Origin of the sequence: Pseudoalteromonas atlantica (assembly GCF_043641955.1) — a bacterium.
GTDB lineage: Bacteria > Pseudomonadota > Gammaproteobacteria > Enterobacterales > Alteromonadaceae > Pseudoalteromonas > Pseudoalteromonas atlantica_A.
This window is the reverse complement of the sequence record NZ_JBHZRV010000002.1, coordinates 438,961-496,631: the sequence shown is the minus strand read 5'-3', so window position 1 is coordinate 496,631 and position 57,671 is coordinate 438,961. Positions and strand designations below refer to the sequence as shown.

Below are 57,671 nucleotides of genomic sequence, written 5' to 3'. Positions count from 1 at the left end.
CCATCGCACTGCCAAAAATATCCTGTAGCATTTGCTCTTGAGGAGATAAGCTTTGCTTAATTGTTTTTACTTCATAAAAATCAAGCTTAGCTAATGCGGCAGCGGCATCAATTGCATCTTGCTTGTTACCCAGTTTATCTACTAAACCAAGTTCAAGCGCTTGTGAGGCTATCCAGACACGACCTTGTGCTATTTTGTCTACTTGCTCTGGTGTCATATCACGCGCATCAGCTACAACATCTAAAAAGCGTCTGTACGCATCTTCAACACTCAGTTGAATCACTTGCGCCATTTTTTCATTTAGAGGGCGAGTGATCGATAAACCAGCCATTTCAGTGGTTGCAATTCCGTCAGAGTAAACACCCAGTTTTGCCATGGTGTTTTCGAAAGTCATAAAACTACCAAATACCCCAATGGAACCTGTGATTGTGCTCGGGGCTGCCCATATTTCATTAGCAGCAGATGCAATCCAATAACCACCAGATGCTGCAACAGAACTCATAGAAGCAATTACAGGTTTACCTGCAGCTTTTATAGCTAGGACTTCGGCACGAATTACTTCTGAGGCAAACATACTACCGCCTCCTGAATCAATACGTAATACAACCGCTTTTACTTTGTCATCCAAACGAGCTTTGCGTAACAATGCTGCAGTTGAATCACCACCAATTTCTCCAGCACGTCGCTCACCATCAACAATAGTACCTCTTGCCACGACCACTGCAACTTTCTCAGTAATTGGGTTATCAAATTGCACAGGTGGCTTCACAAGAGATAGGTAATCGTAAAAAGAGACTTGGTTAAAAGTTTTACCTGTTTCTTCCGTTCCAACCAAATCAATCAGCTGCTGTCTTATTTGTTGGTTAGACTTAAGTGAATCGACCCATTGATTTTCTAACGAGTATTTACCAGAATCACCATTAACGGCTTGCATTTTAACTAACAATTCATCCATTGTTTCATCAAAGTTTGATTCGTCAAATGGGCGAACAGCAGCTACATCTTGTTTATATTCTTGCCATAGTGCACCTAACCATACTCTGTTTGCTTCTTTCGCTGCATCAGACATGTCATTACGAATGAAAGGTTCAACTGCTGACTTGAATGTACCTACTCTAAAAATATGTTGCGTGACGGCAAGTTTTTCAAGCGCATCTTTAAAGTACAACGGAAACATTCCATAACCTTCAATAGAAACACCGCCATATGGGTGCATTGTTACTTCGTCAGCATGGGCTGCAAGGTAGTATTGCGCTTGTGTATAATAATAGCCAGTCGATATTACTTTTTTGCCTGTGGCTTTAAAACGCTCTATTGCTTGTGTAATTTGTTTGAGCTTATTTAAATGCGCATTGGGCATTTTTTGAAGATCGAGCAAGATTATGCTGATACGATCATCATTGGCAGCTTCATCAATAACAGTGATAATATCGTCAAGCAATATTTCAGCTGGGACTTCATTGCCCATCGTTGCATCATTGATGGCCGCTTCAACAGGATCTACGTAGGTTTTTTCCTCAACAATTGGTCCGTTAAGATTAAGCCTAAGCACAGATTTGTCAGCCACAGTTATTTCATCTTCGTCACTTGTTATAGAAACAAAAAATAAAATTACTAGCAGCACGAATAAAAAGTTTAGAACTAAGCGGCGAGAGAAATTTAACCCTGCCCAAAGACCTTTAAATATCTTTGCTATCAAAATAAATCCTTAATTTGGTACACCTTATTACTCATCCTATAGTAGCTTAGAACGAAAATAAACTTAACTGTTAAATCGTAACTAAGTGTTTATATTTAAATAAATCCTCACCTTAACTGGCTTATTTTAGGTTTTTGTTATTCACTTATTGCTTAATGCTTGTCAATCCAGCAGAATTAGCTAATGTTAGAGGTTAGACCAGTTGGATGGGGCATAAAATGTTAGAACAACAATTACAATTAAAACACACACATTTACGTAACCGCTTAGTAATGGGATCAATGCACACCGGGCTTGAGGAGGGCTGGCATAATAGAAAGCGCTTAAAAGCATTTTATCAAGCGCGCGCTAAAGGCGGCACCGGTATGATTATTACAGGAGGTTACAGCCCAAATATACGTGGTAAGCTAACGCCTATCTCGTCATCGTTTAATAATTTTTATGATGTGATAAAACACCGAGCATACACAGATGTTGTGCATGAAAATGGCGGCAAAATTTGTTTACAATTGTTGCATGCTGGTCGTTATGCCTATCATCCTTTTAATCAAGCTCCGAGCGCTATTCAAGCACCTATAAATCCTTACAAACCCAAGTCAATGTCAATTGGCTCGATTAAAAAGACAATTAAGGATTTTGCCCATTCAGCAAAACTTGCGCAAAAAGCCGGTTATGATGGCGTTGAAATCATGGGCTCTGAAGGTTACCTTATCAATGAATTTATGGCTGATCACACCAATAAACGTAATGATCAGTACGGTGGTAGCTTAGAGAATCGAATGCGTTTGGCGATTGAAATTGTTGAAGCTGTTCGTGCTAATGTAAGTGACAGCTTTATCATTATCTTTAGATTGTCTGTGATGGACTTAATTCCAAACGGCTCTACGCCCGATGAAGTAACAATTCAAGCCAAAGCCCTTGAAAAAGCGGGGGTAGATATATTCAATACGGGGATAGGTTGGCACGAAGCGAGAGTACCAACGATTGCAAGCATGGTTCCACCCGGTGCGTTTAAAGAAGCGTCAAAACGATTAAAAGACGTGGTATCAGTTCCTGTAATCGCTGTAAACCGAATCAATACACCGCAAATTGCCAACGATATTTTAAAGGCTGGTGAAGCGGATCTCATTTCAATGGCTCGTCCTTTACTCGCTGACCCTGAATTATTTAATAAATATCAAGCAGAGCAAAGTAAACATATCAATGTTTGTATTGGCTGTAACCAAGGATGTTTAGACCATGTGTTTAAAGGTAAACGTGCTACTTGCTTGGTAAATCCACAAGCCGGTTTTGAATTAGACTATCCTTTAGAACAAGCAGAAAAAGCTAAAACTGTATTAGTTGTTGGTGCGGGCCCTGCAGGGCTTTCTGCCAGTTGTTACTTAGCACAAAAAGGCCACAACGTTACCCTAATTGATAAAAAGCAAGATATGGGTGGGCAATTTAATCTGGCAATGCGCATACCCGGCAAAGAAGACTTTAACTACACACTCACTTACTTTATCAACGAACTTGCTAGGTTAAATGTAAAAATAGAACTCGGAAAAGACTACGCTGATTCAATGCTTGATAGTTACGATGATGTTGTATTTGCTACGGGTGTTAGACCAAGAGAGGCGTCCTTCAAGTGTGAAGATGGAAAACGTGTATTTGCTTATGATGAAGTTATAAGAGGTGAAGTTGAGCTTGGCAACTCAATTGCAATTTTAGGTGCAGGTGGTATTGGTTTTGATATGGTGGCATTTTTAAGTGAAAGCCCCAAGCAAAGCATCAATGACTTTAAATCACAGTGGGGAATTGAGTGTGATGCTGCGCCCCATAAAGATAGCCGTCAGCTTTATATGCTTAAGCGAAGTGCTGGGCGTTTTGGCAGTGATTTAGGCAAAACGACGGGCTGGATCCACCGTCAAGTGGCAAAACAACATGGTGTAAAGCAAATTGCAGGTTGTGAATATGTTAAGTTTGATAATCAAGGCCTAACAATCAATGTGGCTGGAGAGGAGCAAGTTTTACCTGTTGATACGGTAATTGCGTGTATTGGCCAAGTTTCAAACAATGAAGCAGTCAATGCTTTAGAGGAAAACCCTAAAGTACATGTCATAGGGGGCGCAAAATTAGCCGCAGCTATAGATGCTAAACGTGCTATTTTTGAGGCCCTGCAAGTAGCCCGTAAAATTTAAGTGAAATAAGTTCCTAGCATAAGCGGTCTTGTAATTTAGAACAGCAAAATTACAGGACTGCTATGATTTCATCCCTTTGTAATACCTATTCTCTCGTTATAAAACGTCTATCAATCGCTGATGGCATTCCTGCGCTTATCTTTAGATTAATACTTGCCCCAGTTATGATCATTGCAGGGTATAGCAAGCTTAATATCAGCCAAGATATGACGAATTTTTCTGAATTTTTCTTAGCATCTAGCGATGTTGTAAATTGGTTTGGTAATGAAGAGTGGGGTTTAGGATTGCCTTTTCCTGATGTACTTGCCTTTTTAGCGGGCTGGACAGAGTTTATAGGTGGTTGGTTATTACTTATTGGGTTATTAACAAGACTTGTGACAATTCCGCTTATGTTTACCATGGTAGTGGCCGCTACCACGGTGCATTGGAGTAATGGGTGGTTTGCAATTGCACCTATAGACCCCAGTACCAGTTCAGCCAAAGTACTCGATTGGTTAGCCATACCTGGTGCAAATGCAAGCCTAGAAAATTCAGTTGAGGCCAAAGTACGTATTGATAAAATACATGAATTGGTAGAAAACCATGGATACCCAGATTACTTATACGAAAGAGGCAAACCGGTCATTTTAAACAATGGCATTGAATTTTCAGTGATATATTTTGCGATGCTACTCAGTTTACTTTTCAGTGGAGGCGGGCGTTTAGTGAGTACAGATTACTGGTTAAAAAAGAGCATAAAGGTAAAATAAATCTTGTTATTAAAAGAACGGGCGGGATTAAATCATTTCACATGCTCTTATAACAGAGCTGCAATTTTAAGAGCATGTGAGTTTAATAAAAATATTATGTGTTAAGTATTACTCAACACCGATAAAACCACCCGTCTGATGCGCCCAAAGTGCAGCATAAATACCGTTTTGAGATAATAATTCTTGATGGCTACCTTGCTCAACAATTCCGCCTTCATCTAAAACAATTAGTCTGTCCATTTGTGCAATCGTTGAGAGTCTATGAGCAATGGCGATAACTGTTTTCCCCGTCATTAAATCATCTAAACTTGCCTGTATTGCCGCTTCAACTTCTGAGTCAAGTGCGCTCGTGGCTTCATCTAAAATTAGTATAGGGGCATTTTTTAATAATACACGCGCAATTGCAATGCGTTGACGTTGTCCACCCGAGAGTTTTACACCTCGCTCGCCAACTTGTGCGGCAAAGCCTTTGTTACCTTTACTGTCTTCTAAATCTTCAATAAACTCGAGCGCTTTGGCTTGCTTTGTTACGTTGAGCATTTCTTCATCGGTTGCATCTGGCCGACCATAAAGAATGTTTTCTTTAACAGAGCGATGTAATAACGAGGTGTCTTGCGTAACCATAGCTATATGTTGGCGTAAGCTCTCTTGCGTCACATTGGAGATATCTTGTCCATCGATATGAATAGTACCTTTATCAACATCATAAAACCGTAGTAAAAGATTAACCAGAGTTGATTTACCCGCACCAGAACGACCAACCAAACCTATTTTTTCACCCGGTTTAATCGTCAAATTTAGACCATTGATTACAGGGCCTCGGTTAGTTTCATTCGCGGCTTTACCATAATTAAAATGGACATCCGTAAAACTAATTTGTCCTTCATTGATTGAAAGCGTTTCTGCACTGGGCTTGTCATCAACATCAATAGGCGTTGAGAGTGTTTTCATGCCGTCACTGACAGTGCCAATATTTTCAAAAAGGCTACTAATTTCCCACATGATCCACTGTGCCATACCGTTTAAACGTAAAGATAAACTGACTGCGATTGCAATTGCGCCAGCGCTAATTGCACTTAAAGACCACAAGTACAATGAAAGCGCAGCTACACTAAATACTAATAGGTAATTAAGGCTATTGATGCATAGGTTTAAACTGGTGACTAATCGCATCTGCTTATATACAGGCTGTAAGAATACATCCATGCTTTCTTTCGCGTAGTGCTCTTCGCGCTGGGTATATGAGAAGAGCTTAATAGTTGAAATGTTTGTGTAACTGTCGACTATTCTGCCTGTCATATCTGAGCGAGCATCAGCTTGAGAGCTGGCAATGCGTTTTAACTTAGGAACAAAGTACATCTGAATAGCGCTATAAAGTGCAAGCCAGGTAAGTAGTGGGATCATCAAACGCCAGTCAGCTTCAGCTACTAAAAATACCATTGCACCAAAATAAACCACTATGTACATTAACACATCTAGTAGTTTCATTACTGACTCTCGAACAGCAAGAGAAGTTTGCATTACTTTGGTTGCTATGCGTCCAGCGAACTCATTTTGATAAAAACTAACACTTTGGCGAAGTAGGTATCGATGAGCAAGCCAGCGTATCGACATCGGATAATTCCCCAAAAGCGCTTGGTGTAATATAGCTGAATGAAAAAACACCACTAAAGGTAGAACTACTAATAGCACCAAAGCCATTTTTATGAGTTCAGACTTTTGTTCAGTAAACAATGTTTGCGGGGTATAGATAGCTAGCCAATCAACAAGTTGGCCCATATAGCTAAATAATGAAACTTCTAAAATAGCGAGCATTGCAGCACTTATGGACATGAAGAAAAGGGATATCTCCATACCTTTAGTGTAATGTCTGCAAAATGCAAATAAGCTGGCAGGAGGTTGAGTCGGTTTATGATCTGGAAACGGCTTGGTCATCCGCTCAAATAATCGATACATTTTAATATCTTAAATAGCAAAAATTACCGCTACTATAGCACTGTGGCTAATTAATTAAAGGGACTCTACCATGGGATTTTTCCGACAAGTATATCTTTAAACATAACCCAGTCACCCAATAAACTATACAAGGGGTGTTTAAATGTAGCAGGTCGGTTTTTTTCAAAGAAAAGGTGGCCAATCCACGCAAAGCCATAACCAATGACAGGGATGAACCAGAGTAAATAAAACTGCTCGCTTAAAATTGAATAACCAAGTAAACACACAACAAGCACACTGCCAATAAAATGGAGTCGCCTACATAATTTATTTGTATGTTCAGATAAGTAATAAGGATAAAACTCTTTGAATGAAGTAAAGGAAGTGAGTCTATTTTTGTTATTCATGTTTATTCCTTAATTTACTAAAACAACAGTGTAACGTTTTATTTGTAAAGGTTTACATATTTTTACAGTATAGAGGTGTATTAGTCGCATTAGACTAGACAACGCCTCTGTTACTAAATAACGTAATTGGTTAAGTTAATAATCATAAAAGAAGATACCATGTTAAAAAAAGTCTTAGCTTGCGCGGTCATTGTAGCGCTTGGTGGGTGTACTGATGCACCTACTACTTCAACTGAAAATAATGCCAAAACTGAAACACCTGCTGAACAGTCATTAATGTACCCTAACACTAAAAAAGGGAGCGTTGTTGACGTTTATTTTGATGAGAAAGTGGCTGATCCATATCGTTGGTTAGAAGATGATATGAGTGAAGAAACCGCTCAATGGGTTAAAACTCAAAACGAGCTGACTTTTTCATATCTTGAAAACATCCCTTATCGTGACAAATTGAAAGCAAGCCTTGAAAAATTAATGAATTATGAAAAGGTCACTGCACCTTTCGTTGAAGGTAAATACACGTACTTTTACAAAAACGATGGTTTGCAAAATCAATATGTGCTTTATCGTAAGTTAGGCGACGCTGAAGCTGAGGTTTTCTTAGACCCAAATACGTTTAGTGAAGATGGCACAACTTCAATGTCAGGCCTTACATTTTCTGAAGATGGCTCGTTAGCTGCGTATCAAATTTCAGAAGGTGGCAGTGATTGGCGAAAAATCATTATTATTGATACTGAAACCAAACAACCAATCGAAGAAAATCTAGTGGATGTTAAATTCAGTGGCATTTCATGGCTTGCAAATGAAGGGTTTTACTACTCTAGTTATGACAAACCTAAGGGCAGCGAGCTATCAGCTAAAACAGATCAACACAAGGTTTACTTCCATAAACTGGGCACAGCTCAGAGTGAGGATGAGTTAGTCTTTGGTGGCTCTGACGCTGAGAAACACCGCTACATTGGTGCATCTGTAACCTCTGACAATCGTTATTTAATTATTTCAGCTAGTGTGTCTACTTCAGGCAATAAACTGTTTATAAAAGACCTTACTAAAACTGATAGTGAGCTTAAAACAATTGTAGGACACACTGAGTCAGATACCTACTTGCTTGATAATGATGGAAGTAAATTATTCCTTGTTACCAATTTAAACGCACCAAACAAAAAAGTGGTCACTGTTGATGCAGCAAATCCTACACCTGATCAATGGCAAGATTTAATTGCACAAACTGATAATGTGTTAAGCATGTCAAAAGGTGGCAACTATTTCTTTGCTAAATATATGGTTGATGCAATTTCTAAAGTTCAGCAATTTGATAAGTCTGGTAAGTTAGTGCGTGAAATTAGCCTGCCAGGCGTAGGCACTGCACGTGGTTTTAGTGGTAAAAAAGAAAGTGAAACGCTTTATTATTCGTTTGCAAATTATATCACTCCTGGCACCACCTTTGCTTTTGATGTAAACACAGGTGAGTCTGACGTTTACCGTAAATCAGGTGCTAAATTTGATTCTGATGCTTATACATCTGAGCAAGTATTTTATACATCAAAAGACGGTACAAAGGTACCGATGATTATCTCGTATAAAAAAGATACTAAACTCAACGGTAAAAATCCGACAATCTTATATGGCTACGGTGGTTTTAACGCAAGCATGACACCTGGATTTAGCTCTGCGATTGCCGCATGGCTTGAACAAGGTGGTGTCTATGCAGTGGCAAATATACGTGGTGGTGGTGAATACGGTAAAGCGTGGCATGATGCTGGTACACAGCTGAAAAAACAAAACGTGTTTGATGACTTCATCGCTGCAGCTGAATACTTAAATGAGAAAAAGTATACATCTAGTGACTACTTAGCACTGCGTGGTGGCTCAAACGGTGGTTTATTGGTTGGCGCTGTTATGACACAACGCCCAGAACTATTCAAAGTCGCACTTCCTGCGGTAGGTGTACTTGATATGCTACGTTATCATACGTTTACTGCTGGTGCAGGCTGGGCGTATGATTATGGTACTAGTGAACAAAGCCAAGAAATGTTCAACTATCTTAAGGGCTATTCGCCAGTACACAACGTAAAAAAAGGTGTGTCATATCCTGCAACATTAGTAACAACGGGTGATCACGATGACCGAGTTGTTCCTGCGCATTCTTATAAGTTTGCTGCAGAGCTACAAGCGAAAGGAGCGGGGAGTAACCCATACCTTATTCGCATTGAAACAAATGCGGGTCATGGCGCTGGAACACCAACCAGCAAGATCATTGAGCAGTATGCTGATATTTATGGCTTTACCTTATATAACATGGGTATAAAGTCACTGTAATATTATAAAAAACGCCGAAGTAATACTTCGGCGTTCATTAAGCTATTTTAAGCTCGCTTTATATTCGATAATTCCGAAATAACATCACTTACATGTCACTTTATTAGTTACTGCTTGAAAAAAGACGCTGGTGTGTTTTAAACGCATATTCATCTGTCATCCCACTTAAATAATCACAAATAACGCGATGTGTATTCAATCCATTATCAAGGGCTTGCTGATAAGCATTCGCTGTTGTTTCTGGTAATAACCGAAGAGGATCACATGAGAAAGCTTCAAATAACTCTATAATCAATTTTTGACCTTTAAACTCTATTTGCTGCATGTGAGAAGCGCGTATTAAACGCTGATAAATAAAAGATTTTAATGTGTTTAGCAAGCTTTGATATTCACTTGATAGTTCAACAGTAAAATTTAGAATGGGGCAGTCGAATGTAACCTCTGTTGGGGTAATACATGATTGTGTAATAAATAAATTTACTAACTCACCTATTACATCTTTTCGTTGTGCTTCAGAGTTTAAAAATAAACGCTCAGTCAATTCACTGGTTTCTAGCCATGAGCAATTTACTTTATCTAGAGCAGGGACTGCATAGTTTTCCCATTCTTTTAACGTAATTTGTTCTGTTGCAATCGCATCTTCTAAGTCATGAACGGCGTAAGCAATATCATCAGCTAATTCCATAATGGCAGCATCAAGTGACTTAAAGCGTGTTTTTGACCTAAACGGATCGAGCTTACTAAATTGGCTTAAATTGCTTTTATCTTTTGCAGATAGCGGGTCGACTATCCAATCAAATGTTTCTCTATCATCTTGATATAGTCCTTTTGCTGGACGCCAATCATCCGCTTTTATAAATGCTCGTTTAGGATCATGCTGTGGTATGGTATGCCATAAATCGTCTATAAACGCAGGGTATTTAATAAAGCCTAATAGGGTGCGCCTCGTTAAATTCATGCCATGCCCGTCACTATAAGGCTCTAGACGCGATACAATGCGTAGTGTTTGTGCATTACCCTCAAACCCACCATACTCTCTCATCATGTAATTAAGTGCTATTTCACCGCCATGACCATAAGCCGGGTGGCCAATATCATGCGCTAAACATAATGTTTCGAGTAAGCTTTGATCAGGAAAGTATTTAAAATCAGGGTGCTGTTTTTCTAGGTGGCGTAACAAACCACTGCCTATTTGCGATACTTCTAAAGAGTGGGTTAAACGTGTGCGGTGAAAATCATTAAGGCCAATTCCCATTATTTGAGTTTTAGCTTGCAGGCGGCGAAATGCTGCGGCATGAATTATTCTGGAACGGTCTACTTGCCAAGGAGAGCGGTTGTCGTTTGGCCTTGATTTATTCTGATTAATAATTCTACTTTGCCACTTTAATTCCATTATAACATTCCACTTAATCTACTGGTGTTTATGATTCGATTGTAGCGGATTTATGAAGATCAAAAATACCCCAGTTGATAATCTTTTTTTGTTCATGAATAGTCTTAATCAGCAAATTCGCCTTTATTTAGCGCCTTAGGTATAATGTAATATCAGTGCATGTGATTTTACCATGCATAATTGTCAGTATCTTGGAGAATACATGCTTAAGCACTCAATTCGTTTATTATTAAGTCTGTTTTTTATTTGGGCATTACTTTACCCATTTATACAGAGTATCACGCCTAGTATTAAATCTGGATCAGAAGAAAAAACGAAACCACTTGTAAAGAAAAAAGAAGAGCCTCTTCATAATGTTAAATTACCAAAGTTTAGCGCATTTACTGATGTGAAAGAAAAGAAGCAAGCTTTTTTTGATTTTATAAGGCCTCATGTAGAAGCTGAAAATAAGAAAATATTACAACAAAGGGCAACGCTGGAAATTGCTTTAATGATGCTACAGTTTGATGAGCCGCTTAATAATAAGCAGACTAAGCAAATCAAAACAATTCTAAATCAATACAAGTTATCTGATGTAATTAATACGATTTCATTAACACAGGCATTAAGGCGGGTTGATATTATTCCCAAAGAAATGGCGCTGATGCAAGCTGCTAATGAATCTGCGTGGGGCACATCGCGTTTTGCGCGAATAGGTTTAAACTTTTTTGGTCAGTGGTGCTATAAAAAAGGCTGTGGCATGGTACCGGGTAGGCGCAACACCGGCGCTGCTCATGAAGTTGCTGCTTTTCAGTCTGTACGTCAAGGAGTCGCATCATATTTTAAAAACTTAAATACTCATGCTGCATACAAAGATCTTCGTACAATACGCGCTGATTTACGTCGTCAGCAAAAACCACTCGCTGCTAATAAGCTAACCTATGGTTTGATGTCTTATTCAGAGCGAGGCGAAGAATACATAAAAGAATTAAATCAAATGATTAAACACAATAAGGCATATTTTAATGAGTAACTTTAAGGCATTATTTTTTGCCTTCGTTGTAGTAAGCTCGCTTTTAAGTGCAAGAGTACAAGCAAAAGAGTTTGTTGTTTCGTATGACGGTTTTTATGATCGTTTAAAAGTGGTTAATAAGGGCGATTTCCAATTTGCTCAAGTAAATTTTTATATCACTGATATTGCAACGGGCGATGAATGTTTAATTAAAACTGGGCGCATTATTACGGAGCGTCAGGAGTTTGCGCTTAATTATACAGCTCAAGCACAGTTGTTATTACCCTATGATCAACAATTAGATAAAGATAAAGCTGTTATAGTTATTGAACCAATTAATGAACAACATGATTGCCAATTAAAACTGCAAATAGAGGCGCGAGAGTTTGCTAATATCAACCTGAATAAGCACCAAATGTTTCAATTAAATGCCGAGTTTGATGACTTACTATCAGATTTGTCAGGTTTTTTTATTAGTAAATTAATGAGTTTTTTACTGCCAGAGCAAAAGGGACTTGTTCTTACTTTTGCACAGACAGTAGAAATCGATGATAAAGCATTTAATTGTAAAGATGCTGTTTGCCATGTTGCGATTCCAGACGAGTGGGAGAATGACAACACAGTATTTACGATTACATCTCCTTTGCTCAAAGTCACTCCTTGGATTACGAAGTAAAATTAAATTATCCAGAGTTCAGGTTAAATTACTAGATAATGCATTGAGTATCAATGCATTACCTATGAGAAATTGTTGTAACTCTGTCTAATTTATTTCCACACTAAATCGAAAAAAAATTACTTAAATTAATGAATAAATCACATATTATTGAGCATTTGCGTTTTGCTCTTCAAGCACAGCTTACAACTGCACAAGTTGCAGCTAAAACGGCCCATGATGCAGCTACTCATGAAGAGAATATTGCTGAGAACAAGTACGATACTTTAGGACTTGAAGCCGCTTATTTAGCACAAGGGCAAGCTCAGCGAGTGAATGATTGTCATTTAAGCCTTGTTGAGTTTGAAAAAGTATTCAAGGAGTCTATTAAAGATAAAGTGTCTCTGGGCTCGCTTGTGGCTGTGTGCGATGAAAATGAAGATAGAAAATGGTATTTTTTAGGCCCCATGTCTGGTGGTTTATCGGTTACTGTTAAAGGGGAATTGGTTTACGTATTAACACCGCAATCTCCTTTAGGTAATGGCCTGATGAATAGACAAATAAATGATGAGGTTACTTTCACTATAGCCGGTGAGTCCCAGCTATTAGTGATTGATGAAATACTGTAATTATCGATAAAGTTTACTTATCCTTAAGTTAAAAATATCTCGCTGGTCAGCTGATTTAAAACCGTTTATAAATAGTCAATAGCAATTGCTAAAGCACCCATCTTGTTAAGTAATAGTGTGATCTAACCTAAACTTAACATGATGGGTGTTTCTATTTATTTTTGACTTACTTGTAGGAAAAGTCGTGTTTAAAACCTTAATTGTGGTTGATAACAATGAGCAATTTTTGGCTCAATCATTCGAAAATGTCATATCTTTTAATACTTATTTACGTGAATACCCAAAACATAACGAACCAAAAACACGCATCATCAATTTGTGTGATTCAAGCCAGTATTTAAGTAAAGGCTATTATTGCTCATTGCTAGCTGAAGCACGTAAACATCAAGTGCTGCCAAGTGTAAAAACAATAAATGCGTTGCGAAATGGGCACATTGTACCTGTTGAACATAGAGATGTAACAGACGTTATATATTTCGGTGAAACGGATAATGAATCGCAAGTAAAACCGGTAAAAGCACTCTTTAATTTGTTTCCTGCGCCTATTTTATTTGTAAACGATTTAGATGAGCTTAAACAGGGATCGTTATCATCATTAACGAGTGAGCAACAAACTGCATTTGTAAATAAGCTAACTCAATTTACCCAAACTCAATGGCGGATTAGTGGCTCTAAACGTCGTTATAGATGGGATATGGCTATCTTAGTTGATCATAATGAAAAGGTGCCACCAAGTGATAAAGATGCGATTGCCCGCTTTATTAAAGCAGCCGCTAAACATGGTATTTATGCACAGGCATTAAGCATTGAAGAAATTAGCAACATCGCTCAATTTGACGCGCTATTTATCCGTCAAACAACAGCGATAGATCACCCTACCTATCGACTAGCCACCAAAGCACAAAATTTAGGTTTAGTGGTAATTGATGACGCGGATTCAATTTTACGCTGTTGTAACAAAGTATATTTGCATGATGCCTTTAACTATCAAAAAGTACCGAGTTTGAAGACTCATGTCGTGGCAGAATTAACCAATGAGACGATTGAAGAGCTTGAGCAAAACTTTACCTACCCCTTAGTGTTAAAAATGCCTGAAGGATCATTTTCAAAGGGTGTTTATAAAGTAAGTAATAGAGAAGAGCTTGAGACTAAATTGTCTGAACTATTTGCATTTAGTGCATTAGTTTTGGCGCAGGAATATATGTACACCGAATATGATTGGCGCGTAGGCATATTAAATGGGCGTGCAATTTATGCATGTCGTTATTTAATGGCTCGTAATCATTGGCAGATTTATAACCATGACGCTAAGCGATTTTTCTCTGGTGGTTTTGAAACATTACCGACATTTGAATTACCTAAAGTGGTGTTAGATGCTGCGTTGAAAGCCTGTAAAGTCGTCGGTAAAGGTCTATACGGTGTTGATGTTAAAGAACAACAAGGACGTGCTTATGTTCTTGAGGTAAACGACAACCCAAGCATTGATCATAAAGTAGAAGATGCTTACCTTGGTGATGAGTTATATATGATCATTATGGATGAGTTTAAACAACGCCTAGAGTCTCGAGGTCGCGGTTAATGGCCGATACCTTAGTGTCTGCGCGAGTTGCTATTGAAAGTGATTTGGCTGAATTAGTAAATATAGAACAGCAGTGTTTTAATTTAGATAGGTTGAGTGCGCGAAGCTTAAAACGTTGGATATTGGCAAAGCATGGAATAATGCTGGTGGTTGAGCACAACGAAGAATTACTAGGCTATGGTTTAGTTTGGTGCCATAAAGGCACTCGCTTAGCCCGTTTGTATTCACTGGCGATTAAACCAAGAGCTCGCGGTAAAGGCGTTGCTAAGTATCTTTTAACTGAGCTTGAGAAAAGCACAGCTATGCGTGGACGAATATATATGCGCCTAGAAGTTGCTGTAAACAACAAAGCAGCAATTGCTCTGTATGAAAGTGAAGGTTACCGAGTATTTGGTCAATACAGTGATTACTATGATGATCATAGCGATGCATTGCGAATGCAAAAAAATATTAGAGGTACTCAGCCGCAGGTATTGTTAGCGCCTACACCCTGGTACCAGCAAACAACTGAATTTACGTGTGGTCCTGCGGCATTATTAATGGCTATGGCACGCGTTAATCAGGCACAACAGCAATCTCAGCAGTTAGAGTTAGATTTATGGCGAGAGGCGACTACTATTTTTATGACCTCTGGGCATGGAGGATGCCATCCCTTAGGGTTGGCATTAGCTGCTAATAAGCGCGGATATAATGTGTCTGTAATGTTAAACACACACAACCCTTTGTTCGTTGATGGAGTACGAAGTGAAAGTAAAAAAGCTATTTTGCACACTGTCCACTATCAATTTTCACAGCAAATAGCACAGCAAAATATTGATGTTAGCTATCAAGATGTTGAGCTTACTGATATTGAGTTTTGGCTTAGTCAGGGCAGGGCGGTGTTACTTTTGATCAGTACATATCGCTTTGATGGCAAAAAGTCACCGCATTGGGTATGTGTAACGCACCTAGATGAACATTGTTTATATGTTCATGACCCATTTTGTGAAACGCAGAAACAACTAGCGATAGATTGTCAGCATGTACCAGTTTCAAGAGCCGACTTCAGTAAAATGGCAGCATTTGGTGCAAGTAGATTAAAAACAGCACTGGCAATTAGCTTTAAAGGGTAGAACATTGACATTTTATGAACTTGTAGATGTAACTCCTTACTCATGGACTGCAATTGGGACTGCTGCGTTTTGTGGTGCTATTATTGGTGCAGAGCGTCAACTGCGGGGAAAGCCTGTTGGTATACGTACCTCAGTACTGATTATTTTAGGCACCTATTTGTTTCTTGCATCTGCGTTTATGTTACATGGTGATGTAATTGATCATTCACGCGTGGTAGGACAAATAATTACAGGAATTGGCTTTTTAGGTGCTGGCGTTATGTTAGCGAAGGACGGCGCTGTTGTTGGCGTAACCTCGGCTGCAACCATTTGGGTGTTGGCATCAATTGGAGTAATGATTGCGACAAATAATCAGGGAGCCGCTATTAAGCTCTCAGTTTTAGTGGTCGGTATTTTATATGGTGTGGATGTACTTGAAGCTCAATTTAAAAGTTTAAGCAAAGGCGTACACACTCAAGTTAAAAATTACCACAAGCGGTATTATAGAAAAGAGAACAATGTGAAAGATCGTCACTGATAGTGACGATTTTCATGCTTTTTAATGCAAGTTTACCCCTGTTTTAAAGAGGTTCAAAGCGTCATCTAACGGACTTGGCTTGCCTATAAAATACCCTTGTACGTTATTTATACCTAATTCTTTGAGGCTCATAAGTTCTTGATTATTTTCAATACCTTCGGCTATCACGGTGCAGTTAATTGCCTTTGCAAAACCCAATAGCGCCTTTGCTAATAAAAACTTACTGCGATCTTTATTAATATTTTGAGTAAGGCTTATATCCAATTTTATGATATCCGCTTCAAGCTCTAGAATATGTTGAAATGAAGAATAACCTGCACCAACATCATCAATTGCCAGTCTTACACCTTTGTCTTTTAGTGGCTTCAAACTTTGACGCATCACGTTGTAGTCATAAATAGGTGAATGCTCAGTTATTTCAATCACTACATTAGTGCAATCAAAATCAGCTAACATTTTTAATAAACTACCACTGATGACATGCTTCGGAGAAACATTAATAGAAACATAGCTACCTTCATGAAAATCCCCAAGGCTTTGCATTACATTTTGGACTGCTAACATTTCCAACTCTTCGCCCAAACCAATATTCTCTGCATTTTGAAACCATACATCAGGCGTTTTATAAGGGGTTGTTAAAAAGCGGGCTAAAGATTCATACCCTTTAATTTTATTACTGTGCAAACAATAAATGGGCTGAAAATACATACAAATATTATTGTTTTCTATTATTTGTTCAATCTCATATTTATGCTGAGAATTTGTTTCGCGTTCAAGCTCTCTTTCTTCGATTAATTCACCAGCAATCTCTGCTATTAATCCTAAGTAAGAAAGATCTCGTTTATTTAATGAGTCGTCATGCTCGTTGCTGTAACAACAAAATGTACCGTAAACTTTTCCTGAATTTAAAATAATGGGTAAACCAATGTATGAGCCAATGGTTAGCTTTTCAGTTACAGCCATTTGCGCTGTTACTTTATTTTTCGTTGTATCATTGATTATTGGATCTAATTCTTTGTCTGCAATTTTTCTACAATAGGTGTCTTCTTCCAAGTCGTATTGCTCAGGAGCTATCGGACAGTGTTGTAATGAGCTGTCAACAGATTGAAAAATCCGACGTCCATTTTCAAATTTAGCTATAAAAGCAACCTGCATATCTAAATGCTTTCTCACAAGATGTACTAACTTTAACAGTTTACTTTCTAATGTTATGGCTTCTACATTTTGTTTTAAGTGGGTTGCTAGGATATTTTGCATAAATGGCCTATCGTGATTAATGAATTGCTCAGTCCGTTATCAAAATATTAATAATAAACATAGATTAATTCTACTAAACCTAGCCAAATAATTTCCTTCTGACAACTTTTCTATATTCACTCGGTGTTTGGCTTAATACTTTTTTAAACACTCTTGTTAAATGACCCTGGTCGTTGTAACCAACTTCTAATGCCACCTCTTGAATTGAGAGGTTAGATGAAGCCAGAAGTTCTTTAGCTGATTGCACTCTCAATGCTTGCCAGTATTCAACAGGGCTTTGATTTGTTGCATTTTTAAAACGACGTGTAAAAGTACGATAGCTCAAACTAAATAAAGCAGCTACTTCAGTTAAAGTATGTTCCTCTGCTAAATTGTTTTTTAGCCAAAATTGTATTTGCGCAATCAATTCATCAGGGTGTTTATCAACAGCCCCTTCAAGGTAACGTTGATCTTCATAAGGCTTCCTAATTTCATGAGAAAAGTTACGCTCCACATGTTGTGCAGCCTGTTGTCCGTAATATTGACTAATAATATGGACAATAACATCTGCAAGCGCATTTAAGCTGGCAACACTGTATAAGCGTTCAGACTGTGTGATGAAAAAATCGGGCTTTAGTAACACATTAGGGTAGTCTCGTTTGAATTGCTCAGCATAGTGCCAGTGCGTTGTTGCAGGATGACCATCAAGTAATCCTGCCTGCGCTAGCAAGCAGTTACCGGTACCAACCCCGACAACTTGACTGCTGTCTTGCCAGCTTTGAGCAAGCCAATTTACTAAACCATTATTTTTTTTGACAACAGGGCGTGGGTTTCGCCAAATTCCCGGAACAAGAATGAGATCACTGCTAGGGGCTTTGTCATATGAACAATCAGGTACGATTGATAAACCCGTGCGGTTGTTAATAGGCTGGGGGTCTTCTGCCACCAAGTAAATTTCCAAAGGGCGAAATTCACCTTTATTTAAATGGCTCTTTGCAAATGCTTCTCCCGCTCTAAGCATTTCAATTGGCAGAGTTAAACTAGTGATTAATAAGTGCTGATAAACCAATAAACTAATTTTTAATGGGGTAGTTGCTATTTTTTTGTCCACTGAATTGCTCCGACCAGTTTATTTTGGCATTTTAAGCCTGATATTTGGCTATTAAAGCACAATATTGATATTGGTATCCAACTAAACTGAAGATATATTCAGTAACACGTTTTCTTCAAGGTAAAATATGACAGCATTACCCGTTATTGTCGGTATGGGCGGAATCAATGCCGCAGGCCGCACCTCTTTTCACCAAGGTTATCGCCGTATCGTGTTAGACAGTTTAGATGCAAAAGCACGCCAAGAAACATTTCTAGGCCTTGCCACTTTAATGAACCTTGTTAAATTAGAACAAGGGAAATTAGTTGATCAACAGGGGCAGATAATTGAACAAACTCAGATTGAGTCAACGTTTGGTGAGCAAATAATCGCAGGTACATTGATCAGAAAAATTGAGAAAAATCACTTCGATGTAGATGCGACACCATGGCAACAAAAAATGACTCTCAGTGTGTCCAACGATGAAAAAATTATATTTGAAACTCGCGCACGTGATTTACCACAGCCTGTTCCTGCATCTTGGCAGGTAGAGCAGCTTGAAGGTAAGAAAGTAAAAGTCACTATTGCCGCCGATCTAGAAGTTAAACATAACAGCACGCGTGACAATCCGATAAAAGCTGCGGGTCAATTACCAACAGGTTTTGAACCTGGGGCAATGTACAATAGCCGTTATCAGCCACGAGGTTTACAAGCAACAATCTTTGCCGCTACTGATGCCATTCGTTCAACAGGGCTTGATTGGCAACATATTATGAATAGTGTGCAACCAGATCAAATTGGCACCTATTCAGCTTCTGTTGCAGGACAAGTTAATGACGAAGGTTTTGGTGGTTTGATTCGTTCTCGTCAGCAGGGTGAGCGTGTTAGCACAAAACAGTTGGCACTGGGTTTAAATACCATGTCGACAGATTTCATAAATGCCTATGTAACAGGAAATGTTGGAACGACTTTTACCACGTCTGGTGCGTGTGCCACATTTTTATATAACCTACGTGCTGCCGTTAACGATATTCAAGCAGGGCGCACGCGTGTTGCTGTTGTAGCGTCATCTGAGTGTGCTCTAACCCCAGAGATAATCGAAGGGTTTGGTAATATGAGTGCATTAGCGAATGAAGAAGGTTTAAAAAGATTAGATAATACCGACGTTGTTGATCATCGCCGCACAAGCCGCCCATTTGGTGAAAACTGTGGTTTTACAATTGGAGAGGGAGCTCAAGTTGCCATTTTAATGGATGACGAATTAGCATTATCTCTTGGCGCAGATATTATGGGTGCAGTTCCAGACGTTTTTGTTAATGCTGACGGTGTTAAAAAGTCGATTACAGCGCCTGGCCCAGGTAATTATATTACGATGGCAAAATCTGTCGCACTTGCTTCAAGTATTTTAGGGCAAGAGTCGGTACAAAAACGCAGTTTTATTTTGGCACATGGTTCAAGCACACCTCAAAACCGTGTAACAGAATCTTTAATTTACCATCGTTTAGCGCAAACATTCGCTATTGATAACTGGAAAGTGGCAGCGCCTAAAGCATATGTAGGCCACACTATTGCACCTGCAAGTGGTGATCAACTTGCTATGGCTCTTGGCGTGTTTAGTCACAATATCATGCCAGGTATCACCACTATTGATAAAGTCGCTGGTGATGTGCACGCTGAACGCTTGGATATTCGTACTGAACATTATAAATGTGATGACATGGATATAGCATTTATAAATTCAAAAGGCTTTGGCGGAAATAACGCAACCGCAACTGTGATTTCGCCCTCGGTTACTATGCAGATGCTATCAAAACGTCATGGCGAGCATGTTATGAGTGATTATGCTCAAGCGAAAAAATCTGTGCAGTCTGCTCAAGCTGAGTATCAGCAGCAAGCTGATTTAGGGAGTTATGAGCTTATTTATCGATTTGGTGATGGCATGATTAATGAGAACGAAATTGTCATTACAGATCACGACATGCAAATTCCTGGCTTTGATAAAGCCATTGAATTAAGTACATCTAATCCTTATCAAGATATGTTTTAAGCACATTCTTGAGTGGCAAGGCGCTTCTATAGCGCCTTTTTTAATGCCTAAAGATAATCGTACCTTGTCGTTGGCTGCATTTTTTTGTTGAATCACCGCACTTTACGCGACCGGTACAATTTCCTTGTTATAATTTCACGATATTACAAAGGCTAATGTTAGAGAATCCTATGATCGCCAGCTTATTATTGCTCAGTGCCACTGCTACCTTAGATAGTCATCTTCCCCCGCTTTTGCCATGGCAAGGCCAAAGTATACAACTAATGCAATCTAATGGTCCTTTAACAACAGATTTTGAACTCAGTGAAGGGTTAAATTCACCCAATTACGAACAAACAATGGCCTTTGTTGATCGTTTAGTCGCAGCTAATCCTACTCAGTTTCAAGTTCAAACTATTGCTAAAAGTAATGCTGGTCGAGAAATAAAAATGCTTGTTGCAAGCGAAGATGGTTCGTTTTCAGCTCAGCAGCTAAACAACAATTCAAAGCCGACTATTTTTATACAAGCGGGTATTCATGCCGGTGAAATCGATGGTAAAGATGCAACATTTATGTTGCTCAGAGATATAGCTACAGGAAAGCGCCGCGATATCTTAAGCAAAGTAAATATCTTGTTTATTCCAATATTAAATGTTGATGGTCATGAGCGTCGAAGCCAATTTAATCGCATTAATCAACGTGGGCCTGTTGAAATGGGGTTTAGGACTAATGCTAATAACCTAAACCTAAATCGAGATTACACTAAACTCGATACGCCGGAAGTTCGAGGTGTAATGAGGATTATAAATCAATATTCTCCAGACCTTTATGTTGATGTGCATGTTACTGATGGCGCAGATTACCAATATGATGTTACGTATGGCTATAATCCTGTTTTTGCAAGTGAGTCTCCAAGTGTTTCAGAGGCGCTTGACCAATACTTTAAACCAATTATTGATGAAACATTAGCAAAACAGGGCCACATTCCAGGGCCACTTGTATTTGTTATGGATAAACGTGAATTTAAAACAGGGTTAGCTGGTTGGGTTGCAACACCACGTTACTCCAACGGCTGGGGGGACTTACGTTCTTTGCCAACAATCTTAGTTGAAAACCATTCATTAAAACCATATAAACAACGTGCTTTAGGTACGTATGTATTTTTAGATGGAGCAATCACCGCTTTATCAAAGCACAGCGAACAGCTTACTCAAGCTGTTAATAAAGAGCGCAGATTTCTTCCGACTGAACTTATTGTTAAACGTGCTTATGCCAAAGAACCAAATACTTTAGAGTTTAAAGGCATAAAGTACAGTAAAAATAAGAGCGCACTGAGTGGTCAAACTGAAGTCAAATACATTGGTGAAAAACAACATTACGATGCATTACCTATATTTTGGCAAAAAGACGTTGAAAAAACAGTAAAGGTTCCTGCTGCATTTTACATACCTCCAGCATATCCGCATATTATCGAAAAGTTGAAATTGCATGGCGTTAAAGTTGAAACAGTAGCTCAGAGTGAAGTAGTGACTGATCTATACGTTGCTAAAGTAAAACAACACCAATTTGCTAACGCGCCATTTGAAGGACGGTTTAGAGTGACGGCTGAATTTGATTATCTTGATTTAGATAATCAATTAATGACCGGGTGGTCTAAAGTTAAAACAGCACAACCGCTTGGTGAACTTGCAACGCATTTACTACATCCTGAAGCGCCAGACTCGTTTTTTGCTTGGGGGGAATTCAATACTATATTCCAGCGAACTGAGTATATGGAAAACTATGCACTAGCTCCGTATGCTAGAAAAATGCTAAAAGATAAACCTGCATTAGCGCTCGAGTTTGACAAGAAAATTAGAGAAGATGCTTTGTTTGCTAATGATGCTCAGGCGCGTCTTGATTGGTTATATCAACGCACTCCATTTTATGATCAAGCCTATTTAAAGTATCCGATTCTAATGTCGTTTAAAACTCAGAAAATCGAAAGCGCACAATAATGGATATCATTACTTTACCCGTTACTGCATTTTCGCAAAATTGTCGAATCATAATCTGTAAAACTACTCGTCAAGCGGCAATTATTGATCCCGGAGGGGATGCAGATAAAATAATTGCAGAGCTTGCAAAGCATAATACACAATTGCAATGCATATTATTGACCCATGGTCACCTTGATCATGTTGGGGTCGCCAAGCAATTAGCACAGCATTTTAAGGTTAATATCATAGGCCCTCACGAAGATGAACGTTTTTGGTTTGATGCATTACCTATGCAGGCTCAAATGTTTGGTTTACAGGTTATTGAGCCATTTTATCCTGATGTGTGGCTTAAGCATGGGGATGTTTGTAAAGTAGGTAATTTAAGTTTTGCAGTCCGTCATTGCCCAGGCCATACTCCCGGCCATATTATTTTTTATGAACAAACACACTCAGTAGTATTGGTCGGGGATGTTATTTTTAAAGGCTCTGTAGGGCGTACAGACTTTCCTAAAGGTGATGCTGCACAATTAATTGATTCTATTAAAGGCCAAGTATTAACTTTACCAGATGAAACACTAATTTTATCAGGGCACGGACCAGACACTAAAGTAGCGCAAGAACGCATATCGAATCCATTTATTAGCGGTAAGTTTGGCTAATCACGCATAAAAAATGCATAAAAACACAAGACGCAGCTATAAAAGCGATGTATAATTTAAACAATTTAGTAAAAAAATAAAGAAATAAAATGTCTCTAAATCAAGTTGATCGCCAAATTTTGGCACTATTACAGCAAGACGCAAGCCTTTCAACCGCAGATATTGCTGATAAAGTAGGGCTTTCGCAATCGCCGTGCTGGCGTAGAATTGCCAAATTAGAACAAGATGGTTATATCAAAGGTAAAGTTGCTTTACTCGATGAGAAAAAGCTTGGTTTTGATATGCTAGTGTACGCGCATGTTCGTCTTTCAAATCATGGTAGAACTAACCTTGCTGAGTTTGAGCGTTTAATACTAAGTTATGACGAAGTTACAGAATGCTACAGTATGGCGGGCACTATGGACTTTATGTTACGTATTATCTCAAAAGGCATTGAAGGTTATGAGCAGTTTGTTCGTGACAATCTGTTGAATTTAGAGTTTGTTCAAGAAGTTCATTCAAACGTAACGATGACGTGTGTTAAACGCAGTACTTCTTTACCTTTGTAAGTTAACTCCCTCCTGTATTTGATTTTGGGTTTCGCTGCAAACCCATTAAATGCACTATACTCAATAGTGCATTTAGAATAACCAATTGTTAACTTTTGCTTAATTTGTTAGAATTCAGCGCTTTTTTTGATCCCTACATCCATGAGGAACTCAATGTTTAACTTACTCAGCAAAGCGCCAAGCTCTGCTAAAAACGATATACTATCAGGTTTGACGGTGGCGCTTGCCCTGGTTCCTGAAGCTGTTGCCTTTGCATTTGTAGCAAACGTAGAGCCTTTAGTTGGTTTATATGCGGCATTTATTGTTGGTTTGATTACCGCAATTTTTGGTGGTCGCCCAGGCATGATCTCAGGTGCAACAGGTGCTTTGGCCGTTGTAATGGTGAGTTTAGTACTCGATCATGGGGTTGAATATCTATTTGCGACTGTACTGCTCATGGGACTTCTGCAAATACTAGCAGGGGTCTTTAAGCTGGGTAAATTTATTCGCATGGTACCGCACCCCGTTATGCTTGGCTTTGTTAACGGTTTAGCGATTGTTATTTTTCTTGCTCAATTAGGCCAGTTTAAATCGCCAGGCGAAGATGGAACAATGCAATGGATGACGGGCGAGCCTATGATGATAATGCTTGGTTTAGTTGCACTAACTATGGCTATCATTCATTTTCTACCAAAGTTAACTACTGCTGTGCCATCTACATTGGTTGCAATTGTGACCGTGACGCTAATTGTAATTGGTTTAGATTTAGAAGCACGTACAGTTCTTGATTTCTTAAAAGATATGACCGGTGATAGTGCAGCTACCATTGCTGGTGGATTACCAGAGTTTCATGTTCCTATGGTGCCATTTACCCTTGAAACACTGAAGATTATATTTCCATATGCCTTAATTTTGGCTGCCATTGGTTTAATTGAATCACTACTAACATTAAGCTTAATTGATGAAATAACAGAAACACGTGGCCATTCAAACAAAGAGTGTATTGGCCAAGGTGCAGCTAATGTAACGTGTGGCTTCTTTGGTGCAATGGGTGGTTGTGCGATGATTGGGCAATCAATGATTAACATTAACTCGGGTGGTCGTTCGCGTTTATCTGGTATTACAGCTGCGCTCATGCTGCTAGGTTTTATTATATTTGCCGCAGGCTTAATTGAAATGATACCGCTTGCTGCGCTTGTTGGTGTGATGTTTATGGTTGTGTTAGGTACATTTGAATGGGCCTCATTCAAAATGATGAAACGTGTACCAAAGTCAGACGCATTTGTGATTGTTTTAGTATCCGGTGTAACTGTAATTACTGACCTTGCAATTGCGGTTTGTGTTGGTGTTATCGTATCTGCACTTGTGTTTGCTTGGCAACATGCTAAACAGATTTATACCACAAATTATATTGATGAAGCTGGTGCTAAAGTATATGAACTACATGGCCCATTATTCTTTGGTTCAGTTAAAGGTTTTACAGAATTATTTGATGTAAAAAATGATCCAAAAGATGTGATTATTGAATTTAAATACAGCCGTGTTGCTGATCACAGTGCTATTGAGGCAATTGACACATTAGCTGATAAATATACAAAAGCGGGAAAACAATTGCATCTTCGCCATTTAAGTAAAGACTGCACTCAGTTATTGCATAAAGCACGTGATTTAGTCGAAGTGAATGTAATCGAAGATCCAACGTATAAAGTTGCATCTGATAAATTAGCTTAATTTAAACGCTGATTCTAAAAAGCGAAGGCGACAACCTTCGCTTTTTTTGTGTTTAATGACTCTTACACAATAGTTTTGATAACATTTATTGCTATAAGAATTTATCTGTTGGTCTTGAGTACAAAGTGCTATATAAAATCTTAAATGTTTAACTAACTACGACAAAGCTCGACTGTTTACTGTTCCGACTGTATAATTCGCGCCCTCTTTATATATTGAATATTGCTTGTATTAACTCTTCACTTGCCGATGAGTTTGCGTGCTCTTAATTGCTTAGGAATTTATCTTGATCTCAACCGCTAATATCACCATGCAGTTTGGTGCTGAACCTTTATTTGAAAACATTTCCGCTAAATTTGGTAACGGAAATCGTTATGGTCTAATAGGGGCAAACGGCTGCGGTAAATCAACGTTTATGAAAATCCTTAGCGGTGCGCTTACAGCTACATCGGGTAATGTTTCAATCACCCCGGGTTTAAAAGTAGGTAACTTAAGCCAAGATCAATTTGCTTTTGAGCAATTCTCTGTCGTTGATACAGTAATTATGGGTGACGTTGAGCTGTGGAAAGTAAAGCAAGAGCGTGATCGTATCTATTCTCTTCCTGAGATGAGTGAAGAAGAGGGAATGAAAGTTGCCGAACTTGAGAGTATCTTTGCAGAAATGGATGGCTACAGTGCAGAAAGCCGCGCTGGTGATATTTTGCTTAAAGCGGGTATAGAAGAAGAGTTCCATTTTGGTTTGATGTCACAAGTGGCGCCAGGGTGGAAACTACGAGTTCTTCTTGCTCAGGCATTGTTTGCAAATCCAGATATTTTATTACTTGATGAGCCAACCAATAACTTGGACATACATACCATTAATTGGTTAGAGCATGAGCTAAATCAACGCAAATGCACCATGATTATTATTTCGCATGACCGCTATTTTCTTAACGCGGTTTGTACGCATATGGCCGACATTGATTATGGTGAGCTTCGAATCTACCCAGGTAACTATGAAAAATATATTGAAGCCTCATCACTCATTCGTGAACAACTACTTGCCGGTAATGCTAAAAAGCAATCTGAGATTGATGAATTACAAGACTTCGTGAATCGCTTCGGCGCTAATGCCTCAAAAGCAAAGCAAGCAAGCTCTCGCGCTAAGAAAATGGATAAAATTAGTCTGGACGAAGTTAAGTCGTCTAGTCGTATGGCACCTTCATTATATTTTGATGAAGGCAAAAGAATGCATCGCCAAGCATTAATTTTAGAGAACTTTGGCCATGGGTTTGATGGCGAAGTATTATTTGAAGGCGGCGAGTTAATTTTAGAAGCGGGCTCTAAATTAGCTATTATTGGTGAAAACGGGGTGGGTAAATCAACCTTTATCCGTTGCTTAGTCAATCAACTTGAGCCAAATCATGGTGCTATTAAGTGGTCTGAAAATGCATCAATAGGTTACTGTCCACAAGATAGCAGTAAAGACTTTGATAATGACTTAACCTTGTTTGATTGGATGTCACAATGGCGTACAGCAAAGCACAATGATTTGATGGTACGAGGCATGTTAGGGCGTTTATTATTCACCGCAGATGATGCTAATAAAAAAGCTAAAAATTGCTCAGGTGGTGAGAAAAACCGTCTATTGTTTGGTAAATTAATGATGCAAGATGTCAATGTACTGGTTATGGATGAACCCACAAACCACATGGATATGGAAGCCATTGAAGCACTTAATAATGCATTAAAAGATTTTGAAGGCACACTCATTTTTGTCAGCCATGACCGTGAGTTTGTTTCATCATTGGCAACGCGCATCATTGATATTCGTGATAAAAAAGTAGTTAATTTCCACGGCACATTTAACGAGTTTATGGCCAGCCAAGCTGAGTCAATGCAATAAACTTTTAGTTATAGGGCTGGCATTTGCCAGCTCTTTTACTTAGCCGATGATTTAAACCGTTTGACGTATCTTAGGGTGACAAAGTTAATAATTGCCATTAAAAGTGCAATTTCATAACGGCTAAATGCAACGGCAATACCTATTAAACCCATGTTCCATATACTCGCTGCTGTGGCAGTACCATAAGTTGAACTCTTATTTTTTAAGATAGCACCGCCCCCGATAAAGCCAATTCCAGTAATGATCCCTTCAAGCACTTTCGATTCTGCCTCGGATGATGTCAATACAGACATTCCTACTAATGCATAACCACACGATGCTACAGCTACTAGCGGGAATGTTCTAAGCCCCGCGCCATGGTTGGAACTTTCACGATCAAAGGCCATCGGGAGCGAGAGAATATAAGCGATCCCCAAGTGCATTAAATTCTTTACTATTTCATTCCACTGTAAGTCCAATTCCATATTAGCGATTCCAATTATTTTACTGAAACTATGAACAGCAAAAATCAAACCAAACATGCAGGATTTAATATCCTTTACTTTCAATGAATTATAATTATATGAGAGTGCGAACTTCTTGGAGTATGTATATTTTACAAGGAGGGATGTGGCAACTACAGTTTATTACAGTTTTTTTGATTACTATATTTTAGGGGGCGCATATAATCTTGCTATTGACTTTTGGTGCATTTAAAAAGGAAAAACAGGTGATGGTTAAGTCATTTATAATATTATTCATTAGTTTCACTCTTTCTGGCTGTACTTTTGCTGGTGTAATTCTTGATAGCAGCATTTACAGTAAAGCAGATGAAAACTATGATGCGGATCTAGCATTATCTCACCCAAGTGAACCACCAAAAAGCACACATGTAATAAGAGGAGAAGACACGATTTCGTTTAGTAATTTAGGCTTTGAAGTCGATAGTTACTTAGTTGGTCTTGTACTTGAGCAAAATGAGCCAGATGTCGTGTGTAAGCAAGTATCTAAATCACTGAAAGTCTGCGAGGAAGTTGACCCCAACATCCTCACAGAAGATAAAAATACTAACGAACAAAAAACTGTTGATGAAATAATAGGTGTTCGTCAATAAAACTACTTATAAAATAATAACTGTGATCATACCCTGGGTGCATGTTGATTTCAGCAGGGTAGTCCTTTTCGTTCACACTTTTAAATAAGGCTTCAATTTTTAGTTGTTCAACTAAAAAGTTATCGGCTTCACCTTGATCAACGCGCATAGGCACAAAGTTCTCAGGTTCTGCATTATTCATTAGTTCGCAAGTGTCGTATTTAGCCCATGTTTGTTTGTCTTCACCGAGGTAGTGACTCAAAGCTTTTTGGCCCCAAGGACAATTAATAGGGTTTGTTATAGGGCTAAATGCCGATGCACTGGTGTAACGATCAGGGTTACGAAGTGCAATCATTAACGCACCATGGCCGCCCATTGAATGGCCACTTATTGCTCTTTTATCAGATACAGGGAAGTGCTGTTCAATTAAAGTTGGAAGTTCTTTAACAACGTAATCGTACATATTATAGTGAGTATTGTAGGGCGCTTGTGTTGCATTAACATAAAATCCAGCACCCTGAGCAAAATCGTAGCTGTCTTCATCAGGAACATTATCCCCACGCGGGCTGGTATCAGGTGCCACAATGGCAATGCCTAGCTCTGCTGCTTTTTTAAATGCGCCCGCTTTTTGCATAAAGTTCTCATCAGTACATGTCAAACCCGATAACCAATAAAGTACAGGCACTTTATTAGTTTGACTGGCACCGGGAGGTAAAAATACCGCAAAACGCATTTTGCAGTGGGTACTAGTTGATTCATGGCTGTATTGCTTATGCCAGCCACCACTGACTTTTGCTGTTGTTATATTATCTAGCATGTTGTCCTCACAAAAATGCCATGAACTTATGTTCATGGCATTTTATTACAAAGTTATTAGTAGTGAATTACTGTACGAATACTTTTGCCTTCGTGCATTAAATCAAAAGCTTCGTTAATACCTTCAAGTTCCATGGTATGCGTGATGAAGTCATTTAAAGCAAACTCACCAGCCATGTAACGCTCAACAATTTCAGGTAACTCAGAACGACCTTTTACACCACCAAATGCGCTACCGCGCCATACTCGACCTGTAACTAATTGGAACGGACGAGTTGATATTTCCTGACCAGCACCTGCAACACCAATGATCACAGATTCTCCCCAGCCCTTATGACAACACTCAAGAGCAGAGCGCATAACATCCACATTGCCGATACACTCAAACGAGAAATCAACACCGCCGTCAGTCATCTCTACAATAACTTCTTGAATAGGCTTATCAAAATCTTTTGGATTTATTAGATCAGTAGCGCCAAGTTTAGTGGCTAGATCAAATTTAGAAGTATTAATATCAATACCAATAACTCGGCTTGCACCTGCCATTTTTGCGCCAATGATAGCGGACAAGCCTATGCCGCCTAAACCAAAGATAGCAACAGTATCGCCAGCTTGTACTTTTGCTGTTTTTGTTACAGCGCCCATGCCAGTAGTGACGCCACAGCCTAGCAAGCAGACTTCTTCAAGTGGTGCTTCTTTGTTTACTTTAGCGAGTGATATTTCAGGCAGTACGGTGTACTCAGAGAAAGTAGATGTGCCCATGTAATGATAAATTGGTTGGCCATCTTTATAGAAACGAGTTGTGCCGTCAGGCATAAGGCCTTTGCCTTGGGTTTCGCGTACCGCGGAGCACAAATTTGTTTTTCCTGAGGTACACATTTTACATACGCCACACTCTGCAGTGTAAAGCGGTATAACATGATCGCCAACAGCAACGCTGGTAACATCATCGCCAACCGCATAAACCACACCAGCACCTTCATGACCTAAAATAGCCGGGAAGATACCTTCTGGATCTTCACCTGATAGGGTAAAAGCATCTGTATGGCAAACACCTGTCGCTGTAATTTTTACCATAACTTCGCCTTTTTTAGGCATCATTACGTCAACTTCTTCAATTGAGAGCGGTTGTTTTGGGCCCCACGCAACCGCGGCTTTTGATTTAATAAATTCTGACATAGTGTGATTCTCTTCTTGTTAGATACAAAGTGACATAAAAACAATAGCGCTATTTTATTTGTTTCTCAAACAATGTTAATCTTTAATTTAATAAAACACTTTTACAGTATGGTAATAATGAGTCGTTGGGCAGGAATAGATGAATTTATTGCAGTGGGTGAAGAGAGCAGCTTCACAAAAGCTGCTGTTAGTTTAAATGTATCAGTGGCACATATAAGCCGCCAAGTAACGCAGCTTGAGCACAGGCTTAATTCGCAACTGCTAACACGGACAACACGCAGTGTGGTCCTAACAAAAGAAGGAGAGGCGTTTTTACATCAAATTAAGCACTTACAACATGCTATGGATGATGCAACTGCTTTGCTGGCACAGCAGCAAAGTACGCCAAAGGGTAAAATTAAACTAACTGCTCCGGTGATGTTCGGTGAAACATTTATCATGCCAGCAGTACATACATTTATGCAGCAATATCCCGATGTAGAAGTCGTTATGGCGCTAAGCAATCAACAAGAAAATTTGGTCGAGGGCGGTTTTGATTTAGCGATTCGCCTAGGGCACCTAAAAGATTCAAGCTTAAAAGCACGGCGTTTGAGTGCGCGACATTTTGTTATTTGCTGCTCGCCTGATTACTTAAATAACTTTGGTGAGCCACATACAGTAACAGAGTTGCATAGCCACCAATGCTTAATAGGCAATAGTAGTTATTGGCGAGTGTGTGAGCAAGGACGAGACAAACATATTAAAATTGCAGGGCGGCTTCAATGCAATAGTGGTTGGGCACTGGCTGATGCTGCAAAGAAGGGGATAGGTATTGTACAACTACCTAACTATTATATAGAAAAAGATTTAGAGGCGGGTAGTTTAGTGCCCATACTGACTCATTATCAGCCAAAACCCGAGGGGGTATGGGGTGTATACCCACCTCGGCAATTTGTAGCAACGAATGTAAAAGCATTACTTGACCATTTAGCAAATGCACTCAATTAAATCGTTTCAGTGGTATTTTCATCCATTCTTTTAAGTGCTTTATTGAGTGCTTCGATGCGGCTTTCACAAAACGAGTCAGTGGGTAACTTATCTTTAATTCTAAGACGTTTTAATTGATCGCTTGTTTCGCTATTTGGAGAATAGATATACACGTCACAATTAGCTTCAATTGCATCTGTAATTGCATTTTCTATTGCCAAAGAAACAGTTACGTCGAGCATCTGCACCCCAGATAAATCAAGTAACATTGATTGGTATTCACCGATATGGCGATGCTGTCGTGCAATTGCTTTAGAGACACTGAATATCATTGGGCCAGATAAATAAAAGAATAATAACTTGCCTTGTGCTTGGTCTAACAGCGCTCTTTCATCATCTGTTAGCGGCACGTCATCGTCATCAGCATCACTGATTGCTTTTACATGCTTTGCTTGTTCTCGGCTTAATCGTTCAATCACAATGATGTTTGATATGAAAACACCCAAACCCACCGCAACAATCAAATCGACGAATACTGTGAGCATCATCACGCCATACATAATCGACATTTGTAAAATACTGAGTTTGTGCGCGCGTTGAATAAAACTCCAATCAAGAATATTTATACCAACATACACCGCAATACCAGCTAATACCGCCATGGGAATGGGTTCTGTTAAGCTACCTGCTACAAATACGACAGCCATTAAAATGACAGCCCGTAAAATGCCAGCAAGTGGCGAACGGGCGCCAACTTGAACATTTACCACAGTACCCATAGTCGCGCCTGCGCCAGGCAGTGCGCCAAATAAACCCGCGACCATATTTGCGATGCCTTGGCCTCGTAGCTCTTTATCAGAGTCATGCTCTGTTCGCGTTAAACTGTCGCCAATAACAGCCGTTAGCAATGTATCTATGCAGCCTAAAGTACCTAATACTAAGGCATCAATAACCATTTCAGTGAACAAATCCGCTGAAAAAGTTGGGAAAATAAAGCTTGGTAAACCGCTGGGTATTTCGCCAATACGGCGAATATCTTCGCTGGTAAAAAATATAATTGAAACTAAAGTAACAGCAACGAGAGCGACCAATTGAGCCGGGACATATTGGCGGTATTTTTGTGGCAGGTAAAACAAAATCCCTAACGTACACAAGCCTAAAAATAATTCAGAAAAATGTAACGACGTAATTAATTCGGGTAATGCTGACAATGTACCAATTACGCCACCCCCTGGAGATGAGTGTCCAAGTAATGGTGCAAGTTGTAAGATGATTAAAATAACACCAATGCCAGACATAAACCCTGAAATAACACTGTAGGGCATAAGAGTGATGTATTTACCGAGCTTTAAGGTACCCAACATTATCTGAAACGCGCCGGCCATCATGACGACGGTAAAGCCCATCGCTAAACCTTGCTCAGGGTAGCTTGCTAACATTGTGGTGAGGATGGCTGTCATGATAACAGTCATAGGCCCTGTGGGCTCAGAAATTAATGAAGTAGAACCGCCAAACAATGCGGCAAACAAACCAACTAAAATAGCGCCCCACATACCTGCTTCAGCACCCGCACCCGATGCAACACCAAACGCCAGTGCAAGTGGTAATGATATAATCGCAGTGGTAACACCGCCGAATAAATCACCCTTTAAATTGACATGTTTAAATCGCTGTAAAGACAAAATTGGGCCCTCATCTAGATATTTGGCGCATTTTAACCCAAAACGACTTAATCAAGTATCAGATTTTTAATTATTTTTTACACTTTTGTTCATACCCAAATAAAATTGAATTTGCTAGTATGGCGGCTCGATTAGCATTACGTGTGTCTCTATAAGTTATGTTTCAACCTGTTAGCCTATTTATTGGGCTCAGATATAGTCGCTCCTCCAAAGGGAACGCGTTTATCTCATTCATCTCATTTTTTTCTATTGCCGGCATTGCTATTGGCTTAATGGCGCTTTATACCGTTAGCTCTGTTATGAATGGTTTTGAAAATAATTTAAAATCAAATATGTTGGGCCTAATACCCCATGTTGAAGTGTCATCTGAAAACAAAACGCATGAGCAAATGCAACATTTACAGGATGACGTTATGTCCTCTAAATTTGTTAAGCACGCAAGTTTATATCGCCATGGTGAAGCTATATTACAAACCAATAAAGACTTACACGGTGTATTATTGCAAGGTCTTTATGATGATAATGCCTCGCTTTATAAAATAAGTGACAAAATTGTACAGGGGCAATGGGAACAAGTTTTATCTGTTCGCTATAACATTGCTATTAGCCGCTATCTAGCGCGCAAATTAGGTATTTCATTGGGTAATAAATTGCGTGTGATCATGCCTAATGCTTCCACCTATACACCACTTGGGCGTGTACCAAGTCAACGACTATTTACGGTGGCCGCCATATACGAAACAGGGTCTGAAATTGATATGGGCCTTGCATTTACCAGCGGCGAATCTTTACAACGTGTTCTAAAACAAGCAAATTCAGTTCCTCCTAATTTAAGTATTTCATTGCAAGACCCTTTTTTAATTGACGATTTTACTGCCAGTACAAACTTATTTAAAGACAACGAAATAACAGATTGGCGCCAGTCACAAGGCACACTATTTGCTGCCGTGGCAATGGAAAAGCGTATTATGTCGATGTTACTGGCGTTAATTGTATTAGTGGCAGTATTTAATATCGTCTCTGCCTTAACAATGATGGTGAGTGAGAAGCAAAGTGAAGTGGCGATTTTACAGACATTAGGTCTAACGCCTAGCCAAGTACAACATGTATTTATGATTCAAGGACTGTATAACGGGCTGATCGGTACCAGCATTGGGGCTGTGCTGGGAATATTACTCAGTGCAAATATTAACGAAGTATTATCTGCAATTGGCTTGAATGTACTTACTGGGATCCGACTACCCGTAATATTTGATGTTACAAGTTTAGTGCTGATTGCACTAGCAAGTATTGTTATGAGTTTTTTAGCGACTTTATACCCGGCAATGAAGGCCGCCAAAGTAAGCCCAGCAGAGGTACTGCGTTATGAATGATTTTGTGATTGAGTGTGAAAAGTTAAGTAAATCTTATCAAGATGGTGAGAACCAAGTTGAAGTTTTAAAAGGCGTTAACTTAAAACTAACGCAAGGTGAAATGCTAGCAATAGTAGGTAGCTCAGGCTCTGGTAAAAGTACGTTACTGCATATTCTGGGTACTTTGGATAGCCAAACTGATGGCATTGCAAAAATAAAAGGACAACGCATTGCTGAGCTTTCAAGAAAAGAACAGGCTAAGTTTAGGAACGAAAATTTAGGTTTTATTTACCAATTTCATCATTTATTAATGGAATTTAATGCAGTAGAAAACGTTGCCATGCCACTGTTAATAAAAGGACACAGTGCAAAAAATGCTAATACGCAAGCACTCGCCATGTTAGACAAAGTGGGTCTATCACATCGCAGTTTACACAAACCATCCGCATTGTCAGGTGGTGAAAGGCAACGTGTAGCAATTGCGCGTGCACTGGTCACTAACCCAGCACTGGTATTGGCAGATGAACCTACAGGTAACCTTGATAAACAAAATGCGATTAAAATTTACGATTTAATAAAAGAACTTAATAGCACACTCAATACCAGCTTTGTTGTTGTAACACACGATTTAGAACTAGCTGACAAGCTTGGCAAGATTGCCTATTTAGACGAAGGTAAAATAGCAATAAAAGAGAGTAGCCATGTTGCTTAGTGCTTACTTAAGTAAACGATTTAGAACGCAAGCAGGTGTCGGTGAACGACAAAATGGCTTTGTTACGTTTATTGCTAAAGCTTCTACTATTGGTATTTTACTGGGTGTGGCAGTTTTAATCGTCGCATTGTCGGTAATAAATGGCTTTGAGCAACAGTTAGTACACCGTTTATTAAGTGTTGTGCCGCAAGTTGAATATGTTGCGCCGAGTCGGCCTATTGAACAGTGGCCAAGTAAAGTTGACAACTTACAAAAACAAGCAGGTGTTACCGGTGCCGCTCCTTTCATTAGTGTAAATGGCATGGCGCAGTACAAAAGCGATTTAAAAGCGGTCGAGGTTCGGGGGGTAAGTCCTGAGCTTGAAAAAAACGTCTCATCAATAAACCAGTTCATTCAAGGTAAACTCATAGATCAAATAAGTACCGAAGAAGTCATTCTTGGCTCTCAAATTGTTGAACAACTGGCGTTACAGCGTGGTGACTCTGTCACATTGTTGATCCCACAAGTAAATCAAACAAGTAATGATATTCTAGCTCCTAAGCGAGTAACATTAACGCTCGCTGGGATCGTTAAAATGGGTGGTCCAATAGACAGTTCAGCAGCATTTATTCACCTTGAAAAAGCACAGGCTTTATTGGGCTTTGATAAACACCAAGTTACTGGGTTGAGACTGCAAGTAAACGACGTTTTTTATGCTCACCAAATTGCCTTACGAGTAGGGCAGACAATCCCGGACTACGTGTATATTTCGAGCTGGTTTAGAACACAAGGGAGTTTGTATCAAGATATTCAAATGGTTCGCACCATAGTTTACATTGTTGTATTTTTAATTATTGCTGTAGCTAGCTTTAATATTGTCTCTTCATTAGTAATGGAAGTACGCGAAAAGCAATCTAACATAGCGATACTTAAAACCATGGGCGCTAAAGACAGTACTATTTTAGCTACCTTTGTAATGCAAGGGCTGACACAAGCTTTTGTAGGTGTTGTTTTGGGCAGTGTTATAGGGATATTTTTAGCCCTTAATATTAGCAGTTTATTTACTTGGCTAAGCCAACTAGCAGGGGCTAACCCTTTACAAGGTGTGTATTTTATAGAGTTTTTACCGAGTAAATTAGTTTGGCAAGATATTATAGTTACAGTTATTGTCACTTTTGCACTGGCTGTTTTAGCCACGATTTATCCTGCCTGGCAAGCCACTAGAGTTGACCCTGCAAAAGTATTGGGTAACTAATATTTCTACATTGAACGCCTACGCTGTTTTGTTTAGGCGTTAAATGCCATAAAAGTACAATCCATATCCGATAAATAAAGCGGGTATAGCAGAGTACAGTGTTGCAATAAGTGCCGCTTTTGGTGCCATTGCTATTGCCGGAAAAAGCGCATCTCCATCGTTTGATATAGCATTAGCTGCTAGTGCGCTAAATGGAATAATACCTTGTATATACAATGTTGTAACCACTATTTGCGGCCCACAACCAGGTAAAAAACCAATGATTACCGCGATCAAAGGGGCTAAATAGGCAAAGTGTGAAAACCACTCTTTTAGTTCAATACCTGTAAATACGATGAGTATTTCAAAAAGCATAAACGAGGCGACAACCCACGCTGTGACAAAGTGAGTATCTTGCAATACTTTGTAGAGTTTAGAAGGTGGGTTTGGAGACTCTTCTTCGCTAGTTATTTCTTGATAACTTTGCCCTTTAGAGGACAATGCCCAGGTGATTACTGCAAATAGAGCCATGGCAGCTCCAAAAGCGGTTATTGTATAGTTAACTGTTATACCCAATTGATTCAAATCGATATTGAACGCCATAAGTATGGCAATAATAATACTGGGTACCAAAATAACTTTCCAGATAGACTTACTAAATACAATTGCCTTATTGGAATGTAAACTACATGTATCTTGAGGCTGTTGTCTTGGCGGCACCAAAAAGTCACGTTTGTGTAAAATGTTGACTAAATAGCCGCTTACTACGCCAACAATTAAGCCGATACACATCATTTTGAGCCCATCTAAGGGCTGGGTAGCTATTAGTAAAAATGCCGCATCTCCCATAGTCGCAGTTAAGACAGCAACTACAGAGCCAAAACTGGCTTGTCCTTTAGTAAACTGCGTTACTACTATAATAGCCCCTCCACAACCCGGTAATGCGCCTAGGAAAGCTGCAAAGCTAAGTTCTAATAAGGGGGATTTTGCGTTTAAGTAAGCAAGTTCAAGCTGTGGTAGTTTTTCGATTAAAAAATAGTAAATAAACAAAGTTGCTGCAACAAACACACTCACTTGGAAAAAAGCATCGCTCATTGCTGTAATTGATATCTGGCGAAGAGGAGGGTAAAGCAAACAAGCCATTAAAATAATTGGCAGTATAAAACGTTTGTTTGAAAAGATAGGCTGTCTATAAAGAGAAGTAAAAATTTTTGGCAGTGTGTCAGTAATCATAAGTGCAACCTAAATAGTTATTAGGTTGCACTTTACAATTAATCTAAATGAAAATCAATATCATTTAGTTCTTTGGAATTCAGATGTTGAATTCCACTTAGGCCACTGAGCTTGCTCAGAGATATCAAAGCCTACTTGATAGAATAATTGTAAGTCCTGAACTGCACCTGATAAGTCCCATTCGTCACGGAATCTATCACAAGGTTGGTGGTAGCAGCCACGCAACACTAGGCTCATGCGTTTACGATAATTTGCTGTTTCTTCATCAAAAGCTTCGCTACCTCCACCAGCATACATGGCAGGTACACCCATGTTTGCAAAAGCAAAGTGATCAGAACGGTAATATCCGCCAGATGATGGTTTAGGATCGCCCGATACAACACGACCTTGCTTTTTAGCTGCGTTCTCTAAAAGTACGTCCATTTCCGACTTTCCGATACCAACAACACTGATATCTTTTACTTTCCCTAATAGATTTAAGCTATCCATATTGATATTAGCTACTGTTTTTGTAGCAGGTATTACAGGATTAGCAGCGTAATATTTTGAACCTAAAAGACCTTGCTCCTCAGCAGTTACCGCCAAAAAAGTAATTGAACGGCTTGGGTTTTTAGGCAACATTGAGAATGCTTCAGCTACTTCAATCATGCCACCTGTTCCGGTAGCATTATCGTGAGCACCGTTATAAATCTGATCGCCTTTACGGTTTTTATCCGTGCCAAGGTGATCCCAGTGAGCAGAATAGATAATATGCTCATCAGGCTTTTCGCTGCCTGGCAAAGTAGCGATAAAATTATATGAAATCGAGGTTTTAATGGTGTTTTTAACCGCAACTGATGCTGTTAAATCACCCATGTCTACGTGATAAGCACCTTTAGCAGCATTTGCTTTAGCACTATCAAAATCAAGGCCAGCCCTAGTAAACAGCTCTTTTGCTACGTCTGTCGTGACCCAACCTTCAACAGCAACACGGTCCATGTTGTTATTTTCTTTTTGGAATCCAAACTGCTCACCACTCCAAGAATTTTCAACAACAGACCAAGGGTAAGAGGCTGGAGCAGTCTCATGAATAATAATCGCACCAGCAGCACCTTGACGGCTCGCTTCTTCATACTTATAAGTCCAACGACCATAATAGGTCATTGCATCACCAGTAAATAAAGCGGGGTCTTTAGTGGCAAAACCAGGATCATTTACCAGCATTACAACGGTTTTACCTGTTACATCCAGGCCTTCATAATCGTTCCAGTTGTACTCAGGAGCATTTACGCCGTAGCCTACAAACACAAGTTCAGAATCTTTGATTCCTTCACTTTCACTGATCCGGCTACTGCCCATTACCATGTCTTTTTTATACTGGTAATCTTTGCCACCAATGGTTAAAACCATGTCAGAGTCAGCTTCAAGAGAAACTAATGGTACTTCTTGTAAAAAGCTATCGCCGTTACCCGGTTCAAAACCAACTTTTTTAAATTGGTCAGTTAAATAAGCAAGCGTCAGTTCTTCACCTTTAGAAGAAGGGGCTCTGCCACCAAACTCGTCTGATGCCAATACCTTAACATGCTCAGCTAATTGCTCAGCATTAATTGATTGGTAGCCTTTTTCAACATCTTCAGAAGTGAGACTTGTTGTTGCACACCCTGCAAGCACAGCACTTGCAAGCAGTGTAAGAGAAAAATAACGATTCATAGTCACTCTTTTTTTGTTTTAAGTTCCCCCAGTATATGAAGAACTATTAAAGAGAACCAGTTTTTGCGGTAAACTGAATAAACATAGTTGTAAAGCAAAAGGTACTCATGAAGCGGTTTACCCCTTATGAGCAATGGCATTATGAATTAGTCAGCTCAGGTGCATTTGATCATCTCAATAAGTTGTTTAAATTAAATCAACAATTAGATTGGCCTAGTTGTAGTTGGTTTGATGGTTTTTTGAATGCAACAAATGCCAATAATAGACCGATCGTTTTTAAAGAGGATGATTCCTTTAGTGAAGAAGAGCGGTACTATGAGCAAATAATTTTCGATACAGGTTTAGTCCCCACTAGACAAAAAAATTGGCATGATTTATTCGGTGGTTTTATCTGGTGTTTATTTCCTAAAACTAAGTCATTGTTAAATAAACGTCATGTGCAAGAGATAAACTTGCATGGTACAAAACAAAGAAGTAAGCACCGTAACGCGTTAACGCTTTTTGATGAATGTGGCGTTATTCTGGCAGTCACTGATGAAAGTTGGCCAACACGTTTACGTAATCATCAGTGGCAAGAAGCATTCGTTGATTTAAGAGATGAGTGGGGTAAAAGTATTTCGCCTTTTATGTTTGGTCACGCTAATTATGAAATGCTGACTAAACCGTATATAGGACTTACAGGAAAGGCCTTATTCGTAAAAGTACCAGATGACACATTTTGTAAAGATTTAGTTGCACAATATGCGTACCTAGATACAGTGCTTTGTGAGATGATTGAAAATAACGATTGTCTCCAAGATAACAGCCTGCTATCACCTTTACCATTACTGGGCGTACCAGGTTGGCACGATGATAATAAAAACAGTGAATTCTACAGTAACACTGATTACTTTAGACCTAAACGAAGGACACGCTAATGATTGAAGTCATAGGGCTTAAGAAAAAATTTAAGCTAACCAAGGATCACAAAAAAAATAAGCTTGATAAAGTAGACCCGCGTGAAGATAAAGACTTCTTTCATTCTGTACGTGACGTTAGCTTTAGCTGTTCAAAAGGCGAAGTGTTGGGCCTTTTAGGTCCCAATGGAGCAGGCAAAACAACCACTTTGCGTATGATTTCTACAGCATTGAAACCCGATGAAGGTAGTATTCATATTGCTGGTGCAGATATTGTTAAAAAACCATTGTTAGGGCGCAAATCAATAGGTTTTCTGTCAGGCAGTACAGGACTGTATGGCCGGTTGACTGTTAAAGAAAATATCGAGTATTTTGCTAAGTTACATGGCATGAATAAAGCTGATATTAAAGTTCGCTGTGAAGAGCTATTTGATCTACTGGATATGCACAGTTTTATTGATAAACGCGCTGAAAACCTATCAACAGGAATGAAGCAAAAGGCGAATATTGCTCGTGCTGTTGTTCACCACCCTGAGGTTGTAGTACTCGATGAGCCAACAACTGGTCTTGATATCATGACGACGCAAACGGTTATTAAATTTATCAAGGGGTTAAAAGAGCAAGGTACGCCGGTTATTTTTTCTACCCACCACTTAGATGAAGTTGCGCTGCTTTGCGATCGTGTCGCTGTAATTAACGAAGGTGTTAGCTGCTTTGATGGTAGTTTAGAAGAATTTAAGCAAGCAGGTAATAGCGATGAGCTCAATCAAGCATTTATGAATATTTTAATGGAGAAAGCCGATGTTTGAAGTATTTAAAAAGGAACTTAGGGAGCTTTTACGCGATAAAAAAACACTTATTTTTATCGTGGCACTTCCAGTGCTTATTTTCCCGCTTTTGTTTGGTGTTATGGCGTTTATGAGCTCACAAGCTGCACTTGAGGCTGAGCAGAAGGTCCACACCTACGCAATTATAAATGGTCATTATGCGCAAGAGTTCACAGATAAAGTGTTTTACCATAAAAGCTTTGAGCTTTATAAAGGTGAAGAAACGTTTACCAGTGTAGAAGACCTAACAGCGGCGGTGAAAGCGGGTACTATTGATATGGGTATATACCTCCCTACTGACGCTAAAAAAGCCCTCGATGAGGCTAAGCAAAGTAAATGGGAAGTTGTTTACAATGATGCAAAAGCTATCAACTTTTTGTTTGATAGAGTGTCAGAACTGGCAAATGACTTTGGCAATAAGCTTCAACAACAAAAGCTTCTATCATTTGGTATTAGTGAAGAACAACAGGCTGCGGTTTTAAATCCGATTGAAGTTGTTAAAGTTGATACCGCGGATAAACGTGAGAATCTAGGTGAAAAAATAGGCGGGTTTATTCCTTATTTACTCATTCCATTAGTATTAATGGGGGCGACGTATCCGGCTATTGACTTAGGCGCAGGTGAGAAGGAGCGCGGTACATTAGAAACTCTTTTACTTACCCCGATTACACGTACTCAGCTTGTGCTTGGTAAATTTGTTACGTTATTGGCTGCATCTATTGCGACCACTACAATAACCGTGCTCAGTATGGGAGTTTGGATAAGTATCGCAATTACCTTTATTGATTTAGCTGTCATTAAAACGGCGTTTAGTTCACTTAAAGTAATTGATTTGGCCTTAATATTTATACTACTTTTGCCAATTGCTGCTATCTTTTCCTCGCTTGCGTTAGCAATCTCTATTTATGCCAGATCATTTAAAGAAGCGCAGAACTACATGACACCATTAACAATGGGGGTGATATTCCCAATCATTATTGCCTTATTACCAAATGTAGAACTTACGACAAAAACAGCGTTTGTACCTGTTACTAACGTTGCGCTAGCTATAAAAGAAATTATTAAAGGAACTATAGATTACACATTACTTGGGTTGATTTTCTTAGCCACAGTGATTGTTGCAGGTGCATTACTTGCATTTTGTGTTAAATGGTTTAACAAAGAAGAAGTGCTCTTTAGGTAACTGTGGCTGAACGCAGATTTCGCTATGTGCTAACGTAGAAGATATTTAAAGTTCAGGCTAATTTGATTTTAAGTGGTGGGGTAAGCTCACCACTTAAAATTTTGTAGACAATGAGCTTAAGCCGCTGATTTAGTGCCATGAAGATCAGTAATATCTGCGGATTCGAGCACAGTTTGTTTTTCTGACCAATGGATTAATTCTATTCGGCCATTATCGTTTTCGACTAACGCTGTGCAGTTTTCTATCCAATCACCATCATTACAGTAAACAATACCATCAACAACTTTCAGCTGAGGGTGATGTATGTGGCCACAAATAATACCATCCACTCCTTGGCGTTTCGCTTCATGAATTGCGGCATTTTCAAATGCTTCAATAGCTTCTCTGGCTTTATGGACACGTGCCTTTATCCATGAGGCGAGTGACCAATAATGCCCGCCAAATAGCCGACGAGTTCGATTAGTCCAACGGTTCAAAAATAACAGTAAGTCATAGCCTGCATCACCAACCAAACTAATAAATTTGTTATACCGCGTAGCTGAATCAAAATCATCCCCATGGAGCAGTAAAAAGCGTTTATTTGCTGCTGTGGTGTGAATATACTGCTTATGAACTTCTACGCCGAAAAATGTGTTGTTTACATAATAACGAAAAGTTTCATCGTGATTACCGGGTATATAAATTACTCGTGTACCTGATTGAGCTTTACGCTGAATGCACGCAAGTACTTCATAGTGACTTTGATGCCAATAAAACTGTCGTTTCATTGACCATAAATCAACAATATCACCGACTAAATAAAGCGTGCCACAATCTATACGGTTTAAAAAGTCTAATAGGTAATGAGCTTGGCAATCTTTATAACCAAGGTGTACGTCTGATATCCATACTGCAGGGTAATACACATTTGAAGTTTTTTCTTTATTATCCATATCAGTTACTCGCGGTGTAATAATTACCACGCTAAAGAAATATCATGACGTTAAAACTACAGTTTTAATAACTATGCATGACAAAAAATAACTAATTTACTGAAAATCAAAATACATTCATCTTATTGTTTAGCCAGTTAATCGTACTCGCCTTTTTATTGATCAATTAACTGTTACACTTCGTAGAATAATGAAAATAATTATTAATTAGGTATTACTTTGAAACATCATGTTCTTTTATTCATTCTTCTGGGTACTTTAAGTAGCTTGAGCAAGCAGGCTATAGCCGCCAATGTCATCGTTAAAGCTGTTGAAATGGAACGTGCAAAAGAACAGGTTCAAGCTGTAGGTAATACAGAAGCGATCCGCTCTGTTATTTTATACCCTGCGGTGGGAGACCGTGTAACTGCCGTGCATTTTAAGCCGGGCGATAAAGTCAAAGCTGGGCAAGTATTATTGGAGCTGGATTCACGCAGACAAAAAGCAGCACTTGAAGAGGTTAAAATAAAATTAGCAGACAGCGAACGAATTCAAAAGCGCTTAATGCAAAGCCACGCTAAAGGCGCCGTTCCTCAAAGTGACTTAGATGATGCTAAAACAATTACACAACTTGCTAAAGTTACCTTAACTCAAGCTGAAACAGAGTACGAAGATAGACAAGTTCGGGCACCGTTTGATGGTGTTATGGGCTTAACCGATATTGAAGTGGGAGATAGAATCACTTCACAAACAGCTATTGCAAGTATTGATGACACGCAATCTTTATACATTAATTTTGACGCTCCTGAATCTGCAATTCGCATGCTGCGTAATGACGCTAGTGTGTCTGTTATTCCGTGGCAAGGTAATAAAAAGGTCAATGCTGAAATTGCGTATCTAGATTCAAGAATAAACCCTCAAACACGCACAATGAGGGTAAAAGCTAAGTTAAACAACGAAAATAACACTTACATTCCTGGAATGAGCTTTAGAGTTTACATTGAAGTTTTAGGTGATAATTATGCCGCAGTGCCAGAGGCCGCTTTACTTTGGGGCGCAACTGGTCCTTATGTGTGGGTTAGTAAAGATAACAAAGCGACCCGAGTCGATGTTAAAATACAACAACGTCTTGCAGGTAGATTGCTAGTATCAGGTGGCTTAGATGAAAATGACACCTTGGTTGTAGAAGGTGTGCAACGACTTCGACCACAGCAAGAACTAACTTTTTCATCACCAATAGCAAGTGCTAAGGAGTAGGTATGAAACAGCAACCGCTGATGCAAGATTTGCCGTCAATGGCAATTCGTAGACCTATCCTTATTGTCGTATTAAATTTATTGATTATCATCGCGGGTATCGCAGCAATTGCGGGTGTAGAAGTGCGAGAATTGCCTGATGTTGACCAACCCCGAATTACTGTTTCAGCGTCTTTCCCCGGAGGGTCTCCAGAAACTGTCGATACAGAAGTGACCAGCAAACTAGAAGGTGCAGTTGCTAGGGTGAGTGGCGTTAAAACAATTCGTGCTCAAAGTGAAGAAGGTAATGCGCGAATTGTGGTGCAGTTTAGACCCGGTATTAATTTAGATGATGCAGCTAACGAAACGCGAGAGTCTGTGGCACGTGTGCAACGTGAATTACCTGAGGAAGTTGAACGTGTATCAATCATTAAAGCAGATAACGATGCTGAAGCTGTTGTATCGTTAACAGTATCAAGCAATAGTATCGCGCTTGAGGAATTAACTGAGCTGGTTGAAGTAGATCTAGCGCCGCAATTTTTAACTATTCCGGGTGTTGCGGATGTGCGCTTAAATGGTGATCGCCAACGTGTATTGCGCGTAAGATTAGATCCGCTTAAATTAGCCAGTTTTAACTTAACCGTTCCTGATGTTGCACAGGTACTTCGCCAAGCTCCGTTTGATGTGCCAGCAGGGAGTTTAAAGTCTACCGAACAACAAGTTATTGTACGTGCTGACGCAACATCGATTACAGCAGAGCAAGTAAGCGACATGATAATACGTGATAACACACGTATCGGTGATATTGCTGCGGTATACTTTGGTCCAGCAGATCCGCGTTCTATGGTGCGCTTAAATGGTCAACCTGTGATTGGTATGGAAGTTATTCGCCAAGCACAATCTAATACTATCGAGATATCAGATGAAGTACTGAACTTACTTGATAAAATGAGAACTCGTTTTCCTGAACTGGAATTTACGCTAACGTCTGATGACGCCCAATTTATTCGTAGTTCTGTAGATGAAGTTATTAGTTCTCTTATTTTAACTATTTTATTAGTTATTGTTACTTTGTGGGTATTTATTGGCTCTTGGCGCGCAACTTTAGTGCCTGCATTTGCTATCCCTGTAGCGTTAGTAGGCTCGCTTGCGCTGATATGGGCACTTGGTTTTTCAATTAATATATTAACCTTACTAGCATTGGTATTAGCAACCGGTTTGATTGTTGATGATGCGATTGTTGTTAGTGAAAATATTCAGCGGCAGCGGGGACTTGGACTTGGTCGCCGTGCAGCAGCTGTAATAGGCACTCGTGAAGTATTTTTTGCTGTTATAGCGACTACAGCCGTATTAGCAGCAGTATTTATTCCTATTGCTTTTTTACCATCAACAGCAGGGCGGTTATTCAGAGAGTTTGGTGGAGTTTTAGCCGGCGCAGTGATTATCTCTAGCTTCGTGGCGTTATCTTTAGTGCCCGCGCTAACTTCAAAACTTAAATTAAAACAAGGTGGTTGGCATCCTTTTGCAAAACTAGGTCATTGGTTAGCGGGTGTTTATACTAAAACAATCCACTGGGTGCTTGATCATGCTTGGGTCACGCTCGTCACTTGCTTACTTGTTGCTGGTGGCTCTGGTGCGTTGTATTTTAATTTGGAAAATGAACTCCTTCCCAATGAAGACAGAGGTAAAATACGTATATTCTCCCGTGGACCTGATGGTGTTGGCCTTAACTTTATGGATAGGCAAGCCATTAAAATGGAAGATATTCTTTTGCCATTCGTTGAAAGTGGTGAAATAGAATCTATTTACACTGTGGTAGGTCAATGGGATCCGAACATTGTTTTTATTACAGTGCCACTTAAACATTGGGATGAGCGTCATTTTACACAACAAGAAATAATCAATAAAATTCGTGGACCTCTCACCGGTATCCCCGGTGCGCCAGCCTACCCGAATGGTTCAAATAGTTTAAACCTTCGTGGTCAAGGTGGCGGTATTGAATTGGCTTTATTGGGCCAAGATTATAAGCAGATTTTTTCAGCCGCACAGGAATTTGCTGCACAAATTGAGCAACAAATCCCGGGGGTGGGCTCTGTGCGTGTATCGTATCAACCTTCTCAACCTCAGTTACGTGTGAATATAGACAGACGTCGCGCTGATGAGTTAGGCGTATCATTAAACGATATAGCGATTACTCTTCGTGCAGCAATCAATGGAGATGATGTGGCAGATTTAAATATAGGGGATCAATCTATTCCAATAATGCTGCAATCACAGAACCAAACTATTCGCGATCCTAGTGATCTCGCCAATCTTTATGTGAGCGCTAATAATGGGCAACTAGTGCCGTTGAGCAGTGTTGCTAAAATTACAGAAGAAGGCGTAGCGGCAGAATTGGAACGACATGCTCAACGTCGGGCTATTGAACTTGATATGGAGTTACCAGAAGGGATGACTATAGCAACCCTTGTGACTCAACTTCGCGATATATCACAACAAACTTTACCAGACGGCATTACTTTAGCTTTCAAGGGCGAGGCACTTACTTTTGAAGAAACGTCTAACGAAGTGTTTATGACTTACATATTGGCATTTTTAATTGTATTTTTAGTGCTAGCTGCACAGTTTGAAAATGTTAATAGCGCAATTGTTGTGATGATAACAGTCCCTTTTGGTATTACCTCAGCAATCTTAGCACTTTACTTAACTGGGACATCGTTAAATATTTACTCTCAAATTGGACTAGTAATGCTAATTGGCTTAATTGCCAAAAACGCTATCTTGTTGGTTGAATTTGCTGATCAGTTACGTGATCAAGGGCTCAGTGTTCGAAAAGCGGTAGAGCAGTCAGCGTTAGTTCGATTACGCCCAATTACGATGACATTGATCTCAACTCTGTTAGGTGCGTTGCCACTTATTTTGTCAACTGGGGCTGGTGCAGAAGCAAGAAATGCTATTGGCTGGGTTGTTTTCGGCGGACTTGGTTTAGCGGTATTATTCACACTGTATCTCACTCCTGTTATCTACCTTGGTTTGGCTCGTTTTACTAAACCTCGTGGAGATGAAACTAAACAACTTGCACAAGAATTAGACCAAGCGTAAATAGTTAGGTATTTTTAACGGCTATTTTTTGTAAAAATAGTCGTTAAGGCTCACAATAGATGTAAAGCGCTCAGTAGGATTAGTTTATGCAGGCCGAACATGTTGATATAGCCACATTTCTTCGTGAACATGCACCATTTGATGAATTACCCGACGATGCACTAAATCAACTTTCAGGTGAAATAGAAGTTGCTTACTATCGTTCAGGCAGCCCAATTTTAAATTTGGGTGATGATATTAATGATTTATATATAATTCGCAGCGGGTCGGTTGAAATTTATCGACGTGATGGTGAGTTATATAACCGTCTTACGGTGGGTGGAATTTTCGGCCAAATGGGGTTATTAATGAACCGCAAAGTTCGTTACCCTGCTAAGGCTCTTGAAGATACTTTAGTGTATTGCATTGATGTGTCGGTATTTAATAAGTATTGCGATAAATATGAAGTGTTTGCTGACTTTTTTGAAGCGAGTGGCACAGTTAGATTGCATCAAGCCATTGTAGAGCAAGCTGATAGTAATGATTTAACAACGGCTAAAGTTAAATCCCTTCTTCACCGTGATGCTGTTACGGTTGCAAAAGATGCCAGTGTGCAAACAGTGGCGCAAATTATGACTAGTGAGTCAGTTTCATCTGTTTTAGTTACCGACTGTGATGTAGTCATAAGTGATGACCCTGAAGACGATGATGGTCAAGTTGTTGGAATAATTACTGATCGAGACTTAAGGACTAAAGTAATTGCACAAGGTAAAAGCTTTACAATGCCTGCGCAATCAATCATGCAAACTGACTTAGTCCTACTTGATAGTAACGCCTACATATTTGAGGCAGTACTTGCCATGCTCAGGGATAATATTCATCACCTTCCCGTTGTGGTAAAGAAAAAGCCTATAGGTGTTATTTCATTATCCGATGTTCTACGCTATGAATCACAGAGCAGTTTGCTACTAGTACGTGGCATACTCGCTCAGCAATCGGTTGAAGATTTAGCTTATTATGCTCGCCAGTTGCCCAATGTTTTTGTGCGTATGGTCAATGAAGATGCAAATTCACATATGGTTGGCACCGCTATGGCGGTAATAGGGCGTACATTTAAGCAGCGGTTATTAGTGTTAGCGGAAGAAAAGTTTGGCCCACCACCTATTCCTTATTGCTTTATAGCATTAGGGTCTATGGCTCGTGATGAACAACTGATCGTGACTGATCAAGACAATGCACTTATATTAGATAATAGTTTTGATGAGTCGTTGCATAACGATTATTTTCAAAAACTAGCTGATTTTGTCTGTGACGGATTAGCGCAGTGTGGCTATACATATTGCGATGGCGAGATCATGGCTTCGTTTAAAAAGTGGCGCTTAACAAAATCCCAGTGGCAAGCACAGTTTGCCCAATGGATTGCAGAGCCTAAACCTCAAGCTTTACTGAACTGTTCAATTTTCTTTGATTTAGATGGTGTGTACGGAAGGTTAAAATGGGCAGATGATTTAAAACGATTTATTTCCCAAGAAGGGCGAAAGAATAAACGCTTTCTTGTCAACATGGCACATAATGCCCGCAATAGAACGCCTCCACTTGGTTTTTTTAAAGACTTTGTACTTGAACATAACGGCCAACATAAACGTTCTATGAATTTAAAGCGACGTGGTACAGCACCGCTTTCTGATGTAATACGTGTGCATGCATTGGCAGTTGGTTCTCGAAAGCAAAATTCTTTTGAGCGACTTGAAGATATCATTGAGGCTAAATTACTTCCAGATGGAAAAGCACAAGACTTAAGAGATGCACTAGAATACATTGCTATGATCCGTATAAGGCATCAAGCGTGGCAGATTGAGCAGCTTAATGAACAACCTGATAATGACTTAGAACCTCATTTGCTATCACCATTTGAACAACGAAACCTAAAAGAAGCTTTTGCAATTTTGGATAAGGCACAGAACTTTCTTAAGTTTAAGTATTCTTCAAATGTGTCTATTAAATAGTGGAGGAGGTTAAATGCTAAGTTGGCCAAATCGATATAAGCAGCTGCAAACTCAATGCAAAACCAAACCGGTTCATGATTTTTATCAAAGCGCTATAGATAACCCAACAATGCCGATTAGCGAAGTACCTTTGGTTGCGCTTGATTTTGAAACAACAGGTTTAGATTATTTAAATAATGATATTGTTAGTGTTGGACTTATACCATTTAATACACAGCGTATTCGATGCCGTGACAGCCAACAATGGTTAGTAAAACCTCGACAAACTCTGGCCGAAGATTCAATAGTAATCCATGGTATTACACACTCGGAGGTAAATCAGGCCCCGGATTTTTCTGAAATTATAACACCCTTACTCACTGCTTTATCTGGCAAGGTGATCGTGGTTCACTTTGCTGCCGTGGAACGGCATTTTCTTTACCATGCTTTAAAAGAGCGGTTGAATGAAGGACTTGAATTTGCTGTTATTGATACAATGGAATTGGAAAAAAGGGCGCTAAAAGCACGACAAGGATTGTTAGGAAGAGTTCTAAATAATAAGCTTGATTCAGTTAGGTTAGCGGATACACGTTTACGTTATGCTTTACCCGCTTATAATAACCATAACGCATTAACAGATGCACTGGCTACAGCTGAGCTGTTGCAAGCACAGTTGGCCTATCATTATCGACCCGACACGCCACTTTGCAACTTATGGATATAAAAAACGCCGTAATTTATTACGGCGTTTTTAGTTAGCTTTAATTATCGGTAGTTAGCTTCTAGGTTCAGTCTTTAAACCCATCAGTAAGCTTACACACATTAATAAAAGTACAACGGTAAAGGGCAGACCGGTCGAAACTGCACCAGCTTGTAAAGCCTCCATAGCCTGCGTGCCTCCCACCCAAAGTAGAGTAGCCGCAATTGCACCTTCAACTGATGCCCAGAAAATACGTTGCGGTACAGGCGCATCAACTTTACCACCTGCTGTGATTGAATCTATTACAAGTGAGCCTGAGTCCGAAGAAGTGATAAAAAATACCAGCACTAAAACAACAGCAGTAAATGAAAGTAGCTTAGCCATAGGTAGTTCATCAAACATTTCAAACATAGCTAACGGGACTTGTGTTAAACCATCAGTACCTAGTTTACCAATACCGCTGACAACCTGATCGATGGCAATACCTCCATAGATTGACATCCATAATATGGTGACTAAAGTTGGGATAAGTAACACTGCAATCAAAAACTCTCTGATAGTACGCCCTTCAGATACACGCGCGATAAACATACCAACAAATGGTGACCATGATATCCACCAAGCCCAATAGAATACAGTCCAACCATGCATCCATGTTTCATCTTCACGCCCATGAGGATTACTCAATGGAATGATATTTTCAACATAGCCCATCACGGTAGTAGGTATATTGCCAACGGCTGCAGCGAAACCAACAAGACATACAAAGGTCATTAAGATAAATGCAATAAGCATGTTTACATTACTAAGAAGTTTCACACCGCCATCAATACCACGGACAACTGAAATGATAGCCAGCAATGTAACAACAGCAATAACAAGTATTTGTAAGCCAACACCAGACTCCATGCCGAAAACATGATTAATACCAGCTGATGCCTGTTGTGCACCTAGACCAAGTGACGTAGCTAGACCAAATAAAGTGGCTAATACCGCCAAAATATCAATTATATGGCCTGGCCAGCCCCATGTTTTATCCCCAAGAATTGGGTAGAAGATTGATCTAATAGAAAGCGGTAAACCTTTATTGTAGGTAAAAAACGCCAGTGATAATGCAACAACTGCATAAATTGCCCATGGGTGCAGGCCCCAGTGGAACATGGTTGCACCCATGGCTAGTTTTGCGGCTTCAGGTGTATTTGGTGTGACGCCTAAAGGTGTTTCATACCAACCAGTGAAATAGGCAACTGGTTCAGCGACGCCCCAAAACATTAAGCCTATACCCATGCCGGCTGCAAATAGCATAGCCATCCATGATAAGCGTGAATGGGTAGGGCGTGCATTAACACCGCCTAGTCGAATTTTGCCGTAAGGAGAAAAGATTAGACCTATACAAAACAATAGAAATATATTGGCAGACCACATTAAGAAGCTATCAAAGTGATTAATGATATCGAATTTAATGCCATCTAGAGTGGATTTAGCAGTTTGTGGATCACTGACTAAAACAGCGATTAAGAAAATTAAAATTAATCCTGCACTTGTTCCAAAAACGGGATTATGAACATCAAAACCCCATTTTTGTACATTATCCTGACCTACAGTGTAGTCAGTATTATCAATGCTATATTTGTCATGATTATCGCTCATGAAAAACCTCATTTGTTTATTTTGATTTGTATTAAGTTAAATTAGGTATTAGATTAAAAGTATGGTTTGTATACGAACCATTTACTAAAAAGAACGAACTAGACTAAGTGTAGAAGTTTACCCATCAATGTAAATAATTTAACCCTAAAATCATAATTTATATTAATTATTACTCTTAGAGCTTACAGCAGTAGGTTAAATTTGTCATGGGGAGGGCAAAAATAAACGACAATTAAGATTATTAGCTGCTATTAAATGATAATTTGCTTAGTGTTGAGACTATACTTGTTTTGATTAACCATAATATATTAACGAAAACTTTGAATTTAATGGGATAACATAAGTGAGCTTTATTTTGAATAAAGACTGCACAATACAAAAGTTTGTGCAGTCTGTATAAAAATTACTGAAGGGTACAGCTATTTCGCATAAGCATCGTTATGAATACCTGCGGCTCGCCCAGATGGATCGGCGTTATTTTGAAACGATGCATCCCAAGCAAGTGCCTCAGGTGTTGAACAAGCGACAGACTTACCATGTGGTACGCATTTAGCTGCAGCATCACCTGGGAAATGTGATTCAAAAATGGTGCGGTAAAAATACGCCTCTTTAGAGTCAGGTGTATTGATAGGGTATTTGAACTTTGCATTTGCCAAGTCTTGGTCGCTCACTTGTTCAGCTACATACTCTTTAAGTGTATCAATCCAGCTATAACCAACCCCATCAGAGAACTGCTCTTTTTGACGCCATAACACTTCATCTGGTAAATATCCATCAAAGCCTGCACGCAAAATATGTTTTTCTATTTTACCGTCTTTACACATTTTAGCTTCTGGATTAGTGCGCATTGCCACATCAACAAATTCTTTATCCAAAAATGGGACGCGTGCTTCTACTCCCCATGCTGCCATCGATTTGTTTGCTCGTAGACAATCAAACATGTGTAATTTAGACACTTTACGATTAAGTTCTTCATGAAACTCTTGTGCATTTGGCGCTTTATGAAAGTATAAGTATCCACCGAATAGTTCGTCAGCACCTTCACCTGACAGTACCATTTTAATTCCCATGGCTTTAATTTGTCGTGCCATTAAATACATTGGTGTTGAAGCTCGAATTGTTGTTACATCATAAGTTTCTATGTGATAAATGACTTCTTTAAGAGCGTCAATGCCTTCTTGTATCGTAAAATGGATAGGGTGATGCACAGTTCCAATCATATCAGCTACTTTTTGGGCGGCCGCTAAGTCAGGCGAGCCTTCAAGACCGACTGAAAATGAATGTAATTTAGGCCACCAAGCGTCACTTTCGTCATTATCTTCAATACGTTTTGCAGCAAAGCGTTGTGTAATTGCAGAAATTACTGATGAATCAAGACCACCAGAAAGCAAAACACCATAGGGCACATCACACATTAATTGACGTTTAACGGCAGCCTCTAATGCGTCTTTTACATCTTCTGCTTTAGCGTCATTGTTTTTCACTGCATCAAATTTTTGCCAATCACGTGCGTAATATGGGCGTAACTCACCGTCTTTACTGTATAAGTAATGACCTGGTGGAAATTCTTCAATGTGTTTACAAATAGGCGAAAGTGCTTTTAATTCTGACGCAACATAGAAATTTCCATGTTCATCATGCCCTGTATAAAGCGGGATGATGCCGATATGATCGCGGCCAATAAGGTACGCATCATTTTCTTCATCGTATAAGCAAAAAGCAAATATGCCATTGAGATCATCTAAAAACTCAGGGCCTTTTTCCTTGTAAAGTGCCAATATAACTTCGCAATCTGATTGTGTTTGAAAAGTAAAATCAGTCTTTAAGTCAGCTGCCAGTTCTTTATGGTTATAGATTTCCCCGTTAACAGCGAGAATATTAGTTTTTTCTGGATTATATAATGGTTGTGCGCCACTGCTTACACCAACAATTGCTAAGCGTTCGTGCACTAAAATAGCTTTATCAGATGAGTACACGCCGGACCAATCTGGCCCGCGGTGACGTAATAACTTCGACATTTCAATTGCTTGACTACGCAACTGTGTGGCATCAGACTTAATGTCTAATACACCAAAAATTGAACACATAGTAACTCCTCATTCCTATCATGTGTGCGCTTAAAACAGATTTATTTTATACGCGAACCCTTGTTTTATCAGAAATAAATAACTAAGTCACATAGCTTTTACAATATTTTTAGAATAATTTATGCACCACTATATTCGTTTGTGCACTAAATAAGGGAGATGTCTCAAATTTTGGTTGGTGATGCGCTTGTTTTGATAAACAATAAGCCAGTTATATTCATTATTATGTTGAGCAAGCGCACCAAGGTGGTGCGCTTGCATGCAAAATTAAGCTAAATTTAACCTGCATTATTTAAGGCGATAGCAAGCTGTTTAAAGTGTGCTTCAATTTTCATTTGCGCTTTAACTGCACTGTCATTATCTACGTATTCAAAAGCAATAGTGTCACCTGGTTTTAGTTGAGCAAAATGATGCAGATCAGCACTAATAATCGTGCCAAGTAGGGGGTAACCCCCTGTTGTTTGTGCATCATTAAGCAAAACAATCGGCTCACCATTAGGCGGCAATTGGATAGAGCCTGGGTTAACGGCAAGTGAGGGCAGGGAGTGACTATGTGACAACGTTAATTTTTCATTGGAAAGTCGTACACCCATTCGATTACTTTGCGGTTTAACACGCCACTTAGTTTCACAAAATGAGCGTAATTCATGTTCAGTTAGTAAGTCAGCATGAATGCTTGGGTGAACGCGAATAACATGGCGTTTTGGAGGTAATATGGCGCCTCTTTTAGGCCAGTTTTTATAGTATGGTTGGACTAAAATATTATCGCCTTCTTTAAGCGCTAAGCCAGTCATGCCACCAAACCCTGCAGCTAAGTCGGTTGAGCGAGAGCCCATGATAGGTTCACATTGCACACCGCCTTTTACGCCAATATAGGCTCTAAAACCATTTCGAGCAGACTTAAAGGATAAAGTTTGGCCTTGCTTAATAGTGTATGTCCAGCCTGGGTAGATTGGTATACCATCTAATTGAGCTTGCATATCAGTGCCTATTAAAGCTATTACGGTGTCACATTTAAATAGTAACTTTCCAAGACCGAGTGTAATTTCTATGACGGCATCATTGGCATTGTTTTCTAGTAAAGTGTTTGCAAGTCTTATTGCACATGAATCGACTGCACCAGACTGCGAGACACCAAGGTGTCGAAAACCAAATCGCCCTAGATCTTGAATACTCATTAATAGACCCGCTTTCAATACTTCAATCATGACAACGCCTCATCGGATATGAATTGCAATGTATCGCCCTGTGCGATTGCACTAGGAGGGGATTTTTGCCAATCGAATAAGCTAAAATCAGTGTGGCCGATGATATGCCATCCGCCAGGTGAGTCAGCAGGGTATATTCCTGTTTGATCAGCACCTATAGCCACAGAGCCTTTTGGTACGTGGGTTCGTGGCTCAGAACGACGAGGTGTTTCAAGCTCATTAGGCAAGCCGTGTAAATAAGTAAACCCAGGTTGAAAACCTAAAAATAAAACGTGGTAAGTTACACTGGTGTGTAATTCGATTACTCGTTGGGTTGTTATACCATGATACTGAGCAATATAATCAAGGTCAGCGCCGAAATTTCCGCCATACTGAGTAATAATTTTATGATGAGTGCCTTTATTTTCATCAATTTCTGTTGTTTCCCACCAAAGTAATAACTTTGCTTGCCATTGCTTACTATCATCTGAATTAGCTAGGTACAAAGTTAAAGAATTCATTGCTGGGACAATATCAATGAAAGCAGATGTTGCTTTGCATCGCTTAACTAAAGCCCATATCTTCTTTTGCACGGATAAAAGGGGAGCTTTTAAGTGAGTTGCATCTAAAAACAGGCTATGGGAACTAGTGGCGGTGATTTTCACATTTTGCTGTAAATTCATTACGTTGATATTGTAATTATTCATAATGCTAAACTAGCACAATAATAACGAAATGTTTACAGTAAAAAGAATTGAACAATAGAGGGTTGGTCATACAAACTAACATATTAAAAGCATGCACCAATACAAGCTACTGATGCATACCCATGCGTTATTAGTTATTTAATAACCATTCTGATAGTAAACGAACACCAAAGCCAGTGCCACCGGGTGAGATTTCTCCTTTACCTTTAGTTGCTAACGCGTTGCCAGCAATATCGATATGGACCCAACGAGTTTCACCTGCAAAATGCTCTAAAAAGCTAGCGGCTGTTGTAGCACCAGGACCGCTTGAGCCTATGTTTTTAAGATCAGCTATATCTGAACTTAGCGCATCTTTGTAACCTAAAGGTAAGCGCCATAAATTTTCATTTACCTCTTTACCAGCAAATGTTAGCTGCGAAACAAGTGAATCATCATCAGAGAATACTGCAGCATAGTCATTGCCTACTGCTCCAATTTTAGAACCGGTAAGTGTTGCTACATCAATCATGATTTCAGGTCTAAAGTGCTTTCTTGCGTACCACATAGCATCACTTAATACTAAGCGACCTTCAGCATCTGTATTTACAATTTCAACGCTTAAACCTTCTGCGGTGCGAACAACATCACCAGGGGCTACAGCAAATTGTGAGACCATATTGGCGGCCATACCCATTACAGCAACCACGTTTTTATCGGCTTTTGCCAACGCCATTGCTTTTACTGTACCTAGTACAGCTGCTGCGCCCGCCATGTCAGATTTCATTCTGGCAATTGATGCACCTGTTTTAATGCTATAACCACCTGAATCAAATGTAATGCCTTTGCCAACTAACGCAATTGGGCTTTCACTTGAACCTTTATAATGAGCAACAACTAAACGTGCACCTTGTTGGCTACCACGGCCAACAGCTTCAAGAGCGCCCATGCCTAATTTCTTTAATTCTTTAGGCTCTAATACAGTGACAGTAACGCCAAGGCTTTGTAGTTCTTTTGCTGCATTCGCAAAATCTACAGGGGTCATTTCTGTGGCTACTTCAGAGGTTAAATCACGAGCTAGAAAAACACCTTGTTGGATACTCTGTAAAATAGAGTATTGTGCACGGGTATTTTTGGTATCTGCAACGTCGAAATTATAGCTAATAGTTGCAGTATTTGGCTCTTCTTTATACTTTTCAAAACGATGATCTCTTAAATTAGCACCGTGAGCAAAATTTGCTGCTAGCTGTGCGTTATTAGAAGCACCTGTTACATCATCAAATATTACACTGGCTGAATCGATTTTATTTGCTAAAAGTTTTGCGTGAACATCGCCACCTAACTTTGCAATGGCTGCTTTATCAAGTTTTTTATTTTCACCTGTACCAACAATCATAATACGTTCATGCTGGCTACCTTTAGGTGCAATTACTTCTAGTACTTCACCTACTTTGCCTTTGTAACCTTTAACATCAACAGTGTGAGCAAGAAGTTCATTTAATTGCTTATCAATCGCTTTGAATTGTGCGTTTTCGCCATCTTGACTAAAAAATACCACCACGGTTTGCGCTGAACTATCAATTTCTGTCGAAAACTTAAACTTTGCTGCACTTACTTGCGTACTAACTGCAAGTGCTAGCGTTAATGCAGACGTCTTTAATATATTTTTCATGATCACACCAATATAAAATAAAAGTGCTTTTTACCTCATTTCGGTCTTTATATTAAGTTTTTCACGGTGAAGCTTTGATATAAAGCGACGAGTATAGGATTTTTGCTAAAAGTAATTTAGAGGCCTTAATGAAATTATTTAATTATTTATTTGGTCTAGTTCAGTAGTAGCGATTTAAGGAGCTAAATATTATGGGCAAAATAACAAGGTTATTCCTGTGTACAGGTTTTATAACAATGAGCTTAGCGGGGTATGCGTTAAACTCAAAAGATGACAGTCCAATGCAAGCAAGTATGCATGTGCAAACGTTAGTATTGGGGTCAGGCTGTTTTTGGGGCGCTGAAAAACGATACGAAGCTTTACCT

46 protein-coding genes (2 of these 46 only partly in view) are annotated in these 57,671 nt (G+C 39.4%); 28 read left to right on the top strand and 18 right to left on the bottom strand.

All coding sequences use genetic code 11. From position 1 onward, the window contains the following. A protein-coding gene (sppA, locus tag ACHUE3_RS05750) for a signal peptide peptidase SppA (protein WP_394191059.1) crosses the window boundary here: on the bottom strand, positions 1 to 1,699 show its 5' portion. It extends 161 nt beyond the left edge of the window; 1,699 of the gene's 1,860 nt are visible here — the first part of the coding sequence; its start codon is at positions 1,697 to 1,699; its stop codon lies beyond the left edge, outside the window. A 218-nt stretch (positions 1,700 to 1,917) separates the two neighbouring features. Here sppA and ACHUE3_RS05745 point away from each other — a divergent pair, with 218 nt between their 5' ends. Then, positions 1,918 to 3,879, top strand: coding sequence for an oxidoreductase (locus ACHUE3_RS05745; protein ID WP_394191057.1), 1,962 nt, complete (start codon positions 1,918 to 1,920; stop codon positions 3,877 to 3,879). Between the two features lie 62 nt (positions 3,880 to 3,941). Next, positions 3,942 to 4,628 (top strand): HvfX family Cu-binding RiPP maturation protein, encoded by a 687-nt coding sequence (locus tag ACHUE3_RS05740; RefSeq protein WP_394191055.1) that lies wholly within the window; start codon positions 3,942 to 3,944, stop codon positions 4,626 to 4,628. A 108-nt stretch (positions 4,629 to 4,736) separates the two neighbouring features. On the opposite strand, the gene ACHUE3_RS05735 is transcribed toward ACHUE3_RS05740, so the two are convergent. Both ACHUE3_RS05735 and ACHUE3_RS05730 read right to left on the bottom strand, forming a co-directional pair. Further along, complete coding sequence (locus tag ACHUE3_RS05735; RefSeq protein WP_394191053.1) at positions 4,737 to 6,584, bottom strand: ABC transporter ATP-binding protein; 1,848 nt, start codon at positions 6,582 to 6,584, stop codon at positions 4,737 to 4,739. 65 nt (positions 6,585 to 6,649) lie between these two features. Continuing rightward, entirely contained in the window at positions 6,650 to 6,970 is a 321-nt protein-coding gene (locus tag ACHUE3_RS05730; protein WP_394191051.1) for an Mpo1-like protein, read from the bottom strand. A 159-nt stretch (positions 6,971 to 7,129) separates the two neighbouring features. Here ACHUE3_RS05730 and ACHUE3_RS05725 point away from each other — a divergent pair, with 159 nt between their 5' ends. Further along, positions 7,130 to 9,286, top strand: a complete 2,157-nt coding sequence (locus tag ACHUE3_RS05725) for a prolyl oligopeptidase family serine peptidase (RefSeq protein ID WP_394191049.1) — start codon at positions 7,130 to 7,132, stop codon at positions 9,284 to 9,286. A 103-nt stretch (positions 9,287 to 9,389) separates the two neighbouring features. Here ACHUE3_RS05725 and ACHUE3_RS05720 read toward each other — a convergent pair whose 3' ends face one another. After that, positions 9,390 to 10,679 (bottom strand): anti-phage deoxyguanosine triphosphatase, encoded by a 1,290-nt coding sequence (locus tag ACHUE3_RS05720; protein ID WP_394191047.1) that lies wholly within the window; start codon positions 10,677 to 10,679, stop codon positions 9,390 to 9,392. Between the two features lie 202 nt (positions 10,680 to 10,881). On the opposite strand from ACHUE3_RS05720, the gene ACHUE3_RS05715 reads away from it, so the two are divergent. The 6 genes from ACHUE3_RS05715 (at position 10,882) to ACHUE3_RS05690 (ending at position 16,162) form a co-directional block, all read left to right on the top strand. Further along, on the top strand, positions 10,882 to 11,691 hold the full coding sequence (locus ACHUE3_RS05715; protein ID WP_394191045.1) for a glucosaminidase domain-containing protein: 810 nt from the start codon (positions 10,882 to 10,884) through the stop codon (positions 11,689 to 11,691). Next, positions 11,684 to 12,346, top strand: coding sequence for a DUF2987 domain-containing protein (locus ACHUE3_RS05710; RefSeq protein WP_394191043.1), 663 nt, complete (start codon positions 11,684 to 11,686; stop codon positions 12,344 to 12,346). Before ACHUE3_RS05715 ends, ACHUE3_RS05710 begins: the two co-directional genes overlap by 8 nt. Positions 12,347 to 12,477: 131 nt before the next feature. Beyond that, on the top strand, positions 12,478 to 12,954 hold the full coding sequence (locus tag ACHUE3_RS05705; RefSeq protein WP_394191041.1) for a transcription elongation factor GreAB: 477 nt from the start codon (positions 12,478 to 12,480) through the stop codon (positions 12,952 to 12,954). 184 nt (positions 12,955 to 13,138) lie between these two features. Beyond that, on the top strand, positions 13,139 to 14,533 hold the full coding sequence (locus ACHUE3_RS05700; RefSeq protein ID WP_394191039.1) for a RimK family protein: 1,395 nt from the start codon (positions 13,139 to 13,141) through the stop codon (positions 14,531 to 14,533). After that, positions 14,533 to 15,645 (top strand): GNAT family N-acetyltransferase/peptidase C39 family protein, encoded by a 1,113-nt coding sequence (locus tag ACHUE3_RS05695; protein ID WP_394191037.1) that lies wholly within the window; start codon positions 14,533 to 14,535, stop codon positions 15,643 to 15,645. The genes ACHUE3_RS05700 and ACHUE3_RS05695 overlap by 1 nt, the downstream gene beginning before the upstream one ends. 4 nt (positions 15,646 to 15,649) lie before the next feature. Next, entirely contained in the window at positions 15,650 to 16,162 is a 513-nt protein-coding gene (locus ACHUE3_RS05690; RefSeq protein ID WP_394191035.1) for an MgtC/SapB family protein, read from the top strand. Between the two features lie 21 nt (positions 16,163 to 16,183). On the opposite strand, the gene ACHUE3_RS05685 is transcribed toward ACHUE3_RS05690, so the two are convergent. Next, entirely contained in the window at positions 16,184 to 17,419 is a 1,236-nt protein-coding gene (locus ACHUE3_RS05685) for a sensor domain-containing phosphodiesterase (protein ID WP_394191033.1), read from the bottom strand. 79 nt (positions 17,420 to 17,498) lie between these two features. Further along, a complete protein-coding gene (locus ACHUE3_RS05680; protein ID WP_394191031.1) occupies positions 17,499 to 18,509 on the bottom strand; it encodes a GlxA family transcriptional regulator in 1,011 nt (336 codons plus the stop codon). A 127-nt stretch (positions 18,510 to 18,636) separates the two neighbouring features. Between ACHUE3_RS05680 and ACHUE3_RS05675 the strand changes: the two genes are divergently transcribed. From ACHUE3_RS05675 to ACHUE3_RS05650, 6 genes are all read left to right on the top strand, one after another. Continuing rightward, positions 18,637 to 20,535 (top strand): beta-ketoacyl synthase, encoded by a 1,899-nt coding sequence (locus tag ACHUE3_RS05675; RefSeq protein ID WP_394191029.1) that lies wholly within the window; start codon positions 18,637 to 18,639, stop codon positions 20,533 to 20,535. A gap of 170 nt (positions 20,536 to 20,705) precedes the next feature. Next, positions 20,706 to 22,511, top strand: a complete 1,806-nt coding sequence (locus tag ACHUE3_RS05670) for a M14 family metallopeptidase (RefSeq protein ID WP_394191027.1) — start codon at positions 20,706 to 20,708, stop codon at positions 22,509 to 22,511. Continuing rightward, positions 22,511 to 23,152, top strand: a complete 642-nt coding sequence (locus ACHUE3_RS05665) for an MBL fold metallo-hydrolase (RefSeq protein ID WP_394191025.1) — start codon at positions 22,511 to 22,513, stop codon at positions 23,150 to 23,152. Before ACHUE3_RS05670 ends, ACHUE3_RS05665 begins: the two co-directional genes overlap by 1 nt. 89 nt (positions 23,153 to 23,241) lie before the next feature. Next, positions 23,242 to 23,700 (top strand): Lrp/AsnC family transcriptional regulator, encoded by a 459-nt coding sequence (locus tag ACHUE3_RS05660; RefSeq protein ID WP_058558840.1) that lies wholly within the window; start codon positions 23,242 to 23,244, stop codon positions 23,698 to 23,700. Between the two features lie 153 nt (positions 23,701 to 23,853). Then, on the top strand, positions 23,854 to 25,410 hold the full coding sequence (locus ACHUE3_RS05655; RefSeq protein WP_394191023.1) for a SulP family inorganic anion transporter: 1,557 nt from the start codon (positions 23,854 to 23,856) through the stop codon (positions 25,408 to 25,410). A 286-nt stretch (positions 25,411 to 25,696) separates the two neighbouring features. Further along, positions 25,697 to 27,295 (top strand): ABC-F family ATPase, encoded by a 1,599-nt coding sequence (locus ACHUE3_RS05650; protein WP_394191021.1) that lies wholly within the window; start codon positions 25,697 to 25,699, stop codon positions 27,293 to 27,295. A gap of 35 nt (positions 27,296 to 27,330) precedes the next feature. On the opposite strand, the gene ACHUE3_RS05645 is transcribed toward ACHUE3_RS05650, so the two are convergent. After that, the gene (locus ACHUE3_RS05645; RefSeq protein ID WP_394191663.1) at positions 27,331 to 27,759 is read right to left on the bottom strand and encodes an MgtC/SapB family protein; all 429 of its coding nucleotides are present in this window, start codon (positions 27,757 to 27,759) and stop codon (positions 27,331 to 27,333) included. 248 nt (positions 27,760 to 28,007) lie between these two features. On the opposite strand from ACHUE3_RS05645, the gene ACHUE3_RS05640 reads away from it, so the two are divergent. Next, on the top strand, positions 28,008 to 28,388 hold the full coding sequence (locus ACHUE3_RS05640; RefSeq protein WP_394191019.1) for a hypothetical protein: 381 nt from the start codon (positions 28,008 to 28,010) through the stop codon (positions 28,386 to 28,388). On the opposite strand, the gene fghA is transcribed toward ACHUE3_RS05640, so the two are convergent. Both fghA and ACHUE3_RS05630 read right to left on the bottom strand, forming a co-directional pair. Further along, the gene (gene fghA / locus ACHUE3_RS05635) at positions 28,342 to 29,184 is read right to left on the bottom strand and encodes an S-formylglutathione hydrolase (protein ID WP_394191017.1); all 843 of its coding nucleotides are present in this window, start codon (positions 29,182 to 29,184) and stop codon (positions 28,342 to 28,344) included. The two genes, ACHUE3_RS05640 and fghA, sit on opposite strands and share 47 nt — an antisense overlap. A 56-nt stretch (positions 29,185 to 29,240) precedes the next feature. Continuing rightward, the gene (locus tag ACHUE3_RS05630; RefSeq protein ID WP_394191015.1) at positions 29,241 to 30,362 is read right to left on the bottom strand and encodes an S-(hydroxymethyl)glutathione dehydrogenase/class III alcohol dehydrogenase; all 1,122 of its coding nucleotides are present in this window, start codon (positions 30,360 to 30,362) and stop codon (positions 29,241 to 29,243) included. A gap of 117 nt (positions 30,363 to 30,479) precedes the next feature. On the opposite strand from ACHUE3_RS05630, the gene ACHUE3_RS05625 reads away from it, so the two are divergent. After that, entirely contained in the window at positions 30,480 to 31,349 is an 870-nt protein-coding gene (locus ACHUE3_RS05625) for a LysR family transcriptional regulator (RefSeq protein WP_394191013.1), read from the top strand. Here the strand turns inward: ACHUE3_RS05625 and ACHUE3_RS05620 are convergent. Next, complete coding sequence (locus ACHUE3_RS05620) at positions 31,346 to 33,013, bottom strand: SulP family inorganic anion transporter (RefSeq protein ID WP_394191661.1); 1,668 nt, start codon at positions 33,011 to 33,013, stop codon at positions 31,346 to 31,348. The genes ACHUE3_RS05625 and ACHUE3_RS05620 overlap by 4 nt on opposite strands. 155 nt (positions 33,014 to 33,168) lie before the next feature. On the opposite strand from ACHUE3_RS05620, the gene ACHUE3_RS05615 reads away from it, so the two are divergent. From ACHUE3_RS05615 to ACHUE3_RS05605, 3 genes are read left to right on the top strand one after another with little or no spacing between them, the layout of a single operon-like run. Next, positions 33,169 to 34,383: a lipoprotein-releasing ABC transporter permease subunit gene (locus ACHUE3_RS05615; RefSeq protein ID WP_394191011.1), complete on the top strand. Its 1,215-nt coding sequence runs from the start codon at positions 33,169 to 33,171 to the stop codon at positions 34,381 to 34,383. Next, positions 34,376 to 35,074, top strand: coding sequence for a lipoprotein-releasing ABC transporter ATP-binding protein LolD (gene lolD / locus ACHUE3_RS05610; RefSeq protein ID WP_394191009.1), 699 nt, complete (start codon positions 34,376 to 34,378; stop codon positions 35,072 to 35,074). Before ACHUE3_RS05615 ends, lolD begins: the two co-directional genes overlap by 8 nt. Beyond that, positions 35,064 to 36,308, top strand: a complete 1,245-nt coding sequence (locus tag ACHUE3_RS05605; RefSeq protein WP_394191007.1) for a lipoprotein-releasing ABC transporter permease subunit — start codon at positions 35,064 to 35,066, stop codon at positions 36,306 to 36,308. Before lolD ends, ACHUE3_RS05605 begins: the two co-directional genes overlap by 11 nt. A gap of 39 nt (positions 36,309 to 36,347) precedes the next feature. Here ACHUE3_RS05605 and ACHUE3_RS05600 read toward each other — a convergent pair whose 3' ends face one another. Continuing rightward, a complete protein-coding gene (locus tag ACHUE3_RS05600; protein ID WP_394191005.1) occupies positions 36,348 to 37,520 on the bottom strand; it encodes a putative manganese transporter in 1,173 nt (390 codons plus the stop codon). 60 nt (positions 37,521 to 37,580) lie between these two features. Continuing rightward, the gene (locus ACHUE3_RS05595) at positions 37,581 to 39,209 is read right to left on the bottom strand and encodes a M28 family metallopeptidase (protein ID WP_394191003.1); all 1,629 of its coding nucleotides are present in this window, start codon (positions 39,207 to 39,209) and stop codon (positions 37,581 to 37,583) included. Positions 39,210 to 39,316: 107 nt separating this feature from the next. On the opposite strand from ACHUE3_RS05595, the gene ACHUE3_RS05590 reads away from it, so the two are divergent. The 3 genes from ACHUE3_RS05590 to ACHUE3_RS05580 are packed head-to-tail and all read left to right on the top strand — an operon-like array spanning position 39,317 to position 42,115. Then, positions 39,317 to 40,126, top strand: coding sequence for a DUF3025 domain-containing protein (locus ACHUE3_RS05590; protein ID WP_394191001.1), 810 nt, complete (start codon positions 39,317 to 39,319; stop codon positions 40,124 to 40,126). Further along, on the top strand, positions 40,126 to 40,914 hold the full coding sequence (locus ACHUE3_RS05585; protein WP_394190999.1) for an ABC transporter ATP-binding protein: 789 nt from the start codon (positions 40,126 to 40,128) through the stop codon (positions 40,912 to 40,914). The genes ACHUE3_RS05590 and ACHUE3_RS05585 overlap by 1 nt, the downstream gene beginning before the upstream one ends. Beyond that, positions 40,907 to 42,115 (top strand): ABC transporter permease subunit, encoded by a 1,209-nt coding sequence (locus ACHUE3_RS05580; RefSeq protein WP_394190997.1) that lies wholly within the window; start codon positions 40,907 to 40,909, stop codon positions 42,113 to 42,115. The genes ACHUE3_RS05585 and ACHUE3_RS05580 overlap by 8 nt, the downstream gene beginning before the upstream one ends. Before the next feature lie 116 nt (positions 42,116 to 42,231). On the opposite strand, the gene ACHUE3_RS05575 is transcribed toward ACHUE3_RS05580, so the two are convergent. Further along, complete coding sequence (locus ACHUE3_RS05575; RefSeq protein WP_394190995.1) at positions 42,232 to 43,047, bottom strand: UDP-2,3-diacylglucosamine diphosphatase; 816 nt, start codon at positions 43,045 to 43,047, stop codon at positions 42,232 to 42,234. Between the two features lie 219 nt (positions 43,048 to 43,266). Between ACHUE3_RS05575 and ACHUE3_RS05570 the strand changes: the two genes are divergently transcribed. The 4 genes from ACHUE3_RS05570 (at position 43,267) to ACHUE3_RS05555 (ending at position 50,051) form a co-directional block, all read left to right on the top strand. Then, positions 43,267 to 44,283, top strand: a complete 1,017-nt coding sequence (locus ACHUE3_RS05570) for an efflux RND transporter periplasmic adaptor subunit (RefSeq protein ID WP_394190993.1) — start codon at positions 43,267 to 43,269, stop codon at positions 44,281 to 44,283. 2 nt (positions 44,284 to 44,285) lie between these two features. After that, entirely contained in the window at positions 44,286 to 47,363 is a 3,078-nt protein-coding gene (locus ACHUE3_RS05565) for an efflux RND transporter permease subunit (protein WP_394190991.1), read from the top strand. Positions 47,364 to 47,449: 86 nt separating this feature from the next. Further along, positions 47,450 to 49,348, top strand: a complete 1,899-nt coding sequence (locus tag ACHUE3_RS05560) for a DUF294 nucleotidyltransferase-like domain-containing protein (protein ID WP_394190989.1) — start codon at positions 47,450 to 47,452, stop codon at positions 49,346 to 49,348. A gap of 13 nt (positions 49,349 to 49,361) precedes the next feature. Further along, positions 49,362 to 50,051, top strand: coding sequence for a 3'-5' exonuclease (locus ACHUE3_RS05555; RefSeq protein WP_394190987.1), 690 nt, complete (start codon positions 49,362 to 49,364; stop codon positions 50,049 to 50,051). A gap of 51 nt (positions 50,052 to 50,102) precedes the next feature. Here the strand turns inward: ACHUE3_RS05555 and ACHUE3_RS05550 are convergent, their stop codons facing one another. The 5 genes from ACHUE3_RS05550 to ACHUE3_RS05530 form a co-directional block, all read right to left on the bottom strand. Then, positions 50,103 to 51,677: a BCCT family transporter gene (locus ACHUE3_RS05550; RefSeq protein WP_394190985.1), complete on the bottom strand. Its 1,575-nt coding sequence runs from the start codon at positions 51,675 to 51,677 to the stop codon at positions 50,103 to 50,105. 419 nt (positions 51,678 to 52,096) lie between these two features. Next, positions 52,097 to 53,764, bottom strand: coding sequence for an asparagine synthase B (gene asnB, locus ACHUE3_RS05545; RefSeq protein ID WP_394190983.1), 1,668 nt, complete (start codon positions 53,762 to 53,764; stop codon positions 52,097 to 52,099). 278 nt (positions 53,765 to 54,042) lie between these two features. Further along, entirely contained in the window at positions 54,043 to 54,972 is a 930-nt protein-coding gene (locus ACHUE3_RS05540; RefSeq protein WP_394190981.1) for a 5-oxoprolinase subunit C family protein, read from the bottom strand. Continuing rightward, entirely contained in the window at positions 54,969 to 55,658 is a 690-nt protein-coding gene (gene pxpB, locus ACHUE3_RS05535; protein ID WP_394190979.1) for a 5-oxoprolinase subunit PxpB, read from the bottom strand. The genes ACHUE3_RS05540 and pxpB overlap by 4 nt, the downstream gene beginning before the upstream one ends. A gap of 130 nt (positions 55,659 to 55,788) precedes the next feature. After that, on the bottom strand, positions 55,789 to 57,306 hold the full coding sequence (locus ACHUE3_RS05530; protein WP_394190977.1) for a leucyl aminopeptidase: 1,518 nt from the start codon (positions 57,304 to 57,306) through the stop codon (positions 55,789 to 55,791). Between the two features lie 191 nt (positions 57,307 to 57,497). Here ACHUE3_RS05530 and msrA point away from each other — a divergent pair, with 191 nt between their 5' ends. Beyond that, on the top strand, positions 57,498 to 57,671 hold the 5' end (the start) of the coding sequence (msrA, locus tag ACHUE3_RS05525; protein ID WP_394190975.1) for a peptide-methionine (S)-S-oxide reductase MsrA. Its footprint extends 1,101 nt past the window's final position; 174 of the gene's 1,275 nt are visible here — the first part of the coding sequence; it begins with the start codon at positions 57,498 to 57,500; its stop codon lies off the right edge, out of view.

Coding starts and splice junctions, on each gene's coding strand:
- lolD (WP_394191009.1), top strand. CDS start 34,376: ATGAATGATTTTGTGATTGAGTGTGAAAAGTTAAGTAAATCTTATCAA.
- ACHUE3_RS05605 (WP_394191007.1), top strand. CDS start 35,064: ATGTTGCTTAGTGCTTACTTAAGTAAACGATTTAGAACGCAAGCAGGT.
- ACHUE3_RS05565 (WP_394190991.1), top strand. CDS start 44,286: ATGAAACAGCAACCGCTGATGCAAGATTTGCCGTCAATGGCAATTCGT.
- ACHUE3_RS05640 (WP_394191019.1), top strand. CDS start 28,008: ATGGTTAAGTCATTTATAATATTATTCATTAGTTTCACTCTTTCTGGC.
- ACHUE3_RS05615 (WP_394191011.1), top strand. CDS start 33,169: ATGTTTCAACCTGTTAGCCTATTTATTGGGCTCAGATATAGTCGCTCC.
- ACHUE3_RS05585 (WP_394190999.1), top strand. CDS start 40,126: ATGATTGAAGTCATAGGGCTTAAGAAAAAATTTAAGCTAACCAAGGAT.
- ACHUE3_RS05685 (WP_394191033.1), bottom strand. CDS start 17,419: ATGCAAAATATCCTAGCAACCCACTTAAAACAAAATGTAGAAGCCATA.
- ACHUE3_RS05745 (WP_394191057.1), top strand. CDS start 1,918: ATGTTAGAACAACAATTACAATTAAAACACACACATTTACGTAACCGC.
- ACHUE3_RS05600 (WP_394191005.1), bottom strand. CDS start 37,520: ATGATTACTGACACACTGCCAAAAATTTTTACTTCTCTTTATAGACAG.
- ACHUE3_RS05575 (WP_394190995.1), bottom strand. CDS start 43,047: ATGGATAATAAAGAAAAAACTTCAAATGTGTATTACCCTGCAGTATGG.
- ACHUE3_RS05630 (WP_394191015.1), bottom strand. CDS start 30,362: ATGTCAGAATTTATTAAATCAAAAGCCGCGGTTGCGTGGGGCCCAAAA.
- ACHUE3_RS05550 (WP_394190985.1), bottom strand. CDS start 51,677: ATGAGCGATAATCATGACAAATATAGCATTGATAATACTGACTACACT.
- fghA (WP_394191017.1), bottom strand. CDS start 29,184: ATGCTAGATAATATAACAACAGCAAAAGTCAGTGGTGGCTGGCATAAG.
- ACHUE3_RS05710 (WP_394191043.1), top strand. CDS start 11,684: ATGAGTAACTTTAAGGCATTATTTTTTGCCTTCGTTGTAGTAAGCTCG.
- ACHUE3_RS05665 (WP_394191025.1), top strand. CDS start 22,511: ATGGATATCATTACTTTACCCGTTACTGCATTTTCGCAAAATTGTCGA.
- ACHUE3_RS05540 (WP_394190981.1), bottom strand. CDS start 54,972: ATGATTGAAGTATTGAAAGCGGGTCTATTAATGAGTATTCAAGATCTA.
- ACHUE3_RS05725 (WP_394191049.1), top strand. CDS start 7,130: ATGTTAAAAAAAGTCTTAGCTTGCGCGGTCATTGTAGCGCTTGGTGGG.
- ACHUE3_RS05675 (WP_394191029.1), top strand. CDS start 18,637: ATGACAGCATTACCCGTTATTGTCGGTATGGGCGGAATCAATGCCGCA.
- ACHUE3_RS05715 (WP_394191045.1), top strand. CDS start 10,882: ATGCTTAAGCACTCAATTCGTTTATTATTAAGTCTGTTTTTTATTTGG.
- pxpB (WP_394190979.1), bottom strand. CDS start 55,658: ATGAATAATTACAATATCAACGTAATGAATTTACAGCAAAATGTGAAA.
- ACHUE3_RS05720 (WP_394191047.1), bottom strand. CDS start 10,679: ATGGAATTAAAGTGGCAAAGTAGAATTATTAATCAGAATAAATCAAGG.
- ACHUE3_RS05705 (WP_394191041.1), top strand. CDS start 12,478: ATGAATAAATCACATATTATTGAGCATTTGCGTTTTGCTCTTCAAGCA.
- asnB (WP_394190983.1), bottom strand. CDS start 53,764: ATGTGTTCAATTTTTGGTGTATTAGACATTAAGTCTGATGCCACACAG.
- ACHUE3_RS05560 (WP_394190989.1), top strand. CDS start 47,450: ATGCAGGCCGAACATGTTGATATAGCCACATTTCTTCGTGAACATGCA.
- ACHUE3_RS05735 (WP_394191053.1), bottom strand. CDS start 6,584: ATGTATCGATTATTTGAGCGGATGACCAAGCCGTTTCCAGATCATAAA.
- ACHUE3_RS05655 (WP_394191023.1), top strand. CDS start 23,854: ATGTTTAACTTACTCAGCAAAGCGCCAAGCTCTGCTAAAAACGATATA.
- ACHUE3_RS05555 (WP_394190987.1), top strand. CDS start 49,362: ATGCTAAGTTGGCCAAATCGATATAAGCAGCTGCAAACTCAATGCAAA.
- ACHUE3_RS05530 (WP_394190977.1), bottom strand. CDS start 57,306: ATGAAAAATATATTAAAGACGTCTGCATTAACGCTAGCACTTGCAGTT.
- ACHUE3_RS05670 (WP_394191027.1), top strand. CDS start 20,706: ATGATCGCCAGCTTATTATTGCTCAGTGCCACTGCTACCTTAGATAGT.
- ACHUE3_RS05660 (WP_058558840.1), top strand. CDS start 23,242: ATGTCTCTAAATCAAGTTGATCGCCAAATTTTGGCACTATTACAGCAA.
- ACHUE3_RS05590 (WP_394191001.1), top strand. CDS start 39,317: ATGAAGCGGTTTACCCCTTATGAGCAATGGCATTATGAATTAGTCAGC.
- ACHUE3_RS05695 (WP_394191037.1), top strand. CDS start 14,533: ATGGCCGATACCTTAGTGTCTGCGCGAGTTGCTATTGAAAGTGATTTG.
- ACHUE3_RS05740 (WP_394191055.1), top strand. CDS start 3,942: ATGATTTCATCCCTTTGTAATACCTATTCTCTCGTTATAAAACGTCTA.
- ACHUE3_RS05645 (WP_394191663.1), bottom strand. CDS start 27,759: ATGGAATTGGACTTACAGTGGAATGAAATAGTAAAGAATTTAATGCAC.
- ACHUE3_RS05580 (WP_394190997.1), top strand. CDS start 40,907: ATGTTTGAAGTATTTAAAAAGGAACTTAGGGAGCTTTTACGCGATAAA.
- ACHUE3_RS05595 (WP_394191003.1), bottom strand. CDS start 39,209: ATGAATCGTTATTTTTCTCTTACACTGCTTGCAAGTGCTGTGCTTGCA.
- ACHUE3_RS05730 (WP_394191051.1), bottom strand. CDS start 6,970: ATGAATAACAAAAATAGACTCACTTCCTTTACTTCATTCAAAGAGTTT.
- ACHUE3_RS05625 (WP_394191013.1), top strand. CDS start 30,480: ATGAGTCGTTGGGCAGGAATAGATGAATTTATTGCAGTGGGTGAAGAG.